We start from the raw sequence: 56,588 nt of genomic DNA on the forward strand, positions 1-56,588 counted from the left end.
TATCTTCCACTGGTAATCGTGCCGGAATATTGATAGACTAAATATGAGGAGCTGCAAAAGAAGGCGGGTATGAGAGGTTACATATGGAAGGTATGAGAGAAAAGGATATAAAACATAGAGACAGCAGCATGAGAAGAATGACGGCCGGTTGTATATTATTTGCAGCGGGTCTGCTTCTTTTATTTGCGGCGAAGAAGGTTCCGGGTCTGGCAGACTGGTATTCGCAGCACATTTACAGGAAGCTGGCGCGTGTCATAGGCTGGGCGGCGGGTCTGTTTCCGTTTTCACTTGCGGAGATCGGACTGTATATCTTTATTGTGACGCTGGCGGCGCTGGCTGCCAGAACAGCTCTGAAAGCGCTGAGAAAGCAGGGAGGGCGCGGTGCAGTGTCAAGGTTTCTGTCAGGAGTATTCCTCACTGGCGGAGTATTGTTTTTTCTATATGCGGTAAACTGCGGCGTAAATTATGAGCGCACCTCGTTTTCAGAGAGCGCAGATCTTAAGACGAGGGAATACACGGCGGAGGAACTGAAGGAAGTATGTCTCTGGCTGACAGATGAAGTAAATGAGATAAGCGGATCAGTCGGCCGGGGGAATGATAAAGTGATGACTCTTGACGGAAATGTAAAGGAAGGGGCCGTGGAGGCGATGGAAGGGCTCGGCGGGACATATCCTGAGCTGGCTGGGCATTACCCGGTCCCAAAGCCTCTGATCAACTCGTGGATATTATCCGTCCAGAATCTGACCGGTATCTATTCGCCGTTTACGGTAGAGGCGAATTACAACAATGCCATGACAGCTTATAACATACCGTTTACGGCCTGCCATGAGCTGTCCCACCTGAGCGGTTTCATGCAGGAGCAGGAGGCGAACTTTATCGCCTGGCTTGCGTGCACGAATTCCAGCCGTGCGGATTTCCAATACAGCGGCAGGCTCATGGGGTGGATCTACTGTATGAATATACTGCATAAGGCGGACTATGAAGCTTACGAGGAGGTCCGCGCCGGGCTGTCTTCTGATATAGAGCCGGACCTGCAGGCAAACCACGACTTCTGGGAGAAATATGACGGAAGGATCGCGGAGGTGGCAAACCAGGTGAATGATACATATCTGAAAGCGAACGGACAGAAGGAAGGTGTGGAAAGCTACGACAAAATGGTGGATTTGATCGTCGCATATTATTTTGCCCATGAAGATCAGGGGCAGTCACGGAGGTGAAGGTAGTATATGAACACAGGATCAAGACTTACCGTCCGCGCATACCACGTAAACAGCGTCTTATATGGGGACGAGAACCGGGTTAATGTGGACGGAACGATGACGGTGCGCAGGGAGACAGGGAAGGAACTGATGGAGAGAGAACCATTGATCAGGGATATCCAGATACGGATCATCCGGCCGGACGAGCACCGGCAGCATACGAACACGGTCATGGATGTTATCCCCCTGTCTGCGAAAGTGCTTGGAAAGGTGGGAGAAGGGATCACGCACACTCTTACGGGGGTATATGTAATTCTTACCGGAATAGATGAAAGCGGCCGTCAGGTGTGCAACTTTGGAGCCAGCGACGGGATTCTGGAGGATAAGATAAGCTGGGGACAGGCGGGTACGCCGCTTGAGAGCGACATCTTGATATCGTTTGACGTCGTGCTCAAGGAAAATACGTGGGCAGAGCGGACCGGGCCGGAGGCCATACACCGGGCATGCGACAGCTTCTGTCAGATATTCAGGGAGCAGATGAAGCGGTTTAACGGTTACAAGTGCACGGAAAAGCATGTATTCCAGGAGACGTATGAACCGGGACGAAAGGATATCGTGATCGTGAAGGAAGTATCCGGGCAGGGCGCGGTGTATGATACGAGATTGTTCGGAAAAGAACCCGGCGGCTATGCGGGAGGGCATTCTGTCATCGATATGGGATGTATGCCTGTCATTGTGACACCGAATGAATTCCGTGACGGCATCATGCACGCCATGGACTGAGAACCCGGCGGAAAAGTAAAGGAGGCGGACCATGGGACTTGGAACAAGTATGAAGGAGACAACGCTGCACTATTACAGAGATCCTCTCGTAGAGATCTTATCGGAAGATGAAGAAGTTAATCTCAGGGGAATCATGATCGTAGGTTCACCGGATAAGAATGAGGACAAATATTTATCTGCGGAGAGAGTCGGGGTATCTCTTGAATGTATGCGTGCGGACGGAGCAGTATTTTCCTGTAACGGGATCGGAAATAACCATGTGGATTACGCACATTCTATTGAGGCGGCAGAAAAGAGAGGCATTCCTGTTGTAGCGCTGAGTCTCTGTCCGGCAGAAGATTTTGTTGTACAGAACAAGTATATGGACGGAGTGCTCTGCTTTTATAAGACGTCGGATAAAGCGTCTCAGGCCGGAGACGAGACGACGGTGCTTGCGGAGAATACGGTGACGGAGACAGATGCGAGAAAAGCGCTGGCAATGTTAAAGCTGAAAATAAGAAAAAGAGAAAAGAAAGGATAGTACAGGGCAGCATACCCTGAACAGGTGGAAGTTATGGACAAACTAAAGAAACTGTCCTGCATAGACTGTGCAGTGACAAATTGTAACGACGGTGACGGGGAATTTCCTTCTTTTTGTCTGACCACGCATATGGACGAAGAGGCGCTGGCAGATGCCATGGCCTGCTATAAAGAAGATGAGAATAAGAAAACGATGGTTGCGGCGGCTGAAGTAGAATTTGAACATTACTGCCAGTATACAAGGGTGGAAGAAATTATGGACTTTGCCCGCAGGATCGGGGCTCATAAGATCGGGATAGCCACATGTGTAGGGCTCATCCGGGAAAGCAGAATGCTGGCTAAAATATTCAGGAAGCATGGATTTGAAGTATATGGTGTGGGCTGTAAAGTAGGAACGATCCCAAAGGTAGATGTGGGTATTCCGAAGAAATGCGAAGGAGTCGGCACGGCAATGTGCAATCCGATACTTCAGGCAAAACTGCTGAACAAAGAAAAGACTGATCTGAACGTAGTTGTAGGTCTCTGCGTCGGACATGACAGTCTGTTCTATAAATACTCGGACGCGCTGGTCACCACGGCAGTGACGAAAGACAGAGTTCTCGGACACAATCCGGCAGCCGCACTGTACAACGCGCAGAGCTATTATAAAGGAAAGCTGGGTCTTTAAGATTAAGAAATAAATACAGACGCCGGGACAAAATAACGGGGCGTGTTCTGCCGCTTTGTCATTTTTGTCCCGGCGTACATTCTTTTAACTTTTTAATCCAGTTTTATTTTGGCCAGTGCGTCGGCAAAAGGATTATTGAGGGGTTCACTTTTTTTGTTTTGTTCTTTCATGTAGCGCTGCACATCCTTTTTGGATACGCCGGCGCCTTCTTTTTCTCTCCGTTTTTTAAAGGCGGAGAGCTTTTCTTTATAACCGCAGGAGCAGACAAAGGTCTCTTCGTCATTTCGCTTGATAAGTTCCATCTTCTTGTGGCAGTTGGGACAGCGGGCATTGCTTGTACGGGCGATCGTCTCCCGGTAGCCGCACTCTCTGTCCTGGCATACGAGCAGGCGGGAGTTTTTTCCGTTCACGGCCAGCAGCCGTTTCCCGCATTGCGGACATTTTGTATTTGTCATATTTTCGTGGCGGAAGGTGCCGCCGCTCTGTCGTATCTCCTGAATAAGCTCCTTTGTATAATCCTGAATATCCTGAAGAAAGTCGGTGTCTTTATGGGTGCCCCTGGCGATCCCGGACAGTTCCATCTCCCAGCTGGCGGTGAGCTCCGGCTTTTTCAGATCCTCCGGGACAAGCTCAAGTAGCTGTTTGCCTTTTGAAGTAATGACGATCTCCCGGCCCTTTTTCTCGATCAAAAAAGAATGAAACAGCTTTTCTATAATATCTGCCCGCGTGGCAACCGTGCCAAGTCCGCCGGTCTCCCCGAGCGTCTTTCTCGCTTTTGCATCTGAGGAGTCCATATATTTCACCGGGTTTTCCATTGCGGAGAGGAGAGTGGCTTCAGTAAAACGGGCCGGCGGCTTTGTCCTGCCGGTGGTGACCCGGACTGCGGATATATGGAAGGTCTGTCCCTTGGTGAGCTCAGGAAGAGACTGGTCCGCAAGTTCAGGTTCAACAGTGTTATCTCCGGAGTCTTCGCCGTCGTCCCATTTCTCGTCATAGGCGGCCTTCCATCCCATCGAACGGACGACCTTCCCTCTGGCCGCGAAGATCTGCCCGGCGGCGTCAGCCGTCATGGTCGTCTGCTCATATTCAAAGGGCGGGTAGAGCACGCTCAGAAAACGCCGCACAACGAGGTCATAGATCTTGCGCTCTTCATTGGTCATATGATCCAGCTGCACATATTCCTCGGTAGGGATAATGGCGTGGTGGTCGCTTATTTTCTTGTCATCTACAAAGGATTTGTTTACCTGCACTGGTTTGTTTATGAGACGCCCCGCCACGCTTTTGTACGGTCCCACAGAACATGCCTTAAGCCGTTCTTTGATCGTCGGTACGATATCAGTGCCGATGTAGCGGGAATCGGTACGGGGATACGTGAGAACTTTGTGGTTCTCATACAGGCGCTGCATAATATTAAGCGTCTCTTTTGCGGAAAAACCGAAACGCCTGTTGGCATCTCTCTGCAGTTCGGTCAAGTCATACAGTCCGGGAGAAAATGCCTTTTTGGCCGTTTTTTTAATGGCTTCTATCTTCAAAGGCTCTTCCTTTATGCAAGAGGAAATATTCTCCATAAATTCTTTGTTAAAGCAGCGGCAGCTTCCGCTTTTGGACTCCTGCCATGTCCATTTTATCTTCCCGGCGGTGCATTCCAGTCCGTAATATTCCTTTGGCGTGAACTGTCTGATCTCCTCTTCGCGCCGTGCGATCATGGCAAGGGTGGGAGTCTGGACACGGCCGCAGGATAACTGGGCATTGTATTTGCATGTCAGTGCGCGTGTGGCGTTGATACCGACGAGCCAGTCCGCCTCGGCTCTGCTTTTGGCCGCATGGTAGAGCGCGTTATAATCCCGGCCGTCTTTTAAGTTTGCGAAGCCTTCACGGATCGCCTTGTCGGTGACGGAAGAGATCCAGAGTCTTTTCAGCGGCTTATGGCAGCCGGACTTGTCAAGGATCCAGCGGGCCACCAGTTCTCCTTCCCTGCCTGCGTCGGTGGCGATGATGATGTCGGATACATCTTTTCGGAACAGCTGCGTTTTCACAGACTGGTACTGTCTGGAGGTCTGCTTGATCACGACGAGTTCCCATTTCTTCGGGATCATGGGAAGGTCCGACATGTTCCATTCTTTGTACTTTTTATCATATCCTTCCGGGTCGGCCAGGGTTACAAGATGGCCGAGCGCCCAGGTCACGATATATTTATCACCTTCCATAGCGCCCGGTATCTGCTTTTTGCAGTGGAGCACCCGTGCTATGTCCCGGGCTACGGACGGTTTTTCTGCCAATACGAGAGATTTCATTACATAGTCTCCTTTCAAAATATCTCTTACAAACATAACGAATCCTGCACTGTTTGTCAACTCTGCCCCGCACAGGCTGAAGTGGCAGGCGGAAAGATCGCAATTAAATGTACGGTTTTTGAGAAAACTGTTGCAAAATCTTATAATGTGTGGTATCATAAATCTCGGTCACGCTTAAGAAAGCGTTATATGGCTCCGTGGTCAAGCGGTTAAGACATCGCCCTTTCACGGCGGTAACACGGGTTCGATTCCCGTCGGAGTCACTTTGCTATAATAATTCTTGGCCGGCTGTAGAAGACATATGCGGCCGATAATGATATGGCGCCATAGCCAAGCGGTAAGGCAAAGGTCTGCAACACCTCTATCACCAGTTCGATTCTGGTTGGCGCCTTTGTAAAAAGCCTCGGAAATATTAAATTTCCGAGGCTTTTTTATTATATGTACCGAAGTTTAACACGGTCCATAGATTCGTTCATCCTAAAAGGACGGACAATCTCGTCTGAGTTCCAAAAAGCGAGGCCTCTGGGATGCTATAATTTCATGTACAAGAGAGGATAGGGGTTCCCCTGTTCATCATGATCGGTCCTTTTATACACCTGGAAGCCCATATGTTCATAAAAACCTTTAGCAAGCGGGTTTTGTTCATTTACAGCTACTTCATTGACTGAATAATTTTCAATTCCATATGTGATTAGTTTTTTGCCTAACCCTTTACCTCTTTCAGCGTCCAAAATGAACAGCATTTCTAGTTTTTGTCCGTCAATACCCATAAAGGCAGCAGGGGATCCGTTTTTATGCTTTGCAATGATCAGGCGAGGTATTTCCTTTAATGCCTGCGGAACATATATTTTAATATTTTCGATTTCGCTGTTGGACAAAAATAGATGTGTCGTCCTTACAGAGTTCTCCCATACTAGTAATAACTGCTCTGTCAGAAGCGGTGTTCTTTCCTGAACTTCGATTATTTCCATATTATTCTCCAATATTTTTTTATTTATATTACAGGAAGCCAGTTCTTTTATGCGGGAGAGATATTCAGGAGAAGCGTAAAAGCGGTTCCGCTTCCTTCTGTACTCTCAACGCTGATTTGACCGCCATGCCGGTCCGCGATCATTTTTACGGTAGCAAGTCCCAATCCATATCCGGGTATCTTCTGAGACCGGGACGGGTCGGCCCTGTAAAAAGGCTCGAATATATGGCCGAGGGCTTCCGTGGGGATACCGATTCCGCTGTCTGACACGCGGATACTTGCCGACTGCTCATCCGCTGTAAGCGTGATCAGTACCTTTCCGCCCGGAATATTGTATTTGACAGCATTTTCTATGAGATTAAAGACCGCACGGTAGAGAAGATCCGGATTTCCATGGACGGAAATATCATTTTCACAGGTGAGGACGATCTCCACATCTGTCTTTTCTGCGCTGCCGGACATTTCCTGCACGGCCTGTCTGAGCAGAGAAGACAGCTCTATGTCCTGGTCGACAGGAACCTCGGTCAGATTCGCGAGCGACAGGAGTCCATCCACTGTCTTGATGATGCGGTCCAGAGACTTACCGGTATTTTCCATGAATTCTTCGTAATCTTTCTGCTCAGGGTTGGGAGTCATCTCCAATACCTGCAGAGAAGACTTGATGACAGCCAGGGGTGTCTTTAATTCATGCGCCGCGTTTGCGGCGAAGCTTTTCTGAATGAGAAATGCGTCTTCCAGACGCTCCAGCATGTCATTGAACGCCTCATTGAGCAGAAGGACCTCACCGTGTACTCCTTCCGACGCTACCCGGTTGTCCAGATTCTGGTCGTCTGTATTTTTGACAGATTCTATGAGCTGTTTCAATGGGCGGAGTGTTCTTCCGGAAGCCCAGTAGGTCGCCGCCAGCGCCAGTAGAATGATCACTGCCATTGCGGTCACAGACTGAACCGAGAATTTCATAGAGGCATCCCGGTACGCCGTGGTAGAATTCTCCGCAAGTACAGGCAGTTTGTCGTCCGGATCATAACCCGAATCATACTCTGCTATACCTGCTTCCACAAGAGAGGCATAATCGTTTACCCCTTCTTGTATCAGCGAGGCATAATCTCCATAATAGTTTTGGGCGGAAAACAGTGAGTTGGCGGTCAGCAGGAGACAAGCAGCCAGCAGTATGAGCCCGACGATCCCGGTTATCTTAAGCTGCAGGGTGTTTTTTTTCCTCAGTTCCCATTTTTTATTCATGCGTTTCCTCCCCGTACGTCAAACGATAGCCTAATCCCCTCTGGGACACGATATATCCTTCTGCACCCGCGGCGTCCAGTTTCTTACGAAGGGAATGGATGTGAAAGCGGAAGGAGTTGGAAAAAAGATCCGTCTCACTGTCCCATGCATGTTCGATCAGTTCCTCTGCGCGGATCATCCTGTCGTTATGGTGGAAGAGATATTCCAACAGTGCATACTCTTTCCTGGTCAGTTCTACTTGTTTTTCGCCGCAGTATACGCGCTTTGCGGCGGTGTCAAGCTTAAGGCATCCGCAGGAGAGCACACGGTTTCTTGTTGTAAAGTTCCTTCGCAGGAGACTGCGGATACGCGCTTCCAGTTCTTTGAACTCAAAAGGTTTTGTGAGGTAATCATTGCTCCCGCTGTCGAGGCCGTCTACCTTATCTTCCAGAGAATTCCGGGCTGAGAGAATGAGTACCCGGAATTCCTCATCCTCTTTGCGTATCTGCCGTAAAACGTCCATCCCGTCCAGTTTGGGCAGGTTCAGATCCAGAATCATAAGGTCATATTCATTCAGTCCGTAAAGGTATAATGCTTCCTCGCCGTCATAGGCGCGGTCCACCGCATAACCTAATATTTCCAGTCCTTTTGCGATTGTTCTGGAGAGCATTTCCTCGTCTTCCACTAATAATAATTTCATCTCTTTAAGCCTCCTGCTTCGTTATAAGTATGACGTTACCAGATCTGGATCCGCTCCTCAGGAGCGGTATACATGCCGTCTCCTTCGCTGATTCCATATGTGTCATAGAATTCCTGGAAGTTTGTGAGCACCAGATTGCACCGAAGTTTATTAGGCGCATGGGTATCTGTCTCTGTTGATTCGGCCAGCGTGCTGTAATCTGCCACTTTCACCCATTGATTTGCATAGCTTCTAAAGAACGCGTCATAATCCGGGTCCTTCATCTTGGAAAGAATCTCCAGCGTGCAGGCGATACCGCCGATGTCCGCAATATTTTCGCTCAGGTTTTCTCTGCCGTCTGCGCCGGCTCCCGGGACCACTTCCCTTCCGTTATAGAATTCTTCTGCCTTTTTGCACAGATTCTTAAAGTGGCTGTAGTCTTTTTTGTTCCACCAGTCGTTCAAATTCCCTCTGGAATCATATTGTGCCCCGCCGTCATCAAATATATGGGTGATCTCATGGGCGATCGTGCTGCCTATTGCGCCGAGATTCTGTTCAAAGGAAGCGTTCCTGTCATAGAATGGCGCCTGCAGAATTCCGGCAGGGAAGATGAGTGTGTTCGTATTGCGGTTTGCCGCCGCATTGACCATAAAAGCAGATAATGCGAATCTGCGCGGATCTGCGGGCTGGTTCAGTTCTTCCATCTGTCTCTTATGCTTAGCCGCCTCGCAGGCCGCCGCATTTTCAAAATAGGTTCCGCCTTCTTCTAAGCCCCTGATCCTGGCATTGCTGAATTCCCATTTATCAGGATAACCGATGAGCACGGTGAGAGAGTCCAGTTTTTTCAGCGCCTCTTTTTTTGTCTCGTCTGACATCCAGTCCAGCCGCGTAACCCGGTCCTTGAAAGTGTCGATCATCATGTGGACCATTTTCTCGATCTCTGCTTTTGAATCGGCATTAAAATACCGGTCGGTATATAACTTCCCGAGTTCTTCAGGGAGGTAGCTCTGTACAGCGGTATCGCCGGATTCCACACCTGTGTAGCCGAATTTTCCTGCCAGGTCTGAGCTGAGTAAAGAACTGAAGCCTTCAAGCAATGCTATCTTCTCTAAGGATTTGAACAGTTCCAGGTTTTTATCTTTAAACCATTTCGTATATTCTTCAAACTGCTTTTCATCAAATACGAGCATTTTCACATCTGACCGCAGTCCGATCGCTGATAAAAATACGCCGATTTCTGCGTGTGGCATCATTTTATCCAGACTTTCCGGCGTATAATATTTTTGTTCTTTGATCTCGCCGGAGTCATCCTGTTCGCTCATATGCGCCGCCAGACTTTTCTCAAATTTCATTATATTTTCGGCATGCCGCTCGGCGTCTTCCTTTTTTTCACCGACAGCTGTGAGCTTTTCTGTAAGCTCGTCCTTATGTTTCTTATACGCCTTCCCATCCGGATCGTCATATTCTTCTTCTGGCAGTTCGGATGCCGGCGTCATGAGCTGGAGGACCTTTACCGTACTGTCTGTTAAATCTGTCGTCGGGATACTTAAGAATAAACCGTTTGCATACATTCCCAGTTCATCCACGGCCCGGGCGATCGCCGCATTCAACTCTGAAAAAGAATCCGCTTTATCTACCGCATCCAGATATTTTTTCAAGGGTTTGATTCCTTCTTTGTCACGTGTTTCTCTATCCTCACAGGTTTCGTACAGATCTCGTATTTTCTGTTCTATACTTCCTTTTGCATACTCCTTCTTATTGTTTATGAGCTCCGTGATCAAGTCTTTCAGTTCTTTGTCAGTATTGGCGGAGACGGAGGCCGAACCTCCCGCAGATTCCTGTCCTTTTGGAATCGGGAGCGTATTTAACTGCTGCTGGTTGACAGAAGTATAAAAATCGTCTTTTAGATTATTTCCATAAAATGCGTAGAATCTCGCCGCGATCGCTGCGGCATCCTTTATGGAAGCGGTATCTTTTTTATCGCCGGCCTCCAGGTCAGAAGCGGCCAGCAGACCTTTTGACGCCATATTTTGAAGGGAGTCGCCGGCCCATTTCGGCACGTCTGACATATCCGGCGCCGAAGCTGCTGTCAGTTTGGCGTATGCTCCGGGTTCGGGGAGCTCTCCGAACGCCCTTGCGGCTAGCACCAGCATTTCAAGCCTTGTTGCTTTCTCGGAGGCTTTGAGTCCTTCCAGTATTTCCTCACGGTTCACAGAAGCATTATAACCGTCCGCTGCCTTCACAAAGTAGTCTGCAAGTTCCCCCACTGTGGCGCTCCTTTTTTTGGCGCTGCTTTTGGAGGCTTCTGACGCCGCGTTCTGTGATTGGCCGTTATCAGATGCCGGAGTACCGCAGCCCGCCAGCAGGGCCGCCGCTAGTGCGGCTGCCAGTATTTGTCTGAATTTCTTATATTTCATGATAATCTCCTTTTTCAGTTTCCGGTCTTGTATGTGTGACCGGTGTCTGAAGCCATCATAGCATCTGCTTTGTTAGATTATCGTTAGATTTATAAGGCATTTCTCTTTTTTGTATTTTATTGTAAGGCGGATAACGCGGCAGCTACCTTTATGATAAGTGCCTGACCGGTAAAAGTAAACTGAAAATATGTTGAAATAATAAGTTGATAAAAACGAATGGCTCCAGAGGAGGAAGCCGTAAAATCAGAAAAATACTGCCTGACGAAGGGGGGGAGTCAGGCAGTATTTTCCTATATACGAATACGGCTTTTTCAAGCCACGGAGATATGTAATTCTTCCAGCATTTTTTTAACGCCCGCGGTATCCATGTTCATTTCTGCGGCAAGATACGCGGTTTCTTCAGGTGTCAGATCATCGATACCGCGCTGCTTTACATTGACCTTCAGATATTCCCGGCGCATCTGTTCTAAATCTACCGGAATCGTCTTTATGTCGGCAGGGGAGGCGGGGATGATAATGTTGGTGCCGGGGATCTCTTCTTCGTGCGTTCCGATTCTTACGTCTACCCCATGGTCCTCCGCAAAAGTCAGCTGTGCTGTATGGGCTTTGCCGGCGCCGGTATATTCGGATTCTTCAACGACGATGATCTGGTCCTCCGGCATTTCCCTGGCAAGGCTGATCGCCGCGGCCAGTCCGGTGTTTCCGGCCGGGCCTCTCTGCAGTCCTTCCAGCTGGTTGAGAAGCTCAGTGGCATAGTATACCTCTCCCTGAGTGACGGTGTAGAATTCATCCATATATCTGAGCGGTCTGGCAGCGTTGAGCGGCACGTCTACGCTCTCCGGGTTGTAGAGTGACGGAAAGCCGTAGCCGGTGTGGCCTGTAGAAAATGATTTCCGGGCGAAGACTGCGTCATCATGGGAGTCGAGGTCGGCAAGGTTGACAGAGATACCTACGGTCTTTCCGGTGTATCCCGCTTTTTTGAGACCTCTTGCCGCGCCGGTAAAGTTGCCGCCGCCTGCGTGGGTGACGAGTACGACGTCAGGCTGCCGTCCGGTCAGCTTTACGGTCTGTTCCATTATTTCTACGCCTACGGTCTCAATTCCGGCGATGCTGAAAGGGAGATACAGCGATGCACTGAAGTATCCGAGGTCGTCGAGCAGCTTGAGAATGACGTATGTAAATACTTCCGGTCCGACGGTGTATTGCTGTACTTCAGCCCCGTATGCTTCACATGCCCGCCCTTTTTCAAGGGATTCCGGCTGGCCGTTTCCCGCATCGTCATAGACTTCCTGGCAGATAATAGCCTTCAGGCCGCGGCGCGCTGCCTGAGAGGCCACGGCTGCCCCGTAGTTGCCGCTCGTGGAGGCGATGACGCCCGGGTATCCTGCTCTCTTTGCTTCGTATACGGGCAGCAGCGCTCTGCGGTCTTTAAAGCTGCCGGTCGGATTGTTGGCTTCGTCTTTTAAGAAGATCCTGGCGCCTTTACCCGGCTCTGAGATCGAACGGACGAGGCGGTTGATATTGTTAAGTTCCACGAGCGGCGTATTACCGACATAGACCTCGGCGGCTATTTTGCGTATGTCGTCCATGGACAGCCCGACAATGTCCATAAATTTTTCATAGTCCCATGCAAGACGTCCGGTTTTGAACTCATCATAATTGATATTTACTGAATGAAACAGAATGTCCTTGTTTTTACCCGTGATTTCTTCTACTGCCTGATTACTCATTTTTATCCGCCTCCTTCATTAATCTTCTCACTTCATTTCCTGCGTGTATGAGAGCGGGCTGCTGCCGCCCGAAGCCGTGTTCGTACTGCGGCCATGCCTCGTACAGTGTTCCGCTTACCTGTCTTCCTATGAGTGTTTCTATCGTCACGTTGTCTCCTGCCTCTGCCGTGTCATCCAGCAGAAAACCGTTGATCCAGCATTTTAAAGGGACTTTTTTTGTGCTCTCGGGCAGTGAATCGAGTCTCTCGTCAGGGGTCAGGATGATCTGCATGATCCTCACCCAGTCATTTTTTTTCGCTGTCTGTTTCATATGTTTTTACTCCTTCCTTATCGGTTTCTGATATGGTTTTGATATCTTTACGTTTTATCACTGTCTTATAAAAGCCTACGGCCATAATGACAAGGCCGAGATAGCCAAGCAGCGGGTATACAGTGCCGACCAGCTTGCTGAACGGTACGAGCCCTGCGGCGAAGGCAATGCAGCCGGCTGCAAGTGTCAGGATCTTAAACTTGGACGTGCCGTCTTCTGCAAAACGGATGGAAAAGCCGTATAAGATGGGTACTGAAGTCGTATAGACGGCAAACAGCAGAATAAATGCGAAAATGCCGCCTATGACAGGGCTCATCTGGCGCGCCACTTCCAGGAACGGAACTTCCATGGCAGATACATCCACGATACGGGACAGTGTAGCAAGGACCATAAACAGGATAGCGACTCCGAGAAGGGATCCGCCGAGGATGCCTGATCTGCGGATCACTTTTCCATCTTTTTCGCTGTTTCCGATAGATGCCAGGGCAGGTACTGCCGGCAGGACACAGTAGGAGATGTAGATGAATACGGAAGACCACCAAAATGGCGTAGCCTTTGCGATCTCCAGATTCTGCATTCTGGCGCCTGCATCCGCAATGCCGCCGAAGTTCGTGCAGATCGTGCCGATAGATATGGCCAGGGTGGCAATGACAATGACCGGTGACAGAAAACCAAGTGCGTTTAAAGAGGAATTGAATCCGAGGATCACAGTTCCGACAGTGAGCACAGCGATGATGATCCGTCCGACCATAAGGTTGATCCCAAAGTATTGGTTCAGTGAAGCTCCGCCCCCGGCGATCATGATCGACAATACGCCGAATAAGAAGAAGACGAGTATCCAGTCAAACACGGCGCCGATTTTCGGGCCGCACAGATAAGTAAACACTTCTTTGTGCGAATTAGTGTGCAGTTTGTGGCCAAGTTCCATAAACATCGTCCCGTACCAGGCGAATAAGACGATGGCGATCAATGTGCCGATTATGCCTACATATCCGTAGCTGACGAAGAACTGCAGTGTCTCCTGCCCGCTGGCGTAGCCGGCTCCGATGATGGCGCCCACATACATGCCGGCATAGCGGATGCAGTTTATGATCCATTTGTTTGTATTGTGCTGTTTGTTTTCCATAGCTTCCCTCCTCTGTTGTACATTTGCATAGTCGCGGTCAAAACGTTTTGAATAGTATAAGGGTATACGATGAGGGAGAAAGGTGTCAAAATTTAGCCGGGATCTGTCTGAAATCACAAAATTGCACAGAAGCGGACCCGAAAACGTCTCAGCACAATATAAGTGGATTTATAAAAAAGCGGTTTTGACGAAAAAAGTATCTGAAAATAAAATTTAATGTATTGTTAATTTAAAAACAAAGAAGGAATATTGTGACGAATGAACTTTAATGTGATACTATTATGACATTAATAGACGATCTAAGAAGGGAGGAAGTTTAATGAATAAGAGTGAACTGGACAAAATGCTTGCGGAAAATCCGTTTCTCGTATTGAGTGACGTTATATACCAATCACTGTATAATGATATCATTCAGTTAAGGATGCCTCCGGATTCTCGATTGAATGAAAGTAAGATCGCAGAGGAGCTTGGAATCAGCCGGAGTCCGGTAAAAAGTGCGCTGTCCAGGCTTGAGAAAGACGGCCTGGTCTATAAGAGGAGCGGTAAGATGCTTGCAGTGTCATGGATGACGAAGGAGGACGGCTATAATCTATATGAGGCGCGCAGCGCGCTGGAGGGATTTGCCGCATCGCTTGCTGTTATCCGGATCACGTCAAAGCAGATGGAAGAGCTGGAACTTCTCACAAAGCAGTATGTTGCGGTATGCAATGGGAGCAACAGCGACCTGAATCCCAATGATTATGCTGAGATCGATCATAAGTTTCATTCCCTTATTGTGACGGCTTCATGTAATCCGTATATTCTGCGTATGTATAAGAGCCTGGAAGGATATCTTCTGCATTACAGGTACTGTCTGTTCTATTCACTTGGGCCGGAAAAGCTGCAGCGGATCCTGTTTCACGCGGGCAAACGGCATCAGGCTATTTTTAATGCATTTAAAATGGGATTTACCGATATTGTGAGGCATGAGGTGGAAGAGGATGTGCACAGCATGCTGAATGCATTTAACCAGTGGGATTAAAGAAGGCGGACAGCCTTCTTTTTTTGGCAGTGCCGCATATGTAGATTTCAGTTTTTTATGAAACAGTATTCCTCCTGCTCCAGGTTCTGCTATAATATGAGCAGGGAAGGAACGGAACGGCCTGGTTAAGGGGGAGCTGTTATGACCGCGTATCCTTACATGAGAATAAATAAAAAACAGGAGCACAGAGACCATTTTGACAAAAGACAGAGCATTTTACCGCAATTTCTTTTCTATATTTACAGCGCTTGTACTGCAGAATGTTATCACTCTGAGTGTGAATCTGGCAGATAATATTATGCTTGGCGCCTACAGTGAGACGGCGCTTTCAGGGGTGGCCGCGGTCAATCAGATCCAGTTTGTGTACCAGCAGGTTCTGATGGCGCTTGGGGACGGGCTTGTTATCTTCTGCAGCCAGTATTGGGGCAGAAGGCAGACAGGGCCGATGAAGATGATATCGGCTTCGGCCATGAGGACGGCACTTGTTATTGCGGCGCTGCTGTTTGCAGCAGTCAGCCTGAGACCGGGGCAGATTGTCGGACTCTTTACTACAGAACAGTCGATTATCGCGGAGGGAGTAAAATATCTTTACATTGTACGTTTTACATATATTTTCTTTGCGGTTACGGTCATCCTTCTGGCCACACTGCGCAGCGTGGAGGTTGTAAAGATAGCTTTATATCTGTCTGTCATGACTTTTTTTATCAACTGCAGTATTAATTATGTGTTTATCTACGGCCGCTTTGGCGCGCCGCAGCTTGGCGCAGCCGGGGCGGCCGTCGGGACGCTGACAGCCAGGATCGTGGAGTGCACGGTGCTGATTACATATATCGTGAAAAAGGAAAAGAATCTTCAGCTTACGATCAGAGGATATGTTCAGAGAGATCCGGTCCTGAGCATGGATTATTTTAAAGTTTGTCTTCCTATGGTAGCGGTACAGGGGCTGTGGGGGCTTAATACGGCGCTTCAGACTGTGATACTCGGGCATATGAGCGCGGCGGCCCTTGCGGCAAACAGTGTGGCATCCACAAGCTTTCTCATGGTGAAGTCGGCGGCGGCCGGAGCGTCGTCCGCGGCTTCTGTCGTCATTGGGAAAACAGTAGGGCTTGGAGATCTGGAGCTTGTGAAGCGGTACGCCGTCAGGCTCCAGAAGATATTTCTTGTCATTGGCGCGGCGTCTGCGGTACTGCTGTACTTTATAAGGATTCCGGTGCTGTCGCTCTACGATCTTTCACCGGCCGCCAAAGATATGGCAAATACATTTCTCATTATATTGAGTGTTGTCTGTGCGGGCATGTCCTATCAGATGCCGACAAATAACGGAATCATCCGGGGAGGGGGAAACGCTGTGTTCGTTGTTAAGATGGATCTGGTCAGCATATGGATGATCGTCATTCCGCTGTCCCTTTATATGGCCTTTGTGGTGAAAGCATCGCCGGCAGTCGTTGTGTGCTGTCTCAACGCGGACCAGATATTCAAGTGTGTGCCGGCGTATCTCGAATCTCATTACGGAAACTGGATCAAGAAGCTGACGAGGGAGTGACAGAAAGAACATGATACATGAGGTAAATGGCATACCAGTGACAATAGAATACAGGAAGGTAAAAAATATCAACCTTTACATAAAACCGCCGGACGGCAGGATACTCGTCACGGCGCCGAGGCAGATATCCACAAAAAGGATAATGGAATTTGTCAATTCCAAGGCCGGCTGGATCGAGCGGGCCCGCGGCCGTATGCTGCAGGCAGAGCAGAGGCAGCAGGAGGAGCGCGGTACCGGGGTGACACAGGAGCAGCTTGGCATTATGCTCAGAAATGTGGAAAAATATGTGGATAAATGGGAGCCGGTTATGGGCGTGCATGCTGCGGGCTGGACGCTGAGGGACATGAAGACAAGATGGGGGAGCTGCAGCGTGGACAGCGGGCGTATCCGCCTGAACAGGCGTCTTGCGCTCTATCCGGAGGCGTGCCTGGAATATGTCATAGTACATGAACTGTGCCATCTGCTGGAGCCGAGCCATAATAAGCGGTTTAAACAGCTGATGGACAGCTTTCTTCCGGACTGGAAAGAACGGAAAAAACAGTTGGGGACAGGGTAACACGTGGTTGGGGACGGGGAAAATTGAAATTTCCCCCGTCCCCAACCACGTGTTATCCTGTCCCCTTTAGCTTTTGTGTTTCAGGAGGAATACCCCGGTCAAGGCCAGCAGCAGTCCGCTGCCTGCCATGATCCACCTGATGTCGATCCAGTCCGCCATAGGGCCGAACAGGAGCATTCCTGCCGGCATCACTGCGGCGGAGATGATCTGGAAGACAGAGAAGACTCTTCCAAGTCTCTGTTCTTCCACTTCTTCCTGCAGCATAACTGTAGATGCAGTGGCAAGGGACGGCATGAAGACACCGGATATAAACATGACGGCCAGGTACATCCAGAAATACGGGCTGATGCCAAGCAGGGCAAAGGTAACTCCGAACCCGATATAGGATACTGCTATCACGAGCCATTTGTTTTTAAAACTGCCTTTCCAGGAGACATAGACGCCTCCCGCGAGTGAGCCGGCCGTCCATATGATCTCATTGGCGGACAGACGCCATACTTCACTGCCGAAAATCCGCTCAACGAGCAGCGGCGAGAGGAAGGCCGCGGGCGTGATGAGAAAAAAGGCAATTCCGTAAAATATAAGAATACGGGACACGACAGGATGTCCTGTCGTATAGGAGATGCCTTCCTTCAAATCGTGCCACATGGAAAGCACGCCTTCGGACTCTGGTTTTTTCACCTTCAAGAATGCCATGACGCAGATTGCCATTGCGGCTGTGATAACGTCGGCCATCATAGCCCAGACGATTCCGGCTGCTCCGAGGAGCGCGCCGCCGACCGCGGGTGAGACCATCATGAGCAGAGAGCTGCATGTCTGGTTTATCCCATTGATCCTCGTCAGCTTTTCCATCGGCACTATCTGCGGCAGAAGCGCGCCCACGGCAGGTGTCTGGACACCGGCGCCGACGGAGCGGATGGCGGAGACGACCATGAGCATAGGTAGAGAAGCCTTTCCTTCAAAAAACATAATGACAAGACCAAGAGTGGCCAATGCTATAAACCCATCCGCGCACATAATGAGATACTTGCGGTTATAGCGGTCCGCCCAAACACCGGCGAACAGTGATATAAAAAGCTGTGGCAGCAGACTGCACAGAATAGATGCCGTCATCCAGATCCCTGAGGAAGTTTCCAGCGTGATATACCATGTAATCGCGTAACTTACGATAGAGGAGCCGAACAAACTGATATTCTGGCTCACGAGAAACAAAATACTTTTTTTCTTCCAGTCTTTCATATTAACCTCATTTCTTTTATTAAAAAACAGACAAATGTCCCGGAGGATATCTGCCTGCTGCATGTTCAACATAAATGGGTACGTAAAAATAAGACTTCCCTTTCCGTCAAGGGGACTCTGCCGCATCTCCATTCACACAAAATAAGCATCAGAAAAAATCCCCTTATGGGACTACATTTCTTAACGGCTTATCTTAAATGAATGGAAAACATAAACGTACCTCCTGCTCATATGAATTGTCTACTAAAATAGCATATATGCAATGAGTTTGTCAATATGATATTACAATTTAAAAGGACCCGTGAAATATATTTCAGGGTCCTTTTGATTGTATAATCTAGAGATTGGATTAGGAACTACAAAATCGGGGTCAACTAATTATTTTGTATCCTAGGTACAATATATCATGTAATAAAATGATTTAAAATAGTCTCAGAATACATAAAATCAATAAATGATTGTGCTTGAAGCACAAAGAAAGTATAATTTAAGGTAATACAGGAAAAGAGGGAACGGATATGGCAGTAGAATTAGAAGATTTATATGCGGAAATTAAGCCGCAGTATGATATAAAATTACACACGTCAGGCTGTTTCCGCAGGATGATAGACTGGATCCATATGGTGGAGGAAGTAAGCTTCGTGTCGCTGCTTCACGGGGATGAGCTTGTATTTAACTCCGGACTGCACTATACGTCCGAAGAGTGGCTTATACAGTTTATAAAAGAGCTGGATAAGGTACACGCAGGCGGACTGATCATCGCGCTGGACGAGGGACATATGTTTGCAAAGGAGACGGTAGCATACTGCAACAGCATACGCTTTCCCCTGTTTTCAGCCACCATGGCATCGCCGTTTATTGATATCATGCGGATGTTTTCGGCTATTTTACTGCGCAACGAGCAGCGGGATACGAATTTGATAGCAGCACTGAAAAATGCGGTATTTTATCCGGAAAATGAAGAGTCTTATACAAGCCACCTGGAACGGAATGGATTCTTCCGAAACATGAGCTATCTGATCGTCATGCTCAGCTGCCACACGTACGATACCGAAAATGGAAACGAGAGGCTTTCAAATCTTCATAAGTCGCTGAACCATGCGCTGAAAAGCGGAATTGTATACGAGGAAAAGGGAAGGCTGATCATATTATTTGCCGGGTACGACCGGAAAAGAATAAGAGAAAAAATGGAAGCATTATGCCGGAAGGACCACAATATTTATGTCGGGATCGGCTCCCAGGAGGAAGACATGCAGCATATATCCAAGTCGTACCACAATGCATACACGGCATACCAGCTTACAAAGACCGCAATCAACAAAAACTTCCTCGTATATGAAGAGCTGGGTGTATACAAAATACTGGCAGATGTAAATGATACGGAAATATATCCGTCCTTCGTACAGGAGACACTCGGAGCTTTACTCGCATACGACGCAGATAACGGGACAGAGTACACAAAGGTGCTGGAGGCATTCTTTGAAAATGAATGCAGTATACTGAACACATCCAGAGTGTTGTACTGTCATAAGAATACACTTACTTACAAGATGAATAAAATAAAAAATCTGCTCGGGTATGATATACTCAGCAATGAAAACAGGACAAGGATCATGGTGGCGTTCTATATCATTAAGATGCAGAAGAACTAAAGAGGGGACAGGACGAGGCGGGGTTGGGGACGGGGGAAATTTAAATTTCCCCCGTCCCCAACCCCGCCTCGTCCTGTCCCTTTTTGATTTTCCCCTGTCCCCTGAGAAATGTGTTATAATATAGCAGGAACTGAATATAATAAAAAGGAGGGAACGATATGGATATTAATCGTGTGAAAAGAAATGAACTGCTGGGAGCGCGTATCATCAAAGGTCTGGAATCGCGCAACATGGAAGGTTATTATGCGCAGACGAAGGAAGAGGCCCTCGCTAAAGCGCTGGAATTAATACCAGAAGGCAGCTCTGTAGGATGGGGCGGCTCCATGTCTATAAAGGAAATAGGTCTGAAGGATGCGGTCTGCACAGGAAATTATAAGGTGTTCAACCGGGACGTCTGTAAGACACCGGAAGAGAAGCGTCAGGTAGAACTGGCTACATACGACTGTGACTTCTTCATCACGAGCGCCAACGCGATCACGGAAGATGGTGTGATGGTAAATATAGACGGAAATGCCAACAGGGTATCTGCCATAGCGTATGGTCCGAGGAGTGTAGTGATGATCGTTGGGATGAACAAGGCGGTCAAGTCGGTGGAGGATGCGGTGTCACGCGCCAGGAACGAAGCGGCGCCGATCAATGCAGAACGGTTTGACCTTGATACGCCGTGCTGTAAAAACGGTATGTGCTTTGACTGTAAATCACCGGATACGATTTGCTGCCAGATCATGATCACGAGATTTTCAAAAGTTCCTAAAAGAATAAAAGTAATTCTTGTAAATGAAGAATTAGGATTTTAAAATATTGACTATAAGGTGGGCATTTGTTATAATATACAAGTGCTCAATATGGCGCCATAGCCAAGCGGTAAGGCAAAGGTCTGCAACACCTCTATCACCAGTTCGATTCTGGTTGGCGCCTTTTATACAAAAAGCCGGGAATCTTTGATTTCCGGTTTTTTCGTTCTATCAGGGAAGCATGAATTAAACCGCGTCCCGCAGGCGGAGGCCATGAAAATTAAAAAGTTGTGTTTTTGTTTTGTAATACGTATAATTAATATAATTCTTTTTTGTTACGTACGGAGGAAATGGATCAATGGCAGATAAAGTAGATTTGAATGTAGGGATGCGGGAAAATCCCAGTTATTGTGACAAGGCATTTCCGGTCAGTATGCACACCATAACGAAAAATGATATTTTCCCCAAAGGCCGCGGGTTTCACGACATTCACTGGCATGATGAGATCCAGTTTACTTATGTCAGTAAAGGCAGTCTTAAAGTGCAGGTTGAAGGGAATGAGTATCACCTGGAAGAAGGGGAAGCGCTCTTTATTAACGGGGGACTCATCCACGTGACGACCGATATGTCGGAGGATGGAGAATACGTAGGGTTCATGTTTCCGGAAAAGATTCTGGGATTTTTTGCGGGCAGCAGAATGGAACAGAATTATGTGCTGCCGTATTTGAATAATTATGTCCTTCCGGCGCTTCTGATCCGAAAGGGGACAGAGGAGGATGAACATATACTGTCCAGGCTCACGGAACTTAAGGAGGTTTTTGGAAATGTCGGGGAAACTGCATTTGAATACGAGGTGTCGGTAAAACTTGTAGATATATGGCTTCAGATCATTAAAAATATAGAAGGCAGCGTACGGAAAGTATCGGTTTCTTATATACGAAGACAAGAACGAATGAAAAAGATGATGCAGTTTATCATTGACCATTATATGGATGCCATAACATTGAATGAGATAGCAGAAGTGGCAAACGTGAGCGTGGAAGAATGCAGAAGATGTTTCCGGGATACGATCAAAGAGACGCCTGTTCATTTCCTGCTTTCTTACCGCGTGATAATGGGAATGGAACTTTTGCGCAATACGGATCTTGCAGTAACGGATATTGCTTTTAGAGTAGGATTTAATGATACGAGTCATTTTATCCAGACGTTTAAGAAAAAGACGGGAATGACGCCCAAGGATTATAGAAATAATATATTTTAATGTGAGGCTGAAAGCCGTCATACACATTTGGGGAAAAATGTGTGTGACGGCTTTTTTTGATTGCACCGGAAAATGTGGATATTTTTATATTCTGCATGGATTTTCTTGTGGATTTTTTCATAATTACTGAGCTGCACATTATAGTTATGTGAAAATTATAACGATATAATTTTATCAAATAAAAGGATGAACATATTCAATCCTGTTAACAAAGTATTTTAATGAAGGAGGAGCTGTATCATGAATGAAAAGCAGCGGGAAAGAATCCAATTCATGAAAGAACGTGTGGTCAATACCACCCCGGAGATGGATCTGGAAAACGCCAGGATACTGACAGAGAGCTTCCGGGAAACAGCAGGGGAGCCGCTGGCTGTTCAGAAGGCAAAGTCGTTTCGCAGGCAATGTATGGAAAAGACCGTACAGATCTGGGAAAAAGAACTTATCGTAGGATGTGCGGGCAGTAAGATGCGGGGAGGCATACTAAGTGCCGACACCTGCTGGTCTATTTTGGACAAAGAGCTTGAGACGATCAATGAGAGACAGTATGACCCGTTTTATCTGAGGCCGGAGGATAAGCAGATGTTCCTGGATGTTATAAAACCATTCTGGGAGGGGCGCTCTACATATGAAGCATGGCTTAAGCAGATTCCGGAAGACTGCAGGAACCTAAGAGATACGGGACAGGTGTATATCGATAAGAAGGCCGTCCGGGGCTGGGGCGAGACGACGGTAGGTTATACGCAGATCATTAACGAAGGAATTGAAAGTATTATGGATACGGTCAAGGCAGAGCGGGAAGCGCTGGACCTTACAGAACCAGGGGCTATTGATAAGGACAATTATCTGCAGGCATTGTTGATCTCGGCAGAAGGGATCTGCATGATGGCAAAGCGGTATGCGGATGAAGCCGACAGGCTTGCCGCGGAGGAAGAAGATGCGGAAAGAAGATCAGAACTTCTTACCATTGCCAGAACATGCCGCCGTGTTCCAAGATATCCGGCAAGAAGCTTTCAGGAGGCATTACAGTCCTTCTATTTTTACCATATTTCTATCTTTATGGAGCAGAATGCGGCAGCGTATAACCCGGGAAGAATGGATCAGTACCTGTATCCATATTACAAATCTGACCTTGAAGAAGGCACGATCACGGAAGAGGAAGGACTGGAACTTTTGGAATGCCTGTGGGTAAAGTTTGCGGAGCCATGTGTGTTCCAGGACGCCACAACGGCGAGATATTCAGCAGGATACCCCATGTTCCAGACCTTATGCTGCGGGGGGATCGACAGTGAAGGAAATGACGCGGTCAATGATGTTTCCTATATGATGCTGCAGGCAACAGAGGATGTACAGCTATATCAGCCCAATCTGACGGTCAGATACAGCATGGCAAAAAATCCAAATAGATTTTTGAAAAAAATTGCACAAGTGATCAGCCTTGGGACAGGATTCCCCGCTTTCCACAATGATGATGTGGGGATACGGATGCTGATGAACAAAGGAATACCTCTAAAAGAAGCATTTGACTGGAATCCGGCAGGTTGTGTAGAGACGAACCTGGAAGGAAGGCTCCGCCATTACTCTGCATTTGCAGATATTAATCTGGGCGGAATGATTGAATTTGCCATGACAAACGGAGTAAACCGGAAAAGTGGCAGAAAAGTATCCGCAGAGACCGGTGATCCGGCTTCATTTACGGAATATGGCGATTTTGAACATGCAGTGAAAGAGCAGTTGAAATTTTCCATCCAGGCATGTGTAAAGGGGAGCCATGTGATTGATGATATCTGTATGGACAGAGTGGTTCCGGCCCTTTCCTTATCCTTCCGCGAGTGTGTAGAACAGGCAAAGGATTATGCATGGGGCGGGGCCAAATATAATGCCGGCAACGGAATTATCCTGATCGGCGTGGCGGATCTGATTAACAGTATGGAAGCGGTAAAGGAACTGGTCTATGAGAAAAAACTGGTCAGTATGGAAGATATGGTAAACGCTTTAAATGCGGATTTTGAAGGATATGAAGAGATACGTGAACTTTGTCAGAAGTGCCGTAAATATGGAAATGATGATGAAGAAGTAAATGAGATCGCCAGCCATATGCTTACCTTTATAGCAGATGAGATCGAGCAGTACCACAGTAAATTTGGACAGATGACGCCAGGGATACTCCCCGTATCCGGAAATACACCGTTTGGGCAGGATGTGGGAGCGCTTCCGTCAGGAAGGAAAGCATGGACGCCATTAGCGGACGGGATCAGTCCCAACGGCGGAACGGATGTAAGCGGACCGGCAGCAGTTCTCAAATCAGCGGCAAGTATTCCGCATGCCAGATATGTTCAGGGAACACTCTTGAATATGAAGCTGGAGCCGGATATGGTGAAGACAGAAAATGGCATTCAGCAGCTTATGGCTCTGCTTAAGAGTCTGTGTACCCTTGGGGTTTACCATGTGCAGTTCAATGTGATCGACCGGGAGACCTTACTTGCGGCACAAAAGAAACCAGAAGATTATCGGGGATTACTGGTGAGGGTAGCCGGATACACAGCGTATTTTACAGAACTTGGAAAAGATGTCCAGGATGAGATCATTTCCAGAACCGCCCAGAGCAGTTTCTGCGGATGCGGCAGCGCAGCGTAAGGAACGATGACAGGAGGGAGTTATGGGAACACGGACAGGGAAGGTGCTGAGAATAGAGAAATCTTCCATTTATGATGGGGAAGGGCTTCGGACGGTCGTGTACGTAAAAGGGTGCCCGCTCAGATGCCAGTGGTGCTCTACCCCGGAGTCACAGCTTGTGGAATGCATGATGGATTATGGGTATGATGCCACCCCAGAGAGCATCTTAAAGGAAATCAGAAAGGATGAGGTCTTTTTCTTTCACTCCGGGGGAGGGGTGACGATCAGCGGCGGGGAAGTCATGCTGCAGTCGGATTTTGTGAGAGATATCCTGGCGGGATGTAAAGAAGACGGACTCAATACGGCAATTGAATCCAGCTTGTTTGGTTCTTATGAGGCATTGGAAAAACTTCTGCCTTATCTGGATACCGTATTTGTAGATTTTAAAATAGAGGATGAAGAACTTCATCGAAAATATACAGGTGTCAGCAATGCAGGCATCAAGGAGAACATCCGCAGGCTGAATGATTCCTTTAAGGGGAATATACATGTACGGATCCCATGTATTCCAACGGTTAATATGACGGAAGAAAACATGGAGATGACGGCCGTTTTTTTCAGAAACCTTAAAAATATCAACGATATAGAACTTCTTCCTTATCACAGACTTGGCATTGAAACTTACCGCAAGTTAGGAAAAGAATATATTCTCAGTGATGTGGAGACACCCAGTGATTCAGACATGAAAGAGCTTGCCTCAAAGCTGTCTGCGTTTGACCCGGGATGCCGGATCTTGATCGCCGGCCGGGGGGTTAACCCTTGATGACTGAGGATCGCTCCAGGCTTTGTGATTTAGGGCTCATATTATGTGGCTGTAAAGGAGACCAGGGATATGATTTTAAGAATTATACAGATTATTCTGGTGGCATATGCCGTCATAGCCGGAGTGATCATTGTCAAAGATTATATGAAGAATAAAGAACAGGGGGTCTCGAGAGGAGAAACGTTTCTTCATTATGTGATAGGTCTTGTCGTAAACTTTTTTGACGCGCTGGGGATCGGATCTTTTGCGACTACGGTTACCGCATATGGATTATTCCGGCTGGTGGAAGATAAGAAAATACCGGGGACACTTAATGCGGGCGTCGCAATTCCTGTTATATTTGAGGCGCTTTTATTTACCAGTTCAGTAGAAGTGGAATTCACAACATTGATACCGGTTGTGATCTGCGGTGTCATCGGAGCGGCGATAGGGAACCGTATTGTCTCTAAAATATCTGAGAAAACAGTGACGATCGTTATGGCGGCAGCGCTGCTGACTGCGGCACTTCTGATGTTCGGAGGAAAAGTGGGATTCCTGCCGTCGGGCGGTGACGCGATCGGACTTACAGGCATCAAGCTGGTGATCGCCTGTGTTGGCAACTTTATATTTGGTGTGGCACTCTGCTTTGGTGTTGGTAACTTCACCCCTTGTATGTGTATGGTGTATATGCTTGGAATGAGCCCGCTTGTATCATTTCCGATCATGATGTGTACAGGCGCCGTTTCCACACCGACAACAGGACTTATGAGTCTGAAACAGGGGCTGGTCGACCGCCATGCAGTTCTGGGGTTGACCGTGGGCGGCATATTTGGTGTGGCGGTCGCGGTGTACCTTGTAAAATCGATGTCAATATCGACACTTCAATGGCTGGTCATTGCAGTGGTTGTGTATACCAGCTTTACGATGTTCAAAAGAGCAATGAAAAAAGTATCATAAAGGATGAATTTGAAAGGAGAAATAACAATGAAATTAGGTGTAATTGGATGTGGACTGATGGCAAGTGCGATCATGGAGGGAATTGTAAATAATAAGCTGATGAATCCGGAGGATATCACAGCGGCCGATAAGTTTGAGGCGAGCAGGGAACGTGCGAAAAAGAATATAGGGGTCTGTGTGACTGCCGATAACAAAGAGGCGGCGGGACAAGATATTCTTCTGATCGCGATTCAGCCGGAACTCTATCCCGCAGTGCTGGAGGAGATTAAAGAGACCGTCAGGGCGAATGGTACGATCATCTGGACGATCGCGGCAGGCGTAACTCTCGCGGAAGTGCATCAGCATGTAGGCAGTGATGTAAAAGTTGTCAGAACCATGCCGAATACGTGCGCTACTGTGGGGGCGGCAGTTACAGCAGTGGTTGCAAATGATAATGTAACAGAGGAAGAAGTACATACACTGATGGGCCTGATCGGCGGCTTCGGTATTGCAGAACAGCTGGATGAAAGTAAGCTGAACGGTATTATCCCGGTAACAGGCAGTTCGCCTGCCATGGTATTTATGCTCATTGACGCTATGGCCAACGGAGCGGCAAGAGAAGGGTTTACGTGGGACCAGGCGGTAAAGTTCAGCGCCCAGGCAGTAAAGGGAAGTGCGGAGATGGTGCTAAAGTCAGGAAGGCATCCGGCGGCGCTGCAGAATCAGGTATGCACACCTGGAGGTATTACGATTGAAATGGTAAAAAGGCTGGAGGCGTTCGGGTTCAGGAATGCAGTAATGGAAGCTATGCAGGCTTGTACAGAAGATTTGGACTAAAATGAAAAGTGAGTAATTAAAGAATATCTTGTAAAACGAGAATACTTCCTCTATAATGATTAAACAAGTGACACTTGCAGGGGGTAAAAATCAACTGCCTCTGCAAAAGTAAATAAGGTACGATTATATAATTCTCGGTCACTGCCTGAGCGCAGGCGGCCGGGAATTTTCTGAGAAATTTATTTTTCATTATATAAGCGGATAAGTCTTTAGGGGGAAGGTTATGGATTACAATAAACTTGTGCAGGGAATTCTTGACATTGGCGAAGAGATGCTGATCTGCGGTGCGGAAAATTTCAGACTGGAGGACAGCCTGTACCGAATGTGCAGGAGTTATGGATTTAAACGATATGATGTATTTGCCATACCGAGCAATATCCAGATCACGGTAGAAACGCCGGAGGGAGATATTATTACGCAGGTCCGCCATATTGAAACTACGGACATCGACTTCGACAGACTGGATTACCTGAACAATCTGTCCAGATATGTGTGCCAAAATAAGCCGGATGCGGAACAGCTGCTTGAAAAGTTTGAGGAGGTTATGGGCAGATCTCCACAGAAGTGGTATACAAAGTATTTTGCGGCAGTCATGGGCGGGACCGGATTTGCAGTTTTCTTCGGTTGCAATTTTGCGGACGCGGCAGTCGCCGCGGTCGTATCGCTTATGATCGTTCTTGTTGGGGGCTGGCTGAGTAAAAGAGAAGAAAACCTGCTGGCATATAACCTGATCCTGTCCTTTTTTTCTGAAGTCATCATTATTGCGGCAGTCCGGCTGGGGCTTGGAAGTCATCCGGAGAGGATCATGATCGGGATCGTTATGCTTTTGATCAGCGGACTCAGCACGACAAATGGAATACGGGAAGTGCTGCAGAGAGACTTTATATCTGGTTTTTTGAATGTGATGAACTCCATGCTGGGGGCGGCAGGTATTGCGTTTGGCACAGCACTTGCCATGCTTCTTCTTGACGGTGTATCGGCAGAAGGATATGTACTGAACCATAATATCACGATACAGCTCATATCTTGTACCATTGCCTGTATCGGGTTTGCTTTTTGGTTTAAGATCCGGGGAAGACAGGTGGCTTATTCAGGAATAGGGGCATTTTTTACATGGGGAATTTATGTGGTAGTCTACCATTTCTGGCCGAGCAACTTTGTGGCCACGCTGATCGCCTCTATCTTTGTAGCGTTTTACGCATTTATTATGTCCAGGATCAACAAGGCGCCGTCCACTATATTTTTGACTGCGTCTGTGTTCCCGCTGATTCCAGGACCTAACTTATATTATATGATGTACGGCTGTGTGAGCCGTGATTACGGAATGGCAGTAGGCGAGACCATTGTGCTGCTGGCTACCTGTCTTGCCATTGCATTTGGGTTTAACATTGTAGATATTCTGTCCAGAACAGCAATGAAAATGTTGAAAAGAGAATATCATATAGGAAAGAATTCGTAAGCCTATTTCAAATGGCGGACGAGTTCATCCAGCAATAGCTGCGTTATCGGTGTGAACATCTGATATTTTTTCCAGATCACATACATTTTAGTATGCAAAGGCGGCTCTAACGGGCGAAAACAAAGCTCACTGTCACTGCCTGTATCTGCCAGTTTATCAAAGGACAGCATATATCCCAGCCCTTCCTTTACAAAGACAGAACCGTTATATACAAGATTGACCGTACCGGAAAGGTTCAACATATCTGCTTTTTCACCACACCATCTCGGAATGTCTGCCTGCATTGCCTGTGCGGAACAAATCAGGTCAAGGCCCGTCAGATCGTCGATGCAAATGCTGTCTTTTTGGGAAAGTGCATCGTTCTTTTTCATAACAAGTCCCCATGTATTTACTTCCGGAACTTCCAGATAATTATATTTGGAAAGATTTGGAGGCTCTACGATAACCGCAAAATCTATCAGACCACGATCTAAGCGTTCAGTGACCTGCTCTGTATTTCCGCTTGTCAGGTGGTAACGGAAGAGCGGATATCTTTCTTTGAATATTTTGATCACCTTCGCCAGATATTTGATCTGGTGGGATTCCGCGCATCCAATATGCACTTCTCCCCCTGTGATATTATCCAGTTCCTTAAATTCATCGGCTGTTTTGTCTACCATATCCAGAATATCTTCAGCCCTTTTTCGTAAAAGCATTCCTTCATCTGTTAAACTGACGCTTTTGCTGCCGCGGCGGAACAGTTTCTTTCCAAGCTCCTGCTCCAGGTCCTTCATCTGCTTTGACAGTGTTGGCTGTGTTACATGAAGTGATTCTGCGGCTCTCGACATATTTCCTTCTCTTGCGATCTCCAAAAAGTAACGTAAAACCCGGATTTCCATAACAGCTATCTCCTTTAAATGATACAGCACCATTGTAATAGAGGCGTGTTATTCCTGTCAAGAATATCACGGTATAAAATATAAGTATTAGATATAACTCCTGCCGGCACATATAATAAAGACAAGGGAGGCGCAGGCTTGTGGCAGAAGCAGATTGCCTGCCTTTATCATTTGACCAGTAAATTTTAAAAAGATATGTTTCAGGAGGAATTATTTTATGATGAAATTCAATTTTAACAATCCCACAGACCTGTACTTCGGCACAGGCTCTTTAAATGAACTGGGAAGCCATACAATGCCCGGCAAAAAAGCGCTCGTGCTGATCTCAAACGGCAGATCCACGATAGAAAACGGTTATCTTGACCGTACGCTTGCCGAACTGAAAAGAGCAGGCGCTGAAGCGGCAGTGTTCGCAAAAATCATGGAAAACCCGGTGAAAGAAGTAATTATGGAAGGCGCGGATTTCGCGAGAGAAAACGGCTGTGACTTTATCGTTGCCCTTGGCGGCGGAGCGGTGATCGATTCGTCCGCAGCGATATCCGCAATGGCAGTAAATGAGGGCGTCCTTTGGGACTATGTGTGCGGCGGTACCGGCAAATGCCGGCCAATCATAAATAAAGGGCTTCCTGTCGTGGCAATAGCGACCACCTCAGGTACTGGATCGGAAATGAACGGTTTTGGCGTCATCTCTAATTTGGAGACCAATGAAAAAATCGGTTTTGGCGGCCCGGCGTTTACTCCCGTCCTTGCCATTGTCGATCCCGAGCTGATGCTGACGGTGCCGCCGAAATATACCGCCTACCAGGGGTTTGACGCTCTTTTCCACAATACAGAGGTCATGATGTCAAAAGGGGTCAATATCTTGAGTGAAACAATTGCTTTGTCTGCAATTGAGAGCATTGCGAAATATCTGCCCCGTGCTGTGAAGGACGGAAGGGACCTTGAAGCAAGAGAACACGTTGCCTACGGCAGTACAATGGCCGGCATTACGATGCAGCTTACGTCCACAACGGCGCAGCACAGTATGGAACATTCTATGAGCGCTTACCACCACGAACTTCCTCACGGTGCGGGACTCATTATGATTTCTAAGGCTTTTGCGGAGTTTTTTATTGAAAAACATGTCTGCGATGAACAGTTTATCAAAATGGCAAAGGCTATGGGGCTTAAACATGCCGACAGACCGGAAGACTTTATCACAGCGCTTGTCCGTCTGCAGGAAGCGTGCGGCGTAGCAGACCTTAAAATGAGTGACTTTGGTTTTTCTGCAGATGAGGCGATGACACTGGCAAAAGGCGCCCGCTCCATGCAGGGCGGTCTGTTTGAGGCGAACCCTTGTGAAATGACCGATGAAGATTGCGCTGCGATCTTTGAAAAATCTTATTGTTAAAAGGATAGGGAGGTCATATGGACAAACAGGAATTTTTGGATTATATGAGACAGGGAAGAGCGATCGCAGGCGGCTCGCATTTACATCAGTTCATGCATGAGCTTGCGCAGGAGGCGATGCAGATTACCGCAGAGCTTAACAACCAATGTCATGAACCCGGTGAAATGCGCGCATTGTTTGCAGAATTGACAGGGAAGCCTGTTGATGAGACATTTTCAATGTTTCCTCCCTTTTATACAGAGTGCGGGAAGAACATTTTTATCGGAAAAAATGTCTTTATCAACTGCTGCTGTCATTTTCAAGACCACGGCGGAATCTATATCGGAGACGGGACGCTGATCGGATCGCATGTGGTGATGGCGACCATCAATCACGGACAGGATCCTTCGGAGCGCTCCGACAGCTTCCCCGCCCCTATACAGATCGGGGAAAAAGTGTGGATAGGTTCTCACGCCACGATATTGCCCGGCGTCACCATCGGTGATCATGCGGTAGTTGCCGCCGGCGCGGTCGTCACAAAGGATGTTCCGGCAGATACAGTGGCGGGAGGAGTGCCTGCTAAATGTTTGAAACATATATGACCCGGGTATCACCGGGCTGCAGAGCGAAGGAGAAGAAACAGTTATGAAAAGATCAAAAGCATTTACGGTATTTTTTATGATGGTCACTCTTATGTTCACAATGACCGCCTGTGGTAATGAAAATGAACAACAAACAACTGACTTGTCAAAGAATGAAATGACTGCAAATGAGGATGGAGAAGATACAATGAAAAATGAGGATCCAGCGGCAGATAATATTTTAGTGGCGTACTTTTCTGCCACAGGGACAACAAAATCGCTTGCACAATATGCAGCACATATTTTAAATGCAGATAGTTATGAGATCGTGCCGGAAGACCCTTATACAGAGGAGGACCTTGCTTATGATACGGACGGGCGCGCGGACCGTGAGCAGAAGGATTCCTCCGCCCGCCCAGCAATCGCCGGCGGTATTGAGCATATGGAGCGGTATGATACCATTATAGTTGGTTACCCGATCTGGCACGGACAGGCTCCGAGAATTATAAATACTTTTTTAGAAAGCTATGATTTTTCCGGAAAAACTATTTTACCATTTTGTACCTCTCACAGCAGCGGGCTCGGTTCAAGTGATACGGATCTTCATCCGCTCGCTTCAAACAGTAAATGACTTGAGGGCAGGCGTTTTGCGGCCGGCGCTTCACGGGAAGACGTTGAAGCGTGGCTGGATGAAATGAAGATCGTGTCTGCAAATACGGGCAAAGCTTATTCTTTTGACCTGGAGAATCGTAAGGTAATGCTCAACAGCGGTTATGAGATGCCGGTTATGGGGCTTGGCACCTACAGTCTTTCTGATGAAGAATGTTATGATTCCGTTACCGTATTGCTTGAAGCCGGCGGACGGCTCATTGATACGGCATATATGTATCACAATGAGGAAGCTGTCGGGAGGGCTGTACGCGACTCGGAAGTCCCGAGGGAAGATATTTTGTCATAACAAAGCTGCTGTGATCCCTGGTTCCGGCAATCCCAATCATATTCGGGAAAATCTTGATCTGTTTCATTTTGAGTTATCAGAAGAAGAGATGGAGAGAATAAATGCGCTTGACAGAAACGAAAAGCATGACTAGTATTAAGTAATAGAAGGGACACATGCAGCGGGAGAGCAGATCCCGCTGTATGTATCCCTCTTATTTTGACCGTGATATATGACGACAGGCAGTCATGGTCTTGGGCCTGATATCATGTCAGGGAGGAGAGCACTTTGGCTTTTGTGACGATTCCTTTTAACTGGCCGTCCTTTCCGATGGCTGCGATCGGATATGGAGCCTCGGCCGCCAGTCCCATGATGTCGCCCACGAGCGCGTCTGTGTCCGCCGTTGGGATATCCCGGTGGATGACATGTTTGATGGAGAGATTGTTCTTTTTGGCATCAAGTGCGTCTGCGATAGTGAGAATACCGGCCAGATGAAGATCTGCGTCTACGACATACACCGTTGACAACTCATTTTTTTTCATCACGCGGATGGCGTGTTCTGCGCCGTCATCCTCCCGTATCAGGGCCTTTGGCGTTATCATGATATTGTGTACGCTCAGTACGCGGGATTTGTCGGCATTGTTGATAAATGCTTCTACGTATTCATCAGCCGGATGCTCGCTCATCTGCTCGGGCGTATCTGTCTGGATGAGCTTTCCGTCTTTCATAATGGCTACGATATCACCGAGCTTGAAGGCTTCATCAATATCATGGGTGATAAAAATGACTGTTTTTTTCAGTTTTCGCTGGATCTGCAGGAGTTCAAACTGCATATCCTGACGTACCAGCGGGTCCAGCGCAGAAAAGGGTTCATCCATCAAAAGCACGTCCGGGTCGTTTGCCAGAGCGCGGGCGATGCCCACACGCTGCCGCATGCCTCCCGACAGGCTTGCGCACGACTCGTGCTCCCAGCCGTTGAGTCCTACCATTGATATGACTTCCATGGCTGTTTTCTCACGCTCTGCTCTTGGAATACCTTTCACTTCCAGCCCGTAAGCCACATTTCCAAGTACGTCCCGGTGGCTCATAAGGCCAAAGGACTGAAATACCATGGATATTTTTTCACGGCGGAATTGAAGGAGTTCTTTTTGGGACAGGTCTGTGAGGTTTTTTCCCTCGAATAATACCCGGCCGGAAGAAGGTTTGTTCAGCTGGTTAAAGCATCTGACGAGAGTGGATTTACCAGAGCCGGACAGTCCGATTATGACGAATATCTGCCCTCTTGGGATCTTCATGTTGATATCCCACAATGCCACGGAAACGCCGGTCTTCTTCTGCACTTCTTTTTTTGTGCTGCCGTTTTTCATCATATGTACAGCCTCCGGCTTATTGAGTCCGTAAAGCTTTGTGACGTGCTGCACTTCGATTACATTATCTTTGCTTTCCATATGAGCATCCTCCTTCTATTCTTCACTTCGGGTCTCTGTATCTTTCTTTTCCCTGCCGAACCATCCCTGTGTCAGGCGGTCTAACACTACGGCCAGAATGACCACGCAGCCGCCGGCCACGAGACCACGCCCGATCTCCGTACGGTTTACCGCGTTCAGCACTTCCATTCCGAGACCGCGGGCTCCGATCATGGAGCAGGTCACTACCATGGCCATAGCCATCATGAGTGTCTGGTTTACACCAGTCATTATCGTAGGGATCGCCTGAGGTATCTGTACTTTAAATAATGTCTGCCATCTGGTAGAACCGAAGGAGCGCGCCGCTTCCACGACTTCCGTGTCTACCTGGCGTATGCCGAGGCTGGTCAGGCGGATCACGGGCACAATGGCATAGATGACGGTTGCGATGACTGCCGACGCATTTCCGAGGCCGAACAGAAGCAGTGCAGGAATCAGATATACAAACACAGGCATGGTCTGCATCGTATCCAGAATTGGACGTACGATGCGGTTGGCCCTTGGCGAATTGGAAATGAGTATACCGACAGGGAGACCGAACAGCAAGGCAAGTACAACACTGGCAAGTACGATGGAGAGCGTCAGGATCATTTCATCCCAAAAGCCGACAACGCCCACAAGGCACAGGATCACTGCGTATAAAATTCCGCTTTGGAGTTTCCGCCGTACACGCCATCCGGCCAGAAAGACGAGGATCAAAAATAAAAACCACGGTATATGTTCCAGAAGCCATTTAAAACCGTTTACCATTCCGCCGAGCAGCGACTGGATTTTTTCCAGGACCGGCGCCGCGGAAACCGCGAAACTGCGGACCGCGCCGTCAATGGCATCGGTATTGGGCTTATGTACGAGCGGAAATCCAGAGAACCAGTCGGTTTTTTCGCTGCCTTTTCCTGCCCCGAGGCTGGCGGCCAGTGTCTTTTCCTGGTCGGGAGTAAGCCATTCTTCTGCTAATTCGGGATGCTGCGTAAGCAGCCACCTGGCGGCCTCTGAGTGATCGGCTTTGTTGTCCTGCATATAGGCAAGTCCTTCACTGATCAGCTGGGAGCCGGTGTGATATTTGGACAGGAAATCACAAAATTCCGGGTTGGACTGCGCGAAATCATTACTTACTGCTATCGTTACGGTGACCGCAGGGCAGGCGCCGATGCCGTCCTTATAAGTGGCGGCGTCGTAAGGGCTGTCTTCAAGAAGCACGAGATCGTATTTTCCCATCAGCCACGTGGGTTCCCAGTAATAGGCCACGAAAGGCTCTTTTTTATCCCATGCGGAAGTGATAACGGAATCAAGAGCCGGGGTGCTTCCGGGAACAACGTAGTTGTAATATTCGTCCAGACCGTAAGCGTTTATCTTCTTCTGCATGATCTCGGTGGCCTCCCAGCCCGGGATCCCGCCGTAGATCACCCCTTTGTCCGGATCTTCCGGGTCTGCAAAAAGTTCCGGGTATTTTGCCAGATCCTTTACGTTCTTTAGATCCGGGTATTTTTCTGCCACGTATGCGGGGATGTAAAGCCCCTGATAATTGTCATCAAAGTTTATCCCTAATTCGGTAAATTTACCGGCGTTAAGGTCTTCCTGGTACGTAGTGATATTGTTAGTCCACTCCTCCATATTTACGTCGATCTCACTGTTGATAAGTGCTTCATGGGTGATCGGTGTGGAACCAGGGACTTCAGACCATGTATAGCCGAAGATCTCCTCTGCGATCAGACCGGCGATGGCGTTGTTCAGCTCTATGGAATCCCATCCCACATCGGCAAAAACAATCTCCTTCTTTTCGTCTGCGGCAGACACCGGCGGTGCGCATGTCATTACTGTTATTGATAAGGCTGCAAATAAAGATAAAAGCTTTTTCATATCTAATGTCCTCCCTTAAAGATACAAATGGTGAATAAGATTCAACGGACAAACTCGGACACATAACTGAGATTGGCTGCATTGCAGGCCACAATGATCATGGTGCCTTCCTGAAGCACGGTCTGCGGGTCAGGTGAAAATTGTGTGTCTCCATTTTCACGGACCGCGATTATCGTACCTCCTGTCGCCTGACGGAACTGAAGCTCCCCGATCGTTTTGCCGGCGGCTCTGCTGTCTGCCTGTATGATAAACTCGTAGGTTCTCAGATGGCCGCTGTTTTGAAACCGCTCCTCCAGGGCCATTATTTTTTCAAAGAGACTGCTGATTTCTCCGTTCAGCTGGTCGCGCTGAAGTGTCAGTGATTTCAGCTGTTCTTTCAGCCCCCTAAGGTCGTTGTCGATTCCGCACTGCTGTACGTACTCTATGGCAAGCGCCCTCGATGCGATGACCGCGCCCACATTCTGCCGAATATCCACAACATTCATATTTGCCAGAAGATTCATGGCCCGACGGATCGTCTCAGAGGAGACTCCGTACTGGGAACTCAGAAGCGTGCGTCCTGAAAGACGCTGCCCTTCTTTCAGCTTTCCGTTGGCGATCTGGGAAGCAATATCGTATGCGACCTGTGCGTAAACAGGTATATTCTTTGAAATTTTCATATGGTTATTGTTCTCCTTAACGACGTGTAGTAACAACCTTATAATATAATATGGGTTGTCAGTTGTCAAGTGAGGGGAGGAGGGGAAGGGGGGAGAGTAAAGACAAAAAAAGAGAAAAAAAGGGGAGCAGGAATTTATCCTGTCTCCCCGGTAAGATCATTGTTATAGATGTAAAGTGGCTTTTACCAGCTCTTCGTGTGACAGCGCCGAGAGTTCCTTTACCTTCGCAAAGTCGAGCCCCATTGCTTCTGTCAGGCGTCTGCCGTAATCCTCATCTGCCAGACAGCAGTGCGCTGCATGGCGGTATTTGACATTGTCAGTCACCGGCGCGATATTGCGCGCTGTATTTTCTATCAATAATGTCTTTTTTTCTTCGCTCATAAGGCGGTACAGCTCTCCTCCGGCCCGGAAACAGTCGTCCGTGGGATCGTCCTTCGGGTCAAATGCGTAGAGGGCGCCGGACAGGTCGAGCGGCGGCTCCATCACATCAGGCTGCGCGGCCCAGTCCCCGGCGCTGTTAGGTGAATAGGCCGGCGCGCCGCCATAATTGCCGTCTGTGCGCATAAATCCGTCGCGGTGATAGTCGTGTACTTCACATTTTGCCTGGTTTACAGGGATATGGTTGTAATTGACGCCAAGGCGGTAGCGCTGTGCATCACCGTATACAAACAGGCGGCCCTGCAGGAACTTGTCCGGGGAAAATCCGATGCCGGGTACGACATGGGCCGGCGTAAAGGCAGCCTGCTCCACCTCTGCAAAATAATTTTCCGGGTTGCGGTTCAATTCCAGTACGCCTACCTCATGGAGCGGATACTCTTTGTGGCGCCAGATTTTTGTTATGTCAAAAGGATTTTCGTAATGATGTTTGGCCTGTTCTTCTGTCATGATCTGGACATACATTGTCCAGCGGGGATACTCACCTTTTTCAATGGACTCAAACAGGTCTCTCCCGTGGCTCTCCCGGTCTGCGGCTACTGTTTCAGCTGCCTCCTCATCCGTCAGATTTTTGATGCCCTGCTCAGTACGGAAATGGAACTTGCACCAGACGCGTTCATTGGCGGCGTTGTAGAAACTGAACGTATGCTCGCCGTAAAAGTGCATATGCCGGAAGGTGGCGGGAATTCCGCGGTCGGACATGACGATAGTCGTCTGGTGGAAGGTTTCCGGAAGCAGCGTCCAGAAATCCCAGTTGTTCTGCGCGGAGCGCATGCCTGTGCGCGGGTCGCGCTTGACTGCCCGGTTCAGGTCGGGAAAGTTATGTACGTCCCGCAGGAAAAAAGTTGGCGTATTATTGCCGACCAGGTCCCAGTTGCCCTCTTCTGTGTAAAACTTACAGGCAACCCCGCGGATATCACGTTCTGCGTCTGCAGCCCCGCGTTCTCCGGCTACGGTGGAAAAACGGACGAAGACGTCTGTCTTCTTTCCCGGCTCAAATACTTTTGCTTTCGTCCATTTTGTGATATCGTGCGTCACCGTAAATGTTCCGTAAGCTCCCCACCCCTTGGCGTGCATCCGCCGTTCCGGGATCACTTCGCGGTCAAAATGCGCAAGCTTTTCAAGAAGCCAGACATCCTGCAGCGCAACAGGTCCGCGCGGGCCGGCAGTGAGAGAATTTTCATTTTCCGCGACCGGAGCGCCAACTTCGTTCGTTAATTTCTTGTTTTCCATGTAATACCTCCTTTGTATTTTTTGTTAATTTAAAAACGATAATAGTTACTATAATTATCGTATTCCTTTTGGGGAGAATTGTCAATCTAATTTGATGATAATATATTGTTGTCAGAAAAGAAAAAGAGAGAATAATAGAATAAGGCAGCCATAATAATAAAGAAGCAGAGCGATATTTTTTGACAGTTCTATTTTGGTTGATATATAGTAATTGGTAAAGGGAGGGCTTAGTATGGAGAAATTAACGCATTTTGACGAAAACGGGAAGGCTGTGATGGTTGATATTTCTGAAAAACAGGATACAGTAAGAGAAGCCACAGCGGCAGGGAAGATCAAAGTAAACGAAGCCGTCTACCGAGCCATAGAGGCAGGAGGCACGGAAAAGGGCGATGTGCTTGGCGTGGCTGCGACAGCAGGGATAATGGGGGCAAAAAAGACGTCCGATCTTATACCAATGTGCCACATCCTCCCCATATCAAACTGCCGGATCACCTTCGATAAAGATCCGGAACAAAAAGAGATACACTGCACATGCACCGTGAAGGTGACCGGAAAAACCGGAGTTGAGATGGAGGCGCTGACCGGAGTGAGCGTGGCGCTGCTGACCATATATGACATGTGCAAAGCACTGGATAAGACTATGGAAATTGGGGATATCTACCTCAGGAGAAAGACCGGCGGCAAAAGCGGAGAGATAAAAAACGAAAAAGGGACACGTTGAATTTAATTGGGGACGGGGGAAAACGAGAAAACCCCCGTCCCCAACCATCGGAAAACCCCCGTCCCCAACCGTCGCAAAGCGCCCTCGGAGGGAGGAATACGTCGAATAAAATCGAAATATCTGAAAAAATATTCGGATGTTGGAAATGTATCCACTATTTATACACAATTTGTGGATTAATAGCATAATAAATGTGGAAAACTATGGTATTTCCTGGAAATTGCTGATGGCAGTTGAAAAATTTGGCGAAAAAAGAAAGACACACCTCCCAGGAGGCTGTGTCTTCTTTTTCAATTGTCCATTTCGTTCAGTTTCTTCAGACATTTCTGGGTGAACACTTTTGCGTGTTCTATATCCAGGCTGTCCGGATGTGTCAGCGCCTCGTCAAAGTTGCGGATGTACAGGTTCATCTGTGCTTCGTTTTCCGTATTGCGCATCGCCTCATATTTTTCCCGTACCTTCCGGGGCATTTTCCCCTGGCAGATGAAGGCTCCGAGGTAGTCGTTATCGCTCTCGATCCATGCGTTTACGCTGCTTTCTATTGCTTTGTAATAATCCGGGGAGTCGCCCATGCCGCATGTGCCGAATAACGCGATGCTCTTTCCGCCGAGATCGCTTATAAAGTCGCTCACTTCCATACTGCACGTCCCCCGGTTTACCCAGAAGCCGATAAAGTAAACTTTGGCCTCCGGTATGGATTTATCTGTCGTAATATCGATGAGGTCTTTGGAATTGCCGGGCAGATTGGAAAATATAGCGGCAGCCAATTTTTTCGTGTTGCCGGACCGGCTTTCATATAGTACGAGGTATTCCAGCATATCGATCACCCCTCCTTCGTTATATCTTAACTGTTCTTGATAAATGTTGTGCTGCATTTCGGGCAGCGGACTTCTATTTTCCCCTTCCCTTTCGGTATCCGTATCTTCTGTCTGCATGAAGGGCACTTATAGATATGATACACCTTCCGCTGGGACGCAGAGTTTTTCTGCCGGGCGAACCAGCTGCGTACCTTGTATGTCTTATTCAGCCACGTCTGGTTTTCTGCGGCTCTCTTATAGACATTCCGGGAAAATATACGGAAATAAGAGTAAATGACGCACACCCACGCGAGAACGGAAAATATAAAACTGTCAAACCAGCCGGACAGTATAAGCGCTGCGACACCGAGTATCAAAGTAAATTTTCCAAATGAATCAATGCCGTATCTGCCGGACATAAAACGGATAAACTTTTCTTTCAAATCAAATCACCTTCCTAATTAAGCATCATACGCTGTCTGGCCGTAAAGTCAATAAACTCACCATTAAAAATATATAAAATAATTGAGTAGCTGTCTTTAGAATGTTATAATGAGGCAAAGCGGCAAAAGGAGGAGAAGGCATGCAGGAACTTACAATACTTATCAGAGAAGATATGAAGCCGGCACTCGGGGTAACGGAACCCGGAGCTATCGCCTTTGCGGTTGCCAGGGCGAGGGAACATACAAAGGGAGAAGTCTGCCGTGTACGGGTGGCGCTGAACTCCGGAATGTACAAAAATGCATTTACGTGCGGCATACCGAACTCCGGCCATTTCGGAAACCTGTACGCCGCTGCGCTTGGAGCAGTGGCTGCGGACGCGTCACTTGGACTCCAGTCGCTCGAACACATAACAGAAGAAGATGACGCGCGTGCCGCAAAGCTGGTGGAAGAAGGAAGGGTAGAGGCCGTCCTGGACCACATTGGTTCTGAAATAACGATAGACGCTTCCGTCCTGACCGACCAGGATGAATGTACAGTCCACATCCGGGGAGGCCATACGGATATCACATGCATAGAGAAAAACGGGAACGTGATCTTCAGCGCCGGAGAGACGGATGCGAAAGAACAGACATCCGGTGAGGAGACGCCTCTTATACACAAGTATACACTCCACGGGATCCTTAAATATGTCAAGTCTGTGAAGGAAGAAGAAATCAGCTTTATAAGGGATGCATTCACGATGAACATGGACCTTCTGGAAGAAGGGATCCAGTCGTCGAAGACGAAGATCGTACATCACCTGCTGAAGGAGAATGAAAGCAGGATCATCTCGGACGATGCGAGGAAGACCGCGCAGCTGCTCTGCAACGGCGCGATCGAGGCCAGAGTGCTCGGACTGGCCCGGCCGGCCATGAGCATAACAGGGAGCGGAGCCCACGGGATCATTGCGACCATGCCGCTGTTTGCGTTTTATGAAGTGAATTATGAGGTCGTGGACGACGACATCCTGCTTCGCGCCACCGCTCTGAGTTATCTCATCACGATGTACATCAAAGAGTATTCCGGGAAGCTGTCGGCGTTCTGCGGGTGCGGTATAGCCGCGGGCACAGGCATGGCGTGCGGTCTGGCATTTATGAGAAATGCATCAGAAGAACAGATCGCAATGGTCATACAGAATATGGCCAGCGGACTGACCGGCATGATCTGCGACGGCGGAAACCAGGGATGCGCCATGAAAGGAATCGTGGCCGTTGACGCGGCGTTCCGGGCGGCGGACATGGCGATGGAAAATGTATGCATAGATAACATACACGGGATAAACGGAAAGACACCGGAGGATACGATGCGGCATATGGGGCTCATCGCGTCGCCGGGCATGGTGGAGACAGAGAAGACGATCGTAGAGATCATGGAACATAAATAGAAAAGAAACAGGGGAAATAACAGATGGGTACTGATAAGAAGAGCACAAAGCACCACAGAGGAAGAAGGAAGAAAAGGGCAAAGAACAGCCTCGTGACGAATATAGTGCTGGCCGTGGCGGCCGTTGTATTCTGCATCTCAGCCTTCCAGCTCATAAAGATCGTAAAAGGGTACATGGACGGGCGGGGTGAATATAAAGAGATCGCCAGTCTGGCGGTAAAAAATCCGGATGATAAGGATAAGTTCCGGGTAGATTTTGATGAACTCATGAAACTGAATCCTGACACGATCGGCTGGCTCCGCTTTCATCCGGAGCCGTCGATCATCAATTATCCGTTAGTGCAGGGCAAAGATAACCAGGAGTATCTGCACAAGACATTCAAGGCAAATGACAATACACTCGGCACGATATTCCTGAATGTAGATAACAGAGCCGATTTTGCGGACAAGAATTCCATCATATACGGCCACAGGATGAAAGACGGCTCCATGTTCCGCCATCTGTGGGATTATGAGGATGAGTCCTTCTACAGAGAAAATCCGTATTTCTATATATACACCCCGGACAGAAGAGAGATAACGTACCAGATCTTTTCGGTCAGCAAAGTAGGAGATGACTCCAAAGCGTACATGACTTCCTTTGGTTCGGAAGCTCAGTTTGAAGAAGTTGTTCAGATCATAAAGGAAGCAGGGCTTTACGACACAAAGGTGGATGTAAAAGGGGAGGATATGATAGTCACCTTGTCCACCTGCACGGCGGAAAGTGATGACAACCGCCTGATCGTCTGCGGCGTAAAGAAAAAGGAAGTAATACTGGAGGATTGATGATGGATTTTACGTATGAAATAGGAGATATTGTCACGATGAAGAAGAAGCATCCGTGCGGCAGCAGGGAATGGGAGATACTCCGCGTTGGGGCGGACTTCCGTCTCAAGTGTCTCGGATGCGGACACCAGATCATGATCGCCCGCAAATTAGTGGAAAAAAATACAAAGGATTTAAGGAAAAAAGCTTGAAACAAGCATCATTTTATGCTATCATATTAAATCGTGATACATTAAATGTCCGCACGCATACGGCGGCGGATATCCTTGCTCCCACCAATGAGCGGGGGCCAAAAGACCAGAAGGAGGTGCGAAGACGACATGAACAAATATGAATTAGCTGTTGTTGTCAGTGCAAAGATCGAAGATGACGAAAGAGCACAGGTTGTCGAAAAAGTGAAAGCTTTAGTTGAACGTTTCGGCGGCAGTGTGACAGACGTCGATGAATGGGGTAAGAAGAGATTAGCTTACGAGATTCAGAAGATGAAAGAAGCATATTACTATTTCATCCACTTCGAGTCTGCAGCAGAGGTTCCAGGCGAGATCGAACAGAGAATCCGCATAATGGACAACGTGCTCAGATATTTATGCGTGAAACAAGAGGCATAAGCAGGAAGAAGAGGTATAAATATGAATAAAGTAATTTTGATGGGACGCTTAACGAGAGACCCGGAAGTAAGGTACTCACAGGGTGAAAACCCGCTGGCGATCGCGAGATATACGCTGGCTGTTGACCGCAGATTCAAGAGAGACGGAGAGGCTACTGCCGATTTTATCTCATGTGTTGCATTCGGAAAGCAGGCAGAGCACACTGAAAAGTATTACCGTCAGGGACTTAAGGTTACGATCAGCGGACGTATCCAGACAGGAAGCTATACAAACAAAGACGGCGTCAAAGTATACACGACAGAGGTTGTTGTGGAGGAGCAGGAATTTGCTGAAAGCAAGGCTGCAAGCGATGCCAACGCAGGAAGTTTCCATCAGGCGGCTCCAGCACCGGCACCGGTGTCAGACGCTGGTGACGGCTTCATGAACATTCCGGATGGAATAGATGAAGAATTACCGTTTAATTAAGCGAAAGCAATAGAAAATTCATTTTCAGAAAGGAGAATAGCTATGGCTTACGATAAAGGAAATCGTCCGGAAGGCGGCTTCAAAAGAAGAGGCGGCGGACGCAGAAGAAAAAAAGTATGTGTATTCTGTGGTAAAGAGAATAACGAAATAGATTACAAAGATGTAGCAAAGTTAAGAAAATATATCTCTGAAAGAGGAAAGATCCTTCCAAGAAGAATCACAGGAAACTGTGCAAAGCATCAGAGAGCTCTTACGGTTGCTATAAAGAGAGCAAGACATATCGCGATCATGCCATATGTTCAGGAGTAATCAAGAACAGACAGTATATGACCTCCGCTGCAGACGCAGCGGAGGTTTTTTGCGCTTTCTTAAAGTATGAGTACACAACGCTCTGAAAAAGAGTTATAATAACCATATAACAAAAGGAACCGGAGTCGAGCATAAGGCGAGGAGAGGGTTAGTATGAAGAAGAACACAATTATCACGATCGGGAGACAGTTTGGCAGTGGCGGACACGAAATCGGCAACCGGCTGGCAGAGCGCCTGGACATACCGCTCTATGACCGGAACCTGATCCAGATGGCGGCCAAAGAACTGGGCATCAGCCATGAGACGGCAGAGACAGTAGATGAGACTATTCTTGGAAAATTCCTGTCGGCGTATGTGGTGAACATGGGCGAGTATACTACGTTCGCCAGCGGAGAGGCCACGGAGCCTTTAAGCGACCAGGTATACCAGACACAGTCGGACATCATCAGGAGACTGGCAGAGAGAAGCCCGTGCATTATGGTAGGACGCTGCGCGGACCATATCCTGGAACTTGATTTCAACTGTATCAATGCGTTTATCTATGCGGACAAGGAAGACAGGATGCGCCGCGTCATGAAGATCTATAATCTGAATGAAAAGCAGGCGCAGGATAAGATGAAAAAGACAGATAAAGAGCGGAAGCTATATTATGAGGCACATACCGGCCGGACATGGGGCAGTATAGAGTCCCATCAGATGCTGTTCAATGTAAGCAGGCTCGGGATAGATGATATCGTAGATGTACTGGCAGCCATGTTCCGCGCCAGAAGATAATTATATAAGCATATAAGCAGACACCTGAGGCAGGATGGCATACAGCCGTACCGCCTCAGGTGTCTTACTGTTTATCTCCAGAGAATTTCGCACGGTCTGAGCGTAAGCTTTTCACATGTGCCTTCTCCGTCATAGAAATTGGTCGTCTGTTCTTCGTTTGAATTGTTGAGGATCGCATATTTTCCGCTCTCCGGATATGCATTCACTTCACAGTTGACGTTGTCGGCATACCATCTGAGGAAGCTTTCCTCTTTGTGCGCGGCAAAATACAGCACCCGCATGAGGAGGCGGGTATTCTCATAGCTGTAGGGAAGCCCCGCGATGTACACCCCTCTGCCGCTGCCGTAAGCGTTGGCGGCAAGATGCACCTCATTGTCTGAGTATTCGATGATCTCGGTGGAGGCGGACAGCGCATAGATATCGTGTCTGCTTTCTCCGAAATCAAAACAGCCGGTTCTGTCTTCCGTGATAAAATGTGTATCCAGCGCGTCTTTGAAATATTTGTCCGTGGAGAGGGTGAAGCCGAGTTCCTTGTCCACGCCGAGCACATCGGCAAGCTGGAAGAAGCGCCCGCCGCGGTGAACTGCCGACGGGTCGCCGACGCCCACAAATCCGCCGCCTTCGTGTATCCATCTGCGCACGGTAGTGATAAGCTTCTCGTCGAGCCATTCTTCTCCGCCGGAGAATGCAGTTCCCGCATCGCCTGCGTTGATGATGACGTCAATGTCCTTTGGAATGCCGTTGTTCCTTATATCGTCAAAGCTCATGAACACCACGTCCACGGCAGCGCCGCTTAAGGACTCCAGAATACCGAAGTAAGAGTAAGTCTGCTTGTACCAGAGGGCATGGGCGACCATGTAAGACTGCCAGGAACGCAAGCCTCCCCACGAGTTAAGTATTGCGACTTTAAGTCCGCAGTAAGGTTTCTTTCCTTTTACATTGTCATAGATAAGCCTGAACTCATCTGTGACCTTTTCGATGTAATCGACAAATTTCGGGAACTTGTAGGCAAGGCTCAGATAACCGCCGTAACCGATCCTGTCTACCGGGTTTCTCATAAGCGCGCGTCTTGCGCTGAGCCAGTTGTCGATGGCTTCCACGCACGGGTCGTTCCCCTCGTAGAAGGTATCCGGGAAGAAGTAAGGAAGAAAACGTCCTTCTGTATATTTTACTCCCGGGATATCGGAGATAAGGCGCAGCGTCGCGCCGCCGCCGACACTTCCCACTACGGCGTCCAGACCGATGCTTTCAAAATACGGTCCGTAAGGCTCAGTTCCGATCCAGTTGTCACCGAGGAACATCATGGCTTCCCTGCCGGCGTCATGCACGAGGTCGACGAGTTCCTTCGCCTTTCTGGCAACAAACTTCTGGATAAATTCCATATAATCCCGGTAAGCCTTTGTGGGAACGCGGAAGGTAGTGTTGTAATATCCATTGTCCACAATGTCCTCCGGGCGCAGCGCATAACCGTATTCCTGTTCAAATTCTTCCAGCGCGCGGATGGAGACGGTCGCCCCGTAGCCAAACCAGTCTACAAACTTCTCTTTGGCATCGGCATTGAAGACGAGCGTAAAATGATAGAAAAAGGTGGTAAATCTCACCACATCCGTATCCGGATTGTCTGCAAGCCACTTCTTCAGATAATCTCTGGCGAATGCGCCGGAGGCGGGCTGGCGTACATCAAACGGTATGTCGTGCGGCTTGTCCCCCCAGTTGTTCGTGATGTGATTGTACATCTGCGTCGGATCCCAGATGGCATACACAAAGAAAGATACCGTATACTCGTGGAACGGGACCGCGTCTGTGACAGTCACAAGATGCCTGTCCGTATCGACAGACCAGCTGTCTAACGGAACGATCTCCTGCGTTGTGCGGTCAATGACCTCCCACCATTTTTTCGGGTCGTGGACATAATCGGCCTGTACCTGCTCGCGGAAATATCCGTCCAGGAAATCGATCGTTACCGTAGTGTCTAACGCAAGGTTGTGTTTGGACATGAGCAGCATCTGCTGGCATTCATCCATATGTTTTTCGGCAAATTCATTGTGGCCTCTTGCGACAAAGTATGTTGTATATATTTTTGCATCTAAAGATTTGATCTCGTCATCTAATTTTGTCCCGTCGCTGTCGCGCAGTGCGTCGGCCCCCCAGCGGTCGAGCATCTCCCGGGTTTCCTTTAAGAAATGAGACTCACTTGGCAGAGTGACTCTGCCCTTTGTTTTAGACATAATTAACCTCCCTGATTCAAGGCGCGCAGAACGACAGTGACCGTGCGCGCTCTATTTATATTTGAGTATATGGAATAACAGGTAAGATTACAATAGCACGATCGTCTGTTTTTTTTGCACATTTGTGTCATATCATTTGTACAATCTTGTTTTTCATAATGCGGTCTGCTACATTTAATACAGAGAAACAGCATGTAAATATGAACAATTGAATATGTATATGGAAAAGGAGCTGCAGGATTGTCTATGTCTATGAAGTCTATGGAAGTCAAAGTGATTCAGAGTGCGAAAGAGTTGGAAACATTGTCCCCTTTTAAGGTGGACAATAAACTATGGGGAACAAAGACGGCGCCGGTAACATACGGATATCTCGGATTCATACCGGACAGCGGGTTCTGTCTGAAGATGGTATGTGAGGAAACAGATCCCCTTCGGAAATATACGGAAATCAATGCACCTGTATACCGAGACAGCGCCATGGAAGCCTTTTTTCAATTTGAATCTGAGCGGGAGAGGAACATCCAGCCGACGTATCTGAATTTTGAGGTGAACGCAAACGGAGCCCTGCTGGCGGCATACGGGAAAGAACGCATATACCGCACCTACTTTACCAGAGAAGAACATGAGGAGTTTGCGTGCAGCGCACAGATAGAAAAGGACCGGTGGAGCGCGGCGCTTTACATTCCCCTCTCTGTTCTGGAACATATATACGGCCCCCTCTGTCTGGAGGCCGGAAGCACATTTACATGCAACTTTTACAAAATTTCAGAGGCGGCCGAGATCGAGCATTATGCCTCCTGGTCCATGATAGAGACGGACGTGCCGAGCTTTCATCTGCCGGAATACTTCGGCAATGCAGTGATCGCCGGCAGCAGCCCGGTCTAGAAGCTGCCTTCGGCCATCGCCTTTATAGAGGAGGCGTACTCGGACGGCGTCATTCCTGTGACCTTCTTGAACTGTCTTGAAAAATAATGAATAGAAGTGTAGCCAAGGTGTTCGGAGACCTGTGTAAAGTTCATGCGGTTTGTCCGGATCATTTCCTTGGCTGCATCTATTTTCATCTGAGAAAAATACTCAATGATGCCAAGAGAACTCCTCTCCTTAAAAATCTTCTGCAGCTGCGAACGCCCGATCAGGTTGTCGCGGCAGATCTGGTCAATGGTGACATGGGAACCGATATTGCTCTCGAGATAATCGACGACGCGGTTAAATATCTCGTTGTCGCTTCTGTTCTTTGTCGTCTTCTGCGGCGCGGTCTTGGGAAGTTTCTTGTTGAAGATGATCGGATTGGAATATCTTCTTATTATATGTATGAGAAACTGCTCCACAAAAAGCCGGATGAGCTGTTCCGCCCCGAACATGTCAGGCTCCTTCTGCGGCATGTTCTGCAGATAAGGGTCGTCAAGGCGGCAGTCAAAGCACCGGCGGGCTTCAATTATGATAGAAGCGAGCAGGTTGCGCTCGGTCTCGTCGATCCTCAGAATGCGTTTCTTAAAAAAGCGCATGGCCTCGCTGCGGCATTGAAAAGACACTACAACGAGATTCGGTGCAGAGTCGCCGGTCGCCTTTACATTGTGAAATTCATTCGGCTGGTGGAAAGCCACATCACCTTTCTTCAGCACTGTGAAGGAGCTTCCTCCCGTCACGCCGACCTCACCTTTGTCCACGCAGATAAATTCCCAGAAGTCATGAGACTCCCCCTCAAATGAAAAATCACTCATATATTCAAAGTAGTGGATACTGTAAATTTTACCGATGGTTATAGAGTCTTTCAGCACAACTCCGTTATATCCCATAATAATCCCCCTGTTTTGTCTGTTTTGTAAAATAAATGATGTAGAATTTTGTCTATTCTTACTAATATTATACCTCTTGTTTTGTGAAAAATCAAAACAAAAATGCAGATAGTGCAAATTAAGAGGATTTTAGGACAAAGATTTTTGTGCATGTTTGTAATACAATGAACTCAGATACAAAGTAATCTTTATAGGAGGTAAAGTATTATGAAAAAAAGAGTTTTAAGCGTATTATTGTGCGTAACAATGATCGCTGCCATGGTTGTCGGCTGTGGAAAGAAGTCTGACGGCGATGGGGGAGACAAAGGCGGAAAGAAACTTGTTTACTGGGCAATGTGGAGTGAAGGAGAGCCGCAGGCTAAGGTGATCAAATCCGCAATTGAAAAGTACACAAAAGATACAGGCGTAGAAGTTGATGTACAGTTTAAAGGCCGTAACGGACAGCGTGAAGGTCTGCAGCCGGCGCTGGACGCAAAACAGCAGATCGACCTGTTTGACGAAGATGTTAACCGTGTAAATGGTTCCTGGGGAAAATATCTGCTTGACCTGGAAGACCTTGCAAAAGACTTTGAAGCTGAGCACGGCAACGAGACATTGTACAAGATCGCCCGCAACGCATATGCACAGAACAACGACGGTGACGAGACACTGCACTCCATTCCTTATCAGCCGTCGATCTTCGGGTTCTTCTACAACAAGACATTGTTTGACAAAGCTGGTATCGAAGCAGTTCCTACAACATGGGAAGAGTTAGACGCAGCTTGTGCCAAATTAAAAGATGCCGGTGTTACACCGATCACAGGCGATACTACATATATGACATCTTTCATGGGATATCATCTTGGACGTTACCTTGGACAGGACGGCGTGAAGGCTCTCGTTGGAGACCCGGCTGTTGCAGACAAGGTTGAATCAGGCGATATCGACAAAGTAACATGGGATGACGAGAAAGTAGTTCAGGCTGCAAAAGACATCGAAGATTTCGCAGCAAAAGGATACTTCTCCAAGAACATAGCTTCCAACATCTACCCTGCAGGACAGAATCAGGAATTTGCTCCTGGTGAAGCTGCGATCATTCTGTGCGGTTCATGGCTGCCGAATGAGATCAAAGTTGGAGAGAACGCAGAAGGCGAAGACAAGGTAGAAGTAGCAGACGACCTGACATGGGGATACTTCAACTACCCGGCTGTTAAGGACGGAAAAGATGACAGCACTGCAAACAACATTGCAAACCAGGTAATGGCTATCAACAAAGATTCCAAGATGACAAAAGAAGCGTTCGAGCTCATTACTTATATCACAGCAGGCGATGCTGACAAGCAGATGACAACCGACGCACTCTGTATCCCGGCAGACCAGGCTAACTCAGATGCATGGCCGGAAGAACTGACAGAAGTAAAACCAGGCTTTGATGCTACAACAACATACTATGACTGGGCTGTTGGAGCAGAAAACAACGGAGACCTCACACCGGTCCTCAACGAAAACGTTGTGAAACTGATGGCAGGAAGCATGACAGCAGATGAATTTATCAAATCTTGCAAGGACGCATCAGGACAATAGTCTGTGCGCAGTTGACAAGAACAGAAGTAAATAGGTAATATATATATGGTGGCATGGCGTCATACGCCGCCACCATATTTTTTAAGACAAGGAGGTTGTCTGATGAAGAAAAATAAAGGAATGATCGTGGGGTTCCTCGCACCGGCCGTCATTATATTTCTCATTGTATTCCTGTATCCGATCGTCCGTACAGTAATGATGAGTCTGTATAAGATCGAAGCCGTGACAGACACCATGGACTTATGGACATTCGTAGGGGTACAGAATTACCAGAAGCTTTTTACTACAGCGATTTTTAAGACGGCCATGACAAATATTGTAAAGATATGGCTTATCGGCGGCATCATCGTAATGATCGTCTCACTGCTCTTTGGTGTCATCCTTACGAGCGGTATCAGAGGAAAGAAATTTTTCAGAGCCATTATCTATCTGCCGAATATCGTAAGTGCCGTTGCGCTTGCCACAATGTGGCTTCAGTACGTATACAGCCCGAAGTTCGGTCTTCTGAAAAGTGTGCTCGACGCACTCGGACTGCATAAGCTTGCTGAGACACAGTGGACCGCCCCGGAAAATGTATTCTGGGCGCTGCTGCTTGCTTACTGCTTCGGTATGATCGGGTATCATATGCTTATCTGGATGAGCGGTATCGAAAGAATCAGCCCGGATCTGTATGAGGCAGCCACCATTGACGGCGCCAACAAGCCGCAGCAGTTCCGCTTCATGACACTGCCGCTTCTGAAGGGTGTATTTAAGACAAATATCACAATGTGGACCGTAAGTACGGCGGCGTTCTTCGTCTGGTCCCAGCTGTTTTCGTCCGTTACAGCCAACCGTTCCACCATCGTGCCGGTACAGTACATGTACATGCAGATCTTCGGCGCCGGTAATGCGGTGACAGAGCGTAACGCAGGTTACGGCGCAGCGATCGGTATCATTTTGTGTCTGTGCGTAGTTCTTGTATTTACGGTATGCAACAAGTTCATCAAAGATGACGATCTGGAATTCTAGGAAGGAGGAGCGGTCATGTCTAAGAATAAAGAAAAGAAAGTTAGAGAAAAAATCAACTGGAAAAAAGAAGCAAAGCTGGCTCCGGGCTATATCGTCATCATTTTGTGGGTAGTATTTACCCTGATGCTGCTCGGCTGGATCATCGCGGCCAGTCTGTCCACCACCGGAGATATATTTGCCGGTAAGGCGCTGAAGTTCCCGTCAGGGCTTCATTTTGAGAATTACGTCGAGGCCTGGGGGTCCGGCGGTGTCGCTACATTCTTCATGAACTCTCTCATGTACTCTATCGTCTCCTGTGTGCTGCTCATATTGATCTGCGCGCCGGCGGCATACGTTTTGGCCAGATTTACGTTCCTCGGAAACAAGATCATCCAGACAGGGTTTGTGTCGGCGATGGGCGTGCCGATCACGATGATCGTACTTCCGCTGTTCTGTATTGTCGCAAACATGGGGATCCTGAACAATATTGTGGCGAGCAAGGCGACGCTGATGTTTCTGTACATAGGTATCAACATACCATATACGACCATATTCCTGCTGACGTTTTTTGCGAACCTCTCGCGTACATATGAGGAAGCGGCGGCTATCGACGGATGTCCTCCGACAAAGACATTCTGGAAGATCATGTTCCCGATGGCGCAGTCAGGAATCGTGACGGTCACAATTTTCAACTTCATCAATATATGGAACGAGTATTTCCTGTCCCTCATCTTTGCAAACAGCGACGCTCTTCGTCCTGTTGCCGTCGGACTTTACGGAATGCTTCAGTCCATGCAGTATACAGGCAACTGGTCAGGTATGTTTGCGGCTGTTGTCATCGTGTTCCTGCCGACATTTATCCTTTACATCTTCCTGTCAGAGAAGATCATCGGCGGTGTTACCGGTGGTATCAAAGGTTAGTGGTTGCTGTTGATTAATAATAGAGCTTGGAGGAAAGACAATGAATAAACCGGTATTGGTCATCATGGCGGCAGGAATGGGCAGCCGTTATGGTGGATTAAAACAGATAGACCCAGTAGACGAAGAAGGACATATTATCATGGATTTTTCCATGTTTGATGCAAAAAGAGCCGGATTTGAAAAGGTTATCTTTATCATTAAGAGGGAAAATGAGGCTGATTTCAGAGCAGCCGTGGGCGACCGCATGGAGAAATATATGGAAGTGTCGTACGCGTTCCAGGAGATCGATAATATCCCGGACGGCTACCAGGTTCCGGAAGGACGCGTAAAACCATGGGGGACGGCTCACGCGGTCTTAAGTTGCATCGACCAGATAGACGGACCGTTTGCTGTCATCAATGCAGACGACTATTACGGTCAGGAGGCATTCCGGCTTATCTATGATTATCTTGCGTCTCATGAAGATGACGATAAATACCGTTATACAATGGTTGGATACGAGCTTGGCAATACGGTGACAGATAACGGGCATGTGGCGCGCGGTGTGTGCGACATGAACAGTGAGGGTGAGCTGATCGCCATTCATGAGAGGACCCGCATCGAGAAGCGGGACGGCGGCATAGCCTATACAGAGGACGACGGTGCAACGTGGGTGAGCGTGCCCGCCGATACGACCGTGTCCATGAACATGTGGGGATTCACGAGAAGCATACTGGATGAGATAAAGGCAGGATTCCCGGCATTTCTTAATGAGGGACTGAAGAAAAATCCGATGAAATGTGAATATTTCCTGCCGGCGGTCGTAAGTGATCTGCTCGGCGAGGACAGAGCGACGGTCGCTGTGCTGAAATCTGCGGATAAATGGTACGGTGTTACTTATAAAGAGGATAAGCCGGTCGTTATGTCGGCCATAAAAAAGATGAAAGATGATGGTCTGTATCCGGCGCATCTTTGGGAGGAAGCGTAATGTCACAGATAACGAGAGAACAGCGCGATGAGGTGATCGCGCATTTCCAGTACGAAGGGATGCTCGTAGAGGAATGCCCTTACGGAAGCGGCCATATCAATGATACGTTCCTTCTTGTATTTGACATAGCGGAGATGGGACAGATCAAAGTTATTCTCCAGAGGATGAATAAGGATGTGTTCGAGAAACCGGTAGAGCTCATGGAGAATATTCTCGGGGTCACGTCTTACCTGAGAGCGCGGATCATAGAGAACGGCGGCGACCCGGAGAGGGAGACGCTCAACGTGATACCTACGGTGGACGGAAAGCCGTATTATCTTGATTCAAAAGGCGATTACTGGCGCTCCTACAAGTTTATCACAGATGCAACGAGCTATGACCAGGTGGAAAAACCGGAGCATTTCTACCAGAGCGCGGTGGCGTTCGGCAACTTTCAGCGGCTGCTGGCAGATTATCCCGCAGAGACGCTGCATGAGACGATAAAAGGGTTCCACAATACAAAGGCCAGATTTGCCACATTTAAGCAGGTGGTGGAAGAAGATGTGATGGGCCGTGCCGCGTCCGTGCAGAAAGAGATACAATTTGTGCTCGACCGGGAGGAGACCGCAGATTATTTCTGTGATCTGCTCGACAGAGGAGAACTGCCTCTTCGCGTAACACACAACGATACGAAGCTTAATAACATTATGATCGACAACAAGACCGGCAGAGGGATCTGTGTCATTGACCTGGATACAGTTATGCCGGGACTGGCCATGCATGATTTTGGGGATTCTATCCGCTTTGGCGCCAGTACGGCCGCGGAAGATGAGCAGAATCTCGACAAGGTCTCCTGCAGCATGGAGCTTTTTGAATTGTATGCAAAAGGTTACATTGAAGGCTGCGGCGGAAAACTGACAAAGCGTGAGATAGAGCTGATGCCTATGGGGGCAAAGACGATGACATACGAGTGCGGTATGAGGTTCCTGACAGACTATCTGCAGGGGGACACATATTTCAAGATCCACAGGGAGAAGCACAACCTGGACAGATGCCGCACACAGTTTAAGCTGGTTGAAGATATGGAGCAGAAGTGGTATACTATGCAGGACATCGTTAACAAGTACAGCAACAGCTAGGAGGCAGAAATATGGCAAAAATATTGATAACAGGCGGCGCAGGCTACATAGGAAGTCATACGGCGCTGGAACTGCTGAATGAAGGTTACGAGGTAGTTGTCTATGACAACCTGAGCAATTCTTCCAGAGAGTCCATAAGAAGAGTGGAAGAACTGACCGGAAAAGAAATAACGTTTTATGAAGGTGATGTTCTCGATGAAGCGGCACTGGAGAAAATGTTCGAGGAAGAGAAGGCAGACGCGGTCCTCCACTGCGCGGCATTGAAAGCGGTCGGGGAATCGGTGCAGAAGCCACTTGAATACTATCAGAATAATATCACGGGTACACTGAGCCTCATGAAAGTTATGCGAAAGGTCGGGGTGAAGAACATCGTGTTCAGCTCGTCCGCAACGGTGTATGGAAACCCGGAGATCATACCGATCACGGAGGACTGCCCGAAAGGACAGTGCACGAATCCTTATGGATGGACGAAATCAATGATGGAACAGATCATGACGGACGTACAGAAGGCAGACCCCGACTGGAATGTGATCCTTCTGCGCTACTTCAATCCGGTAGGAGCCCACAAGAGCGGCCGCATCGGTGAAGACCCGAAAGGCATTCCGAACAATCTGATGCCTTATATCTCACAGGTAGCTGTTGGCAAGCTTGAGAAGCTGGGCGTCTTCGGGGACGATTACGACACACCGGACGGAACCGGAGTGCGTGACTATATCCACGTGGTGGACCTGGCGATCGGTCATGTGAAGGCGATCGATTATATTCTCACCAACCCGGGACTTGATATTATCAATCTGGGAACAGGCGTCGGATATTCGGTGCTTGATATGGCAAAAGCGTTCGGAAAAGCGAGCGGGAAAGAGATCCCGTATGAGATCAAGCCGAGACGGGAAGGCGATATCGCCATGTGTTATGCGGACCCGGCGAAAGCAGCTAAAGTGCTTGGATGGAAGGCGGAGAGAGGGCTGGACGAGATGTGTGAAGACACATGGAGATGGCAGTCACAGAACCCGAACGGATATAACAGTTAGAATATCAGAGAATGTGAGGAGACAGCTTACTGCAGCAGGCAGGCTGTCTCCTTTTAGTATTCGGCGTCACCGTGGAGCATCTTCATATATTTGCTTGGCGACATTCCGGTGGATTTCTTGAATATCTGACTGAAATATTGTGGATTATTTCCGCAGCCGACCATATCTGCCACGTTCTGGATAGAGTCAAGGTCGGAGGAAGCGAGAATTTCTTTTGCCCGTTTTATTCTCATGTCGGTCAGATATCTGGAAAATTTACAGCCTGTCTCTTTTAAGAATCTTTTGCTCAGATAATCAACATTCATAAACAGATAGTTTTCTGCGATCCATTTCAGAGACAGTCCTGAATCACAAATATGCGATTCTACGTACTCCTGTATCTTATGGCTGATATCGCCGGTATATTTCTGTGAGTGGTATTCTTCAAAAAAGCATGTAAGCTGGTCATCTAACAGGTTGGAGATCTCGCGGCAGTCTTTTTCTTTTTCCAGCTTTATGAGAAACTCGGCGGCGTCTACCATATCAAATGAACGGAGTCTTGCGACGGAAAAGATAATGACCGAGGAGGCAAGCTGCTTTAAAAAGTCAGCGTCGGAAAGCGAAGACAGCGTACTTCTAAGCTCCAGAAATGCCTGTCCGGAGGATGCTTTTTCAGGAGAATATATAGAGGCTGTAATCCGCTGTACTTCCTTGATGATATTCTGATAATTATATATGGAAAGTGTATTGCTGCCCTCTGTAAAATATATGATCTCATATTTTTTTATGTGGGGGATAAGCTCTTTCAGCATAGCGGAAAGGTTCGGGCAGTGATCGTGCCTGTATTTAATGGTAACGGACTGGTCTAATACTACCGTATCCAGAAAGTTATATATCTTTCCCAGATCGTCGTTTACCGACTTAAAGAAGAATATCAAAGTGTTATATACATAAATGATGTTGAACACGATACCCGGGCAGATATCATCGCGGAATTGCTGGAGCTTCTCCAGTAATAACGGATAGCTTTCCGGCGTAACAAAGTAAATATAAAATATCTCATAAGGAACATTATCAAAATCTAGATAACGCTTATAGTTTGAAAAAATATAAGAAAATTCTTTATCTGTCTCCGGACTGAGGCTGTCGTTCATGATTCCCACCATCAGGTTCAGATTCATATTTCTTGCGATAAAGCTCTGCGGCGGGGTATCTTTGGATGTAAGGTAATCAGCATAATCTTTCCTTACATCTTTCAGGCTGTCTATTATCTGCTCTTCATTGCAAGGCTTCAGCAGATAATGTCTGACACCATACTGCATGGCTTTTTTGGCATATTCAAATTCACCATACCCGGAAAGAATTATAAATTGTGTGTCTTTGTTGACCGCGTGTATACGCTGAATAAGGTCAAGGCCTGAAAGCCCGGGCATTTTAATGTCTGTGAGAACGATTTCAGGATATTCGTCCAGAATGATATTGTAAGCTTCGATTCCGTCTTTTGCCGTACCGATGAGCTTTAGAGAAAGGGCGTCCCAGTCGATCAGGTCCGCTATGGTCTCCCGTATTATTTTTTCATCATCTACGATCAATACTTTCAGCATATGTTCCTCCCGGTATTATGATTCTTGCGACTGCATGTTCTTCATC

Annotated in this window: 55 protein-coding genes and 3 tRNA genes (1 of these 58 running past the window's edge); 38 read left to right on the forward strand and 20 right to left on the reverse strand. The window is 48.0% G+C overall.

Annotated features, from left to right (window positions below; all coding sequences use genetic code 11):
• Positions 1 to 83 precede the first annotated feature (83 nt).
• Genes LAJLEIBI_RS02720 through LAJLEIBI_RS02735 form a run of 4 tightly spaced genes read left to right on the forward strand, consistent with a single transcriptional unit; the run spans position 84 to position 3,168 of the window.
• Positions 84 to 1,217, forward strand: coding sequence for a DUF3810 domain-containing protein (locus tag LAJLEIBI_RS02720; RefSeq protein ID WP_006444703.1), 1,134 nt, complete (start codon positions 84 to 86; stop codon positions 1,215 to 1,217).
• A gap of 9 nt (positions 1,218 to 1,226) precedes the next feature.
• Positions 1,227 to 1,982, forward strand: coding sequence for a proline reductase cluster protein PrdD (gene prdD / locus LAJLEIBI_RS18650; protein WP_006444704.1), 756 nt, complete (start codon positions 1,227 to 1,229; stop codon positions 1,980 to 1,982).
• Positions 1,983 to 2,013: 31 nt separating this feature from the next.
• On the forward strand, positions 2,014 to 2,502 hold the full coding sequence (locus LAJLEIBI_RS18655) for a glycine/sarcosine/betaine reductase component B subunit (RefSeq protein WP_006444705.1): 489 nt from the start codon (positions 2,014 to 2,016) through the stop codon (positions 2,500 to 2,502).
• Between the two features lie 33 nt (positions 2,503 to 2,535).
• Positions 2,536 to 3,168 carry a DUF1847 domain-containing protein gene (locus LAJLEIBI_RS02735; RefSeq protein WP_006444706.1) on the forward strand — a complete coding sequence of 211 codons (633 nt, stop codon included), beginning with the start codon at positions 2,536 to 2,538 and terminating at the stop codon, positions 3,166 to 3,168.
• A gap of 92 nt (positions 3,169 to 3,260) precedes the next feature.
• On the opposite strand, the gene LAJLEIBI_RS02740 is transcribed toward LAJLEIBI_RS02735, so the two are convergent.
• Positions 3,261 to 5,462: a DNA topoisomerase III gene (locus LAJLEIBI_RS02740; protein ID WP_040435932.1), complete on the reverse strand. Its 2,202-nt coding sequence runs from the start codon at positions 5,460 to 5,462 to the stop codon at positions 3,261 to 3,263.
• 191 nt (positions 5,463 to 5,653) lie between these two features.
• Between LAJLEIBI_RS02740 and LAJLEIBI_RS02745 the strand changes: the two genes are divergently transcribed.
• Positions 5,654 to 5,725, forward strand: a tRNA-Glu gene (locus LAJLEIBI_RS02745).
• A 57-nt stretch (positions 5,726 to 5,782) separates the two neighbouring features.
• A tRNA-Cys gene (locus LAJLEIBI_RS02750) sits at positions 5,783 to 5,853 on the forward strand.
• A 139-nt stretch (positions 5,854 to 5,992) separates the two neighbouring features.
• Here LAJLEIBI_RS02750 and LAJLEIBI_RS02755 read toward each other — a convergent pair.
• From LAJLEIBI_RS02755 to LAJLEIBI_RS02785, 7 genes are all read right to left on the reverse strand, one after another.
• Complete coding sequence (locus LAJLEIBI_RS02755; protein WP_006444708.1) at positions 5,993 to 6,433, reverse strand: GNAT family N-acetyltransferase; 441 nt, start codon at positions 6,431 to 6,433, stop codon at positions 5,993 to 5,995.
• A gap of 47 nt (positions 6,434 to 6,480) precedes the next feature.
• Positions 6,481 to 7,674 carry a sensor histidine kinase gene (locus LAJLEIBI_RS02760; protein WP_006444709.1) on the reverse strand — a complete coding sequence of 398 codons (1,194 nt, stop codon included), beginning with the start codon at positions 7,672 to 7,674 and terminating at the stop codon, positions 6,481 to 6,483.
• Positions 7,667 to 8,353, reverse strand: a complete 687-nt coding sequence (locus LAJLEIBI_RS02765; RefSeq protein ID WP_006444710.1) for a response regulator transcription factor — start codon at positions 8,351 to 8,353, stop codon at positions 7,667 to 7,669. Before LAJLEIBI_RS02765 ends, LAJLEIBI_RS02760 begins: the two co-directional genes overlap by 8 nt.
• Before the next feature lie 35 nt (positions 8,354 to 8,388).
• Positions 8,389 to 10,749, reverse strand: a complete 2,361-nt coding sequence (locus LAJLEIBI_RS02770) for a M13 family metallopeptidase (protein WP_006444711.1) — start codon at positions 10,747 to 10,749, stop codon at positions 8,389 to 8,391.
• A 311-nt stretch (positions 10,750 to 11,060) separates the two neighbouring features.
• Entirely contained in the window at positions 11,061 to 12,479 is a 1,419-nt protein-coding gene (gene ortB / locus LAJLEIBI_RS02775) for a 2-amino-4-oxopentanoate thiolase subunit OrtB (RefSeq protein WP_006444713.1), read from the reverse strand.
• On the reverse strand, positions 12,472 to 12,789 hold the full coding sequence (gene ortA, locus LAJLEIBI_RS02780) for a 2-amino-4-oxopentanoate thiolase subunit OrtA (protein WP_006444714.1): 318 nt from the start codon (positions 12,787 to 12,789) through the stop codon (positions 12,472 to 12,474). Before ortA ends, ortB begins: the two co-directional genes overlap by 8 nt.
• The gene (locus LAJLEIBI_RS02785) at positions 12,764 to 13,915 is read right to left on the reverse strand and encodes a YkvI family membrane protein (RefSeq protein WP_006444715.1); all 1,152 of its coding nucleotides are present in this window, start codon (positions 13,913 to 13,915) and stop codon (positions 12,764 to 12,766) included. Before LAJLEIBI_RS02785 ends, ortA begins: the two co-directional genes overlap by 26 nt.
• A gap of 319 nt (positions 13,916 to 14,234) precedes the next feature.
• Here LAJLEIBI_RS02785 and LAJLEIBI_RS02790 point away from each other — a divergent pair, with 319 nt between their 5' ends.
• The 3 genes from LAJLEIBI_RS02790 (at position 14,235) to LAJLEIBI_RS02800 (ending at position 17,035) form a co-directional block, all read left to right on the forward strand.
• Complete coding sequence (locus tag LAJLEIBI_RS02790) at positions 14,235 to 14,936, forward strand: GntR family transcriptional regulator (RefSeq protein ID WP_006444717.1); 702 nt, start codon at positions 14,235 to 14,237, stop codon at positions 14,934 to 14,936.
• A gap of 196 nt (positions 14,937 to 15,132) precedes the next feature.
• Positions 15,133 to 16,479: an MATE family efflux transporter gene (locus tag LAJLEIBI_RS02795; RefSeq protein WP_006444718.1), complete on the forward strand. Its 1,347-nt coding sequence runs from the start codon at positions 15,133 to 15,135 to the stop codon at positions 16,477 to 16,479.
• A 10-nt stretch (positions 16,480 to 16,489) separates the two neighbouring features.
• On the forward strand, positions 16,490 to 17,035 hold the full coding sequence (locus LAJLEIBI_RS02800; RefSeq protein WP_006444719.1) for a M48 family metallopeptidase: 546 nt from the start codon (positions 16,490 to 16,492) through the stop codon (positions 17,033 to 17,035).
• 66 nt (positions 17,036 to 17,101) lie between these two features.
• Here the strand turns inward: LAJLEIBI_RS02800 and LAJLEIBI_RS02805 are convergent, their stop codons facing one another.
• A complete protein-coding gene (locus LAJLEIBI_RS02805) occupies positions 17,102 to 18,274 on the reverse strand; it encodes an MFS transporter (protein ID WP_040436013.1) in 1,173 nt (390 codons plus the stop codon).
• Positions 18,275 to 18,792: 518 nt separating this feature from the next.
• Here LAJLEIBI_RS02805 and LAJLEIBI_RS02810 point away from each other — a divergent pair.
• From LAJLEIBI_RS02810 to LAJLEIBI_RS02850, 9 genes are all read left to right on the forward strand, one after another.
• On the forward strand, positions 18,793 to 19,926 hold the full coding sequence (locus LAJLEIBI_RS02810) for a helix-turn-helix domain-containing protein (protein ID WP_006444721.1): 1,134 nt from the start codon (positions 18,793 to 18,795) through the stop codon (positions 19,924 to 19,926).
• A 158-nt stretch (positions 19,927 to 20,084) separates the two neighbouring features.
• Positions 20,085 to 20,723, forward strand: a complete 639-nt coding sequence (locus LAJLEIBI_RS02815) for a lactate utilization protein (RefSeq protein ID WP_006444722.1) — start codon at positions 20,085 to 20,087, stop codon at positions 20,721 to 20,723.
• Between the two features lie 50 nt (positions 20,724 to 20,773).
• Positions 20,774 to 20,844, forward strand: a tRNA-Cys gene (locus tag LAJLEIBI_RS02820).
• Between the two features lie 174 nt (positions 20,845 to 21,018).
• A complete protein-coding gene (locus tag LAJLEIBI_RS02825) occupies positions 21,019 to 21,921 on the forward strand; it encodes a helix-turn-helix domain-containing protein (protein WP_006444724.1) in 903 nt (300 codons plus the stop codon).
• A gap of 240 nt (positions 21,922 to 22,161) precedes the next feature.
• Positions 22,162 to 24,555: a glycyl radical protein gene (locus tag LAJLEIBI_RS02830; protein WP_006444726.1), complete on the forward strand. Its 2,394-nt coding sequence runs from the start codon at positions 22,162 to 22,164 to the stop codon at positions 24,553 to 24,555.
• 22 nt (positions 24,556 to 24,577) lie between these two features.
• Positions 24,578 to 25,357, forward strand: a complete 780-nt coding sequence (locus LAJLEIBI_RS02835; protein ID WP_006444727.1) for a glycyl-radical enzyme activating protein — start codon at positions 24,578 to 24,580, stop codon at positions 25,355 to 25,357.
• A gap of 69 nt (positions 25,358 to 25,426) precedes the next feature.
• Positions 25,427 to 26,293, forward strand: a complete 867-nt coding sequence (locus LAJLEIBI_RS02840) for a sulfite exporter TauE/SafE family protein (RefSeq protein WP_083790660.1) — start codon at positions 25,427 to 25,429, stop codon at positions 26,291 to 26,293.
• Positions 26,294 to 26,320: 27 nt separating this feature from the next.
• Positions 26,321 to 27,109, forward strand: a complete 789-nt coding sequence (gene proC / locus LAJLEIBI_RS02845) for a pyrroline-5-carboxylate reductase (protein ID WP_040435933.1) — start codon at positions 26,321 to 26,323, stop codon at positions 27,107 to 27,109.
• A 223-nt stretch (positions 27,110 to 27,332) separates the two neighbouring features.
• Positions 27,333 to 28,568 (forward strand): threonine/serine exporter family protein, encoded by a 1,236-nt coding sequence (locus LAJLEIBI_RS02850; RefSeq protein ID WP_006444731.1) that lies wholly within the window; start codon positions 27,333 to 27,335, stop codon positions 28,566 to 28,568.
• Between the two features lie 2 nt (positions 28,569 to 28,570).
• On the opposite strand, the gene LAJLEIBI_RS02855 is transcribed toward LAJLEIBI_RS02850, so the two are convergent.
• Positions 28,571 to 29,446, reverse strand: coding sequence for a LysR family transcriptional regulator (locus LAJLEIBI_RS02855; protein WP_040435934.1), 876 nt, complete (start codon positions 29,444 to 29,446; stop codon positions 28,571 to 28,573).
• Between the two features lie 217 nt (positions 29,447 to 29,663).
• Between LAJLEIBI_RS02855 and LAJLEIBI_RS02860 the strand changes: the two genes are divergently transcribed.
• From LAJLEIBI_RS02860 to LAJLEIBI_RS19465, 5 genes are all read left to right on the forward strand, one after another.
• Positions 29,664 to 30,836 (forward strand): iron-containing alcohol dehydrogenase, encoded by a 1,173-nt coding sequence (locus LAJLEIBI_RS02860; protein WP_006444733.1) that lies wholly within the window; start codon positions 29,664 to 29,666, stop codon positions 30,834 to 30,836.
• A gap of 17 nt (positions 30,837 to 30,853) precedes the next feature.
• The gene (locus LAJLEIBI_RS02865; RefSeq protein WP_006444734.1) at positions 30,854 to 31,417 is read left to right on the forward strand and encodes a DapH/DapD/GlmU-related protein; all 564 of its coding nucleotides are present in this window, start codon (positions 30,854 to 30,856) and stop codon (positions 31,415 to 31,417) included.
• Between the two features lie 43 nt (positions 31,418 to 31,460).
• Positions 31,461 to 32,027 carry a flavodoxin gene (locus LAJLEIBI_RS18295; RefSeq protein ID WP_006444735.1) on the forward strand — a complete coding sequence of 189 codons (567 nt, stop codon included), beginning with the start codon at positions 31,461 to 31,463 and terminating at the stop codon, positions 32,025 to 32,027.
• 63 nt (positions 32,028 to 32,090) lie between these two features.
• Positions 32,091 to 32,354 (forward strand): aldo/keto reductase, encoded by a 264-nt coding sequence (locus tag LAJLEIBI_RS18300; RefSeq protein WP_006444736.1) that lies wholly within the window; start codon positions 32,091 to 32,093, stop codon positions 32,352 to 32,354.
• Positions 32,290 to 32,487, forward strand: coding sequence for an aldo/keto reductase (locus LAJLEIBI_RS19465; protein WP_242654930.1), 198 nt, complete (start codon positions 32,290 to 32,292; stop codon positions 32,485 to 32,487). The genes LAJLEIBI_RS18300 and LAJLEIBI_RS19465 overlap by 65 nt, the downstream gene beginning before the upstream one ends.
• A 112-nt stretch (positions 32,488 to 32,599) precedes the next feature.
• Here the strand turns inward: LAJLEIBI_RS19465 and LAJLEIBI_RS02880 are convergent, their stop codons facing one another.
• From LAJLEIBI_RS02880 to LAJLEIBI_RS02895, 4 genes are all read right to left on the reverse strand, one after another.
• A complete protein-coding gene (locus LAJLEIBI_RS02880; protein WP_006444738.1) occupies positions 32,600 to 33,781 on the reverse strand; it encodes a quaternary amine ABC transporter ATP-binding protein in 1,182 nt (393 codons plus the stop codon).
• Positions 33,782 to 33,796: 15 nt separating this feature from the next.
• Positions 33,797 to 35,656, reverse strand: a complete 1,860-nt coding sequence (locus LAJLEIBI_RS02885) for a glycine betaine ABC transporter substrate-binding protein (protein ID WP_006444739.1) — start codon at positions 35,654 to 35,656, stop codon at positions 33,797 to 33,799.
• Between the two features lie 41 nt (positions 35,657 to 35,697).
• The gene (locus tag LAJLEIBI_RS02890) at positions 35,698 to 36,315 is read right to left on the reverse strand and encodes a GntR family transcriptional regulator (protein ID WP_006444740.1); all 618 of its coding nucleotides are present in this window, start codon (positions 36,313 to 36,315) and stop codon (positions 35,698 to 35,700) included.
• Positions 36,316 to 36,477: 162 nt separating this feature from the next.
• Positions 36,478 to 37,983 (reverse strand): catalase, encoded by a 1,506-nt coding sequence (locus tag LAJLEIBI_RS02895; RefSeq protein ID WP_006444741.1) that lies wholly within the window; start codon positions 37,981 to 37,983, stop codon positions 36,478 to 36,480.
• A 232-nt stretch (positions 37,984 to 38,215) separates the two neighbouring features.
• On the opposite strand from LAJLEIBI_RS02895, the gene moaC reads away from it, so the two are divergent.
• Complete coding sequence (gene moaC, locus LAJLEIBI_RS02900) at positions 38,216 to 38,704, forward strand: cyclic pyranopterin monophosphate synthase MoaC (RefSeq protein WP_006444742.1); 489 nt, start codon at positions 38,216 to 38,218, stop codon at positions 38,702 to 38,704.
• 290 nt (positions 38,705 to 38,994) lie between these two features.
• Here moaC and bilS read toward each other — a convergent pair whose 3' ends face one another.
• The gene (gene bilS, locus LAJLEIBI_RS02905; protein ID WP_243132959.1) at positions 38,995 to 39,579 is read right to left on the reverse strand and encodes a flavodoxin family protein BilS; all 585 of its coding nucleotides are present in this window, start codon (positions 39,577 to 39,579) and stop codon (positions 38,995 to 38,997) included.
• Positions 39,549 to 39,944 (reverse strand): zinc ribbon domain-containing protein, encoded by a 396-nt coding sequence (locus LAJLEIBI_RS02910; protein WP_006444745.1) that lies wholly within the window; start codon positions 39,942 to 39,944, stop codon positions 39,549 to 39,551. The genes bilS and LAJLEIBI_RS02910 overlap by 31 nt, the downstream gene beginning before the upstream one ends.
• Positions 39,945 to 40,084: 140 nt before the next feature.
• Here LAJLEIBI_RS02910 and LAJLEIBI_RS02915 point away from each other — a divergent pair, with 140 nt between their 5' ends.
• The 7 genes from LAJLEIBI_RS02915 to LAJLEIBI_RS02945 all read left to right on the forward strand — a co-directional run bounded on the left by LAJLEIBI_RS02915 (position 40,085) and on the right by LAJLEIBI_RS02945 (position 44,348).
• Positions 40,085 to 41,368 carry an L-cysteine desulfidase family protein gene (locus LAJLEIBI_RS02915; protein WP_006444746.1) on the forward strand — a complete coding sequence of 428 codons (1,284 nt, stop codon included), beginning with the start codon at positions 40,085 to 40,087 and terminating at the stop codon, positions 41,366 to 41,368.
• Positions 41,369 to 41,391: 23 nt separating this feature from the next.
• Positions 41,392 to 42,192, forward strand: coding sequence for a class B sortase (gene srtB, locus LAJLEIBI_RS02920; RefSeq protein WP_006444747.1), 801 nt, complete (start codon positions 41,392 to 41,394; stop codon positions 42,190 to 42,192).
• Between the two features lie 2 nt (positions 42,193 to 42,194).
• Positions 42,195 to 42,383 carry a DUF951 domain-containing protein gene (locus LAJLEIBI_RS02925; RefSeq protein WP_040435937.1) on the forward strand — a complete coding sequence of 63 codons (189 nt, stop codon included), beginning with the start codon at positions 42,195 to 42,197 and terminating at the stop codon, positions 42,381 to 42,383.
• Between the two features lie 129 nt (positions 42,384 to 42,512).
• The gene (gene rpsF, locus LAJLEIBI_RS02930) at positions 42,513 to 42,800 is read left to right on the forward strand and encodes a 30S ribosomal protein S6 (RefSeq protein WP_040435938.1); all 288 of its coding nucleotides are present in this window, start codon (positions 42,513 to 42,515) and stop codon (positions 42,798 to 42,800) included.
• 21 nt (positions 42,801 to 42,821) lie between these two features.
• Positions 42,822 to 43,265, forward strand: a complete 444-nt coding sequence (locus LAJLEIBI_RS02935) for a single-stranded DNA-binding protein (RefSeq protein ID WP_006444750.1) — start codon at positions 42,822 to 42,824, stop codon at positions 43,263 to 43,265.
• 42 nt (positions 43,266 to 43,307) lie between these two features.
• Positions 43,308 to 43,574: a 30S ribosomal protein S18 gene (gene rpsR, locus LAJLEIBI_RS02940; RefSeq protein WP_006444751.1), complete on the forward strand. Its 267-nt coding sequence runs from the start codon at positions 43,308 to 43,310 to the stop codon at positions 43,572 to 43,574.
• Positions 43,575 to 43,727: 153 nt separating this feature from the next.
• Positions 43,728 to 44,348, forward strand: a complete 621-nt coding sequence (locus LAJLEIBI_RS02945; protein WP_006444753.1) for a cytidylate kinase-like family protein — start codon at positions 43,728 to 43,730, stop codon at positions 44,346 to 44,348.
• A 71-nt stretch (positions 44,349 to 44,419) separates the two neighbouring features.
• On the opposite strand, the gene gnpA is transcribed toward LAJLEIBI_RS02945, so the two are convergent.
• Complete coding sequence (gnpA, locus tag LAJLEIBI_RS02950; protein ID WP_006444754.1) at positions 44,420 to 46,576, reverse strand: 1,3-beta-galactosyl-N-acetylhexosamine phosphorylase; 2,157 nt, start codon at positions 46,574 to 46,576, stop codon at positions 44,420 to 44,422.
• A 252-nt stretch (positions 46,577 to 46,828) separates the two neighbouring features.
• Here gnpA and LAJLEIBI_RS02955 point away from each other — a divergent pair, with 252 nt between their 5' ends.
• On the forward strand, positions 46,829 to 47,461 hold the full coding sequence (locus LAJLEIBI_RS02955; RefSeq protein WP_006444756.1) for a carbohydrate-binding family 9-like protein: 633 nt from the start codon (positions 46,829 to 46,831) through the stop codon (positions 47,459 to 47,461).
• Here the strand turns inward: LAJLEIBI_RS02955 and LAJLEIBI_RS02960 are convergent.
• Positions 47,458 to 48,372 carry an AraC family transcriptional regulator gene (locus LAJLEIBI_RS02960; protein WP_006444757.1) on the reverse strand — a complete coding sequence of 305 codons (915 nt, stop codon included), beginning with the start codon at positions 48,370 to 48,372 and terminating at the stop codon, positions 47,458 to 47,460. The two genes, LAJLEIBI_RS02955 and LAJLEIBI_RS02960, sit on opposite strands and share 4 nt — an antisense overlap.
• A 207-nt stretch (positions 48,373 to 48,579) precedes the next feature.
• Here LAJLEIBI_RS02960 and LAJLEIBI_RS02965 point away from each other — a divergent pair, with 207 nt between their 5' ends.
• The 6 genes from LAJLEIBI_RS02965 (at position 48,580) to galE (ending at position 54,959) form a co-directional block, all read left to right on the forward strand.
• Complete coding sequence (locus tag LAJLEIBI_RS02965) at positions 48,580 to 49,935, forward strand: ABC transporter substrate-binding protein (protein ID WP_040435939.1); 1,356 nt, start codon at positions 48,580 to 48,582, stop codon at positions 49,933 to 49,935.
• A gap of 102 nt (positions 49,936 to 50,037) precedes the next feature.
• On the forward strand, positions 50,038 to 50,943 hold the full coding sequence (locus LAJLEIBI_RS02970) for a carbohydrate ABC transporter permease (protein WP_006444759.1): 906 nt from the start codon (positions 50,038 to 50,040) through the stop codon (positions 50,941 to 50,943).
• A gap of 15 nt (positions 50,944 to 50,958) precedes the next feature.
• On the forward strand, positions 50,959 to 51,843 hold the full coding sequence (locus LAJLEIBI_RS02975; RefSeq protein WP_006444760.1) for a carbohydrate ABC transporter permease: 885 nt from the start codon (positions 50,959 to 50,961) through the stop codon (positions 51,841 to 51,843).
• Positions 51,844 to 51,883: 40 nt separating this feature from the next.
• Positions 51,884 to 52,810: a nucleotidyltransferase family protein gene (locus LAJLEIBI_RS02980; protein WP_006444761.1), complete on the forward strand. Its 927-nt coding sequence runs from the start codon at positions 51,884 to 51,886 to the stop codon at positions 52,808 to 52,810.
• Positions 52,810 to 53,928, forward strand: coding sequence for a phosphotransferase enzyme family protein (locus LAJLEIBI_RS02985; RefSeq protein WP_006444762.1), 1,119 nt, complete (start codon positions 52,810 to 52,812; stop codon positions 53,926 to 53,928). The genes LAJLEIBI_RS02980 and LAJLEIBI_RS02985 overlap by 1 nt, the downstream gene beginning before the upstream one ends.
• Before the next feature lie 11 nt (positions 53,929 to 53,939).
• The gene (gene galE, locus LAJLEIBI_RS02990; protein WP_006444763.1) at positions 53,940 to 54,959 is read left to right on the forward strand and encodes a UDP-glucose 4-epimerase GalE; all 1,020 of its coding nucleotides are present in this window, start codon (positions 53,940 to 53,942) and stop codon (positions 54,957 to 54,959) included.
• 53 nt (positions 54,960 to 55,012) lie between these two features.
• Here the strand turns inward: galE and LAJLEIBI_RS02995 are convergent, their stop codons facing one another.
• Entirely contained in the window at positions 55,013 to 56,542 is a 1,530-nt protein-coding gene (locus LAJLEIBI_RS02995) for a response regulator transcription factor (RefSeq protein ID WP_006444764.1), read from the reverse strand.
• A protein-coding gene (locus LAJLEIBI_RS03000; protein ID WP_390527571.1) for a sensor histidine kinase crosses the window boundary here: on the reverse strand, positions 56,517 to 56,588 show its end. It continues 1,149 nt past the right edge of the window; 72 of the gene's 1,221 nt are visible here — the last part of the coding sequence; the start codon falls outside the window, past its right edge — the gene reads right to left on this strand; the stop codon is at positions 56,517 to 56,519. Before LAJLEIBI_RS03000 ends, LAJLEIBI_RS02995 begins: the two co-directional genes overlap by 26 nt.

The sequence above is a fragment of the [Clostridium] hylemonae DSM 15053 genome (assembly GCF_008281175.1).
Lineage (GTDB): Bacteria > Bacillota > Clostridia > Lachnospirales > Lachnospiraceae > Extibacter > Extibacter hylemonae.

Bases quoted from the DNA above. Each gene is read 5' to 3' on its own strand.
- LAJLEIBI_RS02760 (WP_006444709.1), bottom strand. From the start codon at position 7,674: ATGAATAAAAAATGGGAACTGAGGAAAAAAAACACCCTGCAGCTTAAG.
- LAJLEIBI_RS02895 (WP_006444741.1), bottom strand. From the start codon at position 37,983: ATGGAAAACAAGAAATTAACGAACGAAGTTGGCGCTCCGGTCGCGGAA.
- LAJLEIBI_RS02865 (WP_006444734.1), top strand. From the start codon at position 30,854: ATGGACAAACAGGAATTTTTGGATTATATGAGACAGGGAAGAGCGATC.
- LAJLEIBI_RS02740 (WP_040435932.1), bottom strand. From the start codon at position 5,462: ATGAAATCTCTCGTATTGGCAGAAAAACCGTCCGTAGCCCGGGACATA.
- rpsF (WP_040435938.1), top strand. From the start codon at position 42,513: ATGAACAAATATGAATTAGCTGTTGTTGTCAGTGCAAAGATCGAAGAT.
- LAJLEIBI_RS02855 (WP_040435934.1), bottom strand. From the start codon at position 29,446: ATGGAAATCCGGGTTTTACGTTACTTTTTGGAGATCGCAAGAGAAGGA.
- LAJLEIBI_RS02790 (WP_006444717.1), top strand. From the start codon at position 14,235: ATGAATAAGAGTGAACTGGACAAAATGCTTGCGGAAAATCCGTTTCTC.
- ortB (WP_006444713.1), bottom strand. From the start codon at position 12,479: ATGAGTAATCAGGCAGTAGAAGAAATCACGGGTAAAAACAAGGACATT.
- LAJLEIBI_RS02980 (WP_006444761.1), top strand. From the start codon at position 51,884: ATGAATAAACCGGTATTGGTCATCATGGCGGCAGGAATGGGCAGCCGT.
- rpsR (WP_006444751.1), top strand. From the start codon at position 43,308: ATGGCTTACGATAAAGGAAATCGTCCGGAAGGCGGCTTCAAAAGAAGA.
- LAJLEIBI_RS02960 (WP_006444757.1), bottom strand. From the start codon at position 48,372: ATGGGATATAACGGAGTTGTGCTGAAAGACTCTATAACCATCGGTAAA.
- LAJLEIBI_RS18295 (WP_006444735.1), top strand. From the start codon at position 31,461: ATGAAAAGATCAAAAGCATTTACGGTATTTTTTATGATGGTCACTCTT.
- LAJLEIBI_RS02800 (WP_006444719.1), top strand. From the start codon at position 16,490: ATGATACATGAGGTAAATGGCATACCAGTGACAATAGAATACAGGAAG.
- LAJLEIBI_RS02835 (WP_006444727.1), top strand. From the start codon at position 24,578: ATGGGAACACGGACAGGGAAGGTGCTGAGAATAGAGAAATCTTCCATT.
- LAJLEIBI_RS02970 (WP_006444759.1), top strand. From the start codon at position 50,038: ATGAAGAAAAATAAAGGAATGATCGTGGGGTTCCTCGCACCGGCCGTC.
- LAJLEIBI_RS02945 (WP_006444753.1), top strand. From the start codon at position 43,728: ATGAAGAAGAACACAATTATCACGATCGGGAGACAGTTTGGCAGTGGC.
- LAJLEIBI_RS02995 (WP_006444764.1), bottom strand. From the start codon at position 56,542: ATGCTGAAAGTATTGATCGTAGATGATGAAAAAATAATACGGGAGACC.
- LAJLEIBI_RS02850 (WP_006444731.1), top strand. From the start codon at position 27,333: ATGGATTACAATAAACTTGTGCAGGGAATTCTTGACATTGGCGAAGAG.
- LAJLEIBI_RS02815 (WP_006444722.1), top strand. From the start codon at position 20,085: ATGGATATTAATCGTGTGAAAAGAAATGAACTGCTGGGAGCGCGTATC.
- LAJLEIBI_RS02785 (WP_006444715.1), bottom strand. From the start codon at position 13,915: ATGGAAAACAAACAGCACAATACAAACAAATGGATCATAAACTGCATC.
- LAJLEIBI_RS02880 (WP_006444738.1), bottom strand. From the start codon at position 33,781: ATGGAAAGCAAAGATAATGTAATCGAAGTGCAGCACGTCACAAAGCTT.
- moaC (WP_006444742.1), top strand. From the start codon at position 38,216: ATGGAGAAATTAACGCATTTTGACGAAAACGGGAAGGCTGTGATGGTT.
- LAJLEIBI_RS02965 (WP_040435939.1), top strand. From the start codon at position 48,580: ATGAAAAAAAGAGTTTTAAGCGTATTATTGTGCGTAACAATGATCGCT.
- LAJLEIBI_RS02810 (WP_006444721.1), top strand. From the start codon at position 18,793: ATGGCAGTAGAATTAGAAGATTTATATGCGGAAATTAAGCCGCAGTAT.
- proC (WP_040435933.1), top strand. From the start codon at position 26,321: ATGAAATTAGGTGTAATTGGATGTGGACTGATGGCAAGTGCGATCATG.
- LAJLEIBI_RS02830 (WP_006444726.1), top strand. From the start codon at position 22,162: ATGAATGAAAAGCAGCGGGAAAGAATCCAATTCATGAAAGAACGTGTG.
- LAJLEIBI_RS02985 (WP_006444762.1), top strand. From the start codon at position 52,810: ATGTCACAGATAACGAGAGAACAGCGCGATGAGGTGATCGCGCATTTC.
- LAJLEIBI_RS02720 (WP_006444703.1), top strand. From the start codon at position 84: ATGGAAGGTATGAGAGAAAAGGATATAAAACATAGAGACAGCAGCATG.
- LAJLEIBI_RS02975 (WP_006444760.1), top strand. From the start codon at position 50,959: ATGTCTAAGAATAAAGAAAAGAAAGTTAGAGAAAAAATCAACTGGAAA.
- bilS (WP_243132959.1), bottom strand. From the start codon at position 39,579: ATGCAGCACAACATTTATCAAGAACAGTTAAGATATAACGAAGGAGGG.
- LAJLEIBI_RS02840 (WP_083790660.1), top strand. From the start codon at position 25,427: ATGATTTTAAGAATTATACAGATTATTCTGGTGGCATATGCCGTCATA.
- LAJLEIBI_RS02885 (WP_006444739.1), bottom strand. From the start codon at position 35,656: ATGAAAAAGCTTTTATCTTTATTTGCAGCCTTATCAATAACAGTAATG.
- LAJLEIBI_RS02805 (WP_040436013.1), bottom strand. From the start codon at position 18,274: ATGAAAGACTGGAAGAAAAAAAGTATTTTGTTTCTCGTGAGCCAGAAT.
- LAJLEIBI_RS02935 (WP_006444750.1), top strand. From the start codon at position 42,822: ATGAATAAAGTAATTTTGATGGGACGCTTAACGAGAGACCCGGAAGTA.
- srtB (WP_006444747.1), top strand. From the start codon at position 41,392: ATGGGTACTGATAAGAAGAGCACAAAGCACCACAGAGGAAGAAGGAAG.
- LAJLEIBI_RS02765 (WP_006444710.1), bottom strand. From the start codon at position 8,353: ATGAAATTATTATTAGTGGAAGACGAGGAAATGCTCTCCAGAACAATC.
- LAJLEIBI_RS02915 (WP_006444746.1), top strand. From the start codon at position 40,085: ATGCAGGAACTTACAATACTTATCAGAGAAGATATGAAGCCGGCACTC.
- prdD (WP_006444704.1), top strand. From the start codon at position 1,227: ATGAACACAGGATCAAGACTTACCGTCCGCGCATACCACGTAAACAGC.
- LAJLEIBI_RS19465 (WP_242654930.1), top strand. From the start codon at position 32,290: ATGAGGAAGCTGTCGGGAGGGCTGTACGCGACTCGGAAGTCCCGAGGG.
- gnpA (WP_006444754.1), bottom strand. From the start codon at position 46,576: ATGTCTAAAACAAAGGGCAGAGTCACTCTGCCAAGTGAGTCTCATTTC.
- LAJLEIBI_RS02770 (WP_006444711.1), bottom strand. From the start codon at position 10,749: ATGAAATATAAGAAATTCAGACAAATACTGGCAGCCGCACTAGCGGCG.
- LAJLEIBI_RS02825 (WP_006444724.1), top strand. From the start codon at position 21,019: ATGGCAGATAAAGTAGATTTGAATGTAGGGATGCGGGAAAATCCCAGT.
- LAJLEIBI_RS18300 (WP_006444736.1), top strand. From the start codon at position 32,091: ATGAAGATCGTGTCTGCAAATACGGGCAAAGCTTATTCTTTTGACCTG.
- ortA (WP_006444714.1), bottom strand. From the start codon at position 12,789: ATGAAACAGACAGCGAAAAAAAATGACTGGGTGAGGATCATGCAGATC.
- LAJLEIBI_RS02755 (WP_006444708.1), bottom strand. From the start codon at position 6,433: ATGGAAATAATCGAAGTTCAGGAAAGAACACCGCTTCTGACAGAGCAG.
- LAJLEIBI_RS02860 (WP_006444733.1), top strand. From the start codon at position 29,664: ATGATGAAATTCAATTTTAACAATCCCACAGACCTGTACTTCGGCACA.
- LAJLEIBI_RS02890 (WP_006444740.1), bottom strand. From the start codon at position 36,315: ATGAAAATTTCAAAGAATATACCTGTTTACGCACAGGTCGCATACGAT.
- LAJLEIBI_RS02955 (WP_006444756.1), top strand. From the start codon at position 46,829: ATGAAGTCTATGGAAGTCAAAGTGATTCAGAGTGCGAAAGAGTTGGAA.
- LAJLEIBI_RS02735 (WP_006444706.1), top strand. From the start codon at position 2,536: ATGGACAAACTAAAGAAACTGTCCTGCATAGACTGTGCAGTGACAAAT.
- galE (WP_006444763.1), top strand. From the start codon at position 53,940: ATGGCAAAAATATTGATAACAGGCGGCGCAGGCTACATAGGAAGTCAT.
- LAJLEIBI_RS02925 (WP_040435937.1), top strand. From the start codon at position 42,195: ATGGATTTTACGTATGAAATAGGAGATATTGTCACGATGAAGAAGAAG.
- LAJLEIBI_RS18655 (WP_006444705.1), top strand. From the start codon at position 2,014: ATGGGACTTGGAACAAGTATGAAGGAGACAACGCTGCACTATTACAGA.